Source organism: Intrasporangium sp. Soil_C_50 (assembly GCF_057656595.1).
In genome coordinates this window covers 1,174,015-1,229,660 of the sequence record NZ_JBDGKB010000001.1, presented here as the reverse complement: position 1 = coordinate 1,229,660, position 55,646 = coordinate 1,174,015, and the positions used below count along the sequence as shown (strand labels likewise).

General features: G+C 71.5%; 55 protein-coding genes and 2 pseudogenes (2 of these 57 only partly in view). 43 read left to right on the top strand and 14 right to left on the bottom strand.

Annotated features, from left to right (window positions below):
- Positions 1–980: the 5' portion of a LacI family DNA-binding transcriptional regulator gene (locus AC3A5R_RS05740; RefSeq protein ID WP_487619766.1), read on the bottom strand. Its footprint begins 28 nt before the window's first position; 980 of the gene's 1,008 nt are visible here — the first part of the coding sequence; its start codon is at positions 978–980; its stop codon lies off the left edge, out of view.
- A 172-nt stretch (positions 981–1,152) separates the two neighbouring features.
- Here AC3A5R_RS05740 and AC3A5R_RS05735 point away from each other — a divergent pair, with 172 nt between their 5' ends.
- From AC3A5R_RS05735 to AC3A5R_RS05700, 8 genes are all read left to right on the top strand, one after another.
- Entirely contained in the window at positions 1,153–2,673 is a 1,521-nt protein-coding gene (locus AC3A5R_RS05735) for a sugar ABC transporter ATP-binding protein (RefSeq protein ID WP_487619765.1), read from the top strand.
- Complete coding sequence (locus AC3A5R_RS05730; protein WP_487619764.1) at positions 2,670–3,776, top strand: ABC transporter permease; 1,107 nt, start codon at positions 2,670–2,672, stop codon at positions 3,774–3,776. Before AC3A5R_RS05735 ends, AC3A5R_RS05730 begins: the two co-directional genes overlap by 4 nt.
- Positions 3,773–4,816 carry an ABC transporter permease gene (locus AC3A5R_RS05725; protein WP_487619763.1) on the top strand — a complete coding sequence of 348 codons (1,044 nt, stop codon included), beginning with the start codon at positions 3,773–3,775 and terminating at the stop codon, positions 4,814–4,816. The genes AC3A5R_RS05730 and AC3A5R_RS05725 overlap by 4 nt, the downstream gene beginning before the upstream one ends.
- A gap of 16 nt (positions 4,817–4,832) precedes the next feature.
- Positions 4,833–5,879 carry a rhamnose ABC transporter substrate-binding protein gene (gene rhaS / locus AC3A5R_RS05720; protein ID WP_487619762.1) on the top strand — a complete coding sequence of 349 codons (1,047 nt, stop codon included), beginning with the start codon at positions 4,833–4,835 and terminating at the stop codon, positions 5,877–5,879.
- Between the two features lie 148 nt (positions 5,880–6,027).
- Positions 6,028–6,414, top strand: coding sequence for an L-rhamnose mutarotase (locus AC3A5R_RS05715; RefSeq protein ID WP_487619761.1), 387 nt, complete (start codon positions 6,028–6,030; stop codon positions 6,412–6,414).
- Between the two features lie 4 nt (positions 6,415–6,418).
- Entirely contained in the window at positions 6,419–7,582 is a 1,164-nt protein-coding gene (gene rhaI, locus AC3A5R_RS05710) for an L-rhamnose isomerase (RefSeq protein ID WP_487619760.1), read from the top strand.
- Positions 7,583–7,585: 3 nt separating this feature from the next.
- Positions 7,586–9,646, top strand: a complete 2,061-nt coding sequence (locus AC3A5R_RS05705; protein WP_487619759.1) for a bifunctional aldolase/short-chain dehydrogenase — start codon at positions 7,586–7,588, stop codon at positions 9,644–9,646.
- 4 nt (positions 9,647–9,650) lie between these two features.
- Entirely contained in the window at positions 9,651–11,102 is a 1,452-nt protein-coding gene (locus AC3A5R_RS05700; protein ID WP_487619758.1) for a rhamnulokinase, read from the top strand.
- 80 nt (positions 11,103–11,182) lie between these two features.
- Here the strand turns inward: AC3A5R_RS05700 and AC3A5R_RS05695 are convergent.
- Positions 11,183–11,272 (bottom strand): annotated as a pseudogene (locus AC3A5R_RS05695) (hypothetical protein); the annotation flags it as partial.
- Between the two features lie 95 nt (positions 11,273–11,367).
- On the opposite strand from AC3A5R_RS05695, the gene AC3A5R_RS05690 reads away from it, so the two are divergent.
- From AC3A5R_RS05690 to AC3A5R_RS05665, 6 genes are all read left to right on the top strand, one after another.
- Positions 11,368–12,150: an SGNH hydrolase domain-containing protein gene (locus AC3A5R_RS05690; RefSeq protein WP_487619757.1), complete on the top strand. Its 783-nt coding sequence runs from the start codon at positions 11,368–11,370 to the stop codon at positions 12,148–12,150.
- Positions 12,151–12,364: 214 nt separating this feature from the next.
- The gene (locus tag AC3A5R_RS05685) at positions 12,365–13,228 is read left to right on the top strand and encodes a hypothetical protein (RefSeq protein ID WP_487619756.1); all 864 of its coding nucleotides are present in this window, start codon (positions 12,365–12,367) and stop codon (positions 13,226–13,228) included.
- A 259-nt stretch (positions 13,229–13,487) separates the two neighbouring features.
- Positions 13,488–14,090 carry a DUF1269 domain-containing protein gene (locus tag AC3A5R_RS05680; protein WP_487619755.1) on the top strand — a complete coding sequence of 201 codons (603 nt, stop codon included), beginning with the start codon at positions 13,488–13,490 and terminating at the stop codon, positions 14,088–14,090.
- A 374-nt stretch (positions 14,091–14,464) separates the two neighbouring features.
- A complete protein-coding gene (locus tag AC3A5R_RS05675) occupies positions 14,465–14,977 on the top strand; it encodes a DUF1269 domain-containing protein (protein ID WP_487619754.1) in 513 nt (170 codons plus the stop codon).
- A gap of 31 nt (positions 14,978–15,008) precedes the next feature.
- Positions 15,009–15,497 carry a hypothetical protein gene (locus AC3A5R_RS05670; RefSeq protein WP_487619753.1) on the top strand — a complete coding sequence of 163 codons (489 nt, stop codon included), beginning with the start codon at positions 15,009–15,011 and terminating at the stop codon, positions 15,495–15,497.
- A gap of 89 nt (positions 15,498–15,586) precedes the next feature.
- Entirely contained in the window at positions 15,587–15,973 is a 387-nt protein-coding gene (locus AC3A5R_RS05665; protein ID WP_487619752.1) for a hypothetical protein, read from the top strand.
- A gap of 32 nt (positions 15,974–16,005) precedes the next feature.
- On the opposite strand, the gene AC3A5R_RS05660 is transcribed toward AC3A5R_RS05665, so the two are convergent.
- The gene (locus AC3A5R_RS05660; RefSeq protein ID WP_487620125.1) at positions 16,006–18,963 is read right to left on the bottom strand and encodes a helix-turn-helix transcriptional regulator; all 2,958 of its coding nucleotides are present in this window, start codon (positions 18,961–18,963) and stop codon (positions 16,006–16,008) included.
- Between the two features lie 268 nt (positions 18,964–19,231).
- On the opposite strand from AC3A5R_RS05660, the gene AC3A5R_RS05655 reads away from it, so the two are divergent.
- Both AC3A5R_RS05655 and AC3A5R_RS05650 read left to right on the top strand, forming a co-directional pair.
- Positions 19,232–19,438, top strand: a complete 207-nt coding sequence (locus tag AC3A5R_RS05655) for a hypothetical protein (protein WP_487619751.1) — start codon at positions 19,232–19,234, stop codon at positions 19,436–19,438.
- 715 nt (positions 19,439–20,153) lie between these two features.
- A complete protein-coding gene (locus tag AC3A5R_RS05650; RefSeq protein ID WP_487619750.1) occupies positions 20,154–20,570 on the top strand; it encodes a hypothetical protein in 417 nt (138 codons plus the stop codon).
- A 20-nt stretch (positions 20,571–20,590) separates the two neighbouring features.
- Here the strand turns inward: AC3A5R_RS05650 and AC3A5R_RS05645 are convergent, their stop codons facing one another.
- From AC3A5R_RS05645 to AC3A5R_RS05635, 3 genes are all read right to left on the bottom strand, one after another.
- The gene (locus tag AC3A5R_RS05645; RefSeq protein ID WP_487619749.1) at positions 20,591–20,995 is read right to left on the bottom strand and encodes an SHOCT domain-containing protein; all 405 of its coding nucleotides are present in this window, start codon (positions 20,993–20,995) and stop codon (positions 20,591–20,593) included.
- 1 nt (position 20,996) lies between these two features.
- Entirely contained in the window at positions 20,997–21,494 is a 498-nt protein-coding gene (locus AC3A5R_RS05640) for a DUF6325 family protein (protein ID WP_487619748.1), read from the bottom strand.
- A gap of 125 nt (positions 21,495–21,619) precedes the next feature.
- Positions 21,620–23,425: an SLC13 family permease gene (locus tag AC3A5R_RS05635; protein ID WP_487619747.1), complete on the bottom strand. Its 1,806-nt coding sequence runs from the start codon at positions 23,423–23,425 to the stop codon at positions 21,620–21,622.
- A gap of 256 nt (positions 23,426–23,681) precedes the next feature.
- Here AC3A5R_RS05635 and AC3A5R_RS05630 point away from each other — a divergent pair, with 256 nt between their 5' ends.
- The 3 genes from AC3A5R_RS05630 (at position 23,682) to AC3A5R_RS05620 (ending at position 27,601) form a co-directional block, all read left to right on the top strand.
- Positions 23,682–25,205: a leucyl aminopeptidase family protein gene (locus AC3A5R_RS05630; RefSeq protein ID WP_487619746.1), complete on the top strand. Its 1,524-nt coding sequence runs from the start codon at positions 23,682–23,684 to the stop codon at positions 25,203–25,205.
- Between the two features lie 9 nt (positions 25,206–25,214).
- Positions 25,215–26,423 carry a hypothetical protein gene (locus AC3A5R_RS05625; RefSeq protein WP_487619745.1) on the top strand — a complete coding sequence of 403 codons (1,209 nt, stop codon included), beginning with the start codon at positions 25,215–25,217 and terminating at the stop codon, positions 26,421–26,423.
- 173 nt (positions 26,424–26,596) lie between these two features.
- On the top strand, positions 26,597–27,601 hold the full coding sequence (locus AC3A5R_RS05620) for a S1C family serine protease (RefSeq protein WP_487619744.1): 1,005 nt from the start codon (positions 26,597–26,599) through the stop codon (positions 27,599–27,601).
- A gap of 245 nt (positions 27,602–27,846) precedes the next feature.
- On the opposite strand, the gene AC3A5R_RS05615 is transcribed toward AC3A5R_RS05620, so the two are convergent.
- From AC3A5R_RS05615 to trxA, 3 genes are read right to left on the bottom strand one after another with little or no spacing between them, the layout of a single operon-like run.
- Positions 27,847–28,113 carry a metal-sensitive transcriptional regulator gene (locus AC3A5R_RS05615; protein ID WP_487619743.1) on the bottom strand — a complete coding sequence of 89 codons (267 nt, stop codon included), beginning with the start codon at positions 28,111–28,113 and terminating at the stop codon, positions 27,847–27,849.
- A 44-nt stretch (positions 28,114–28,157) separates the two neighbouring features.
- Positions 28,158–28,589 (bottom strand): DUF302 domain-containing protein, encoded by a 432-nt coding sequence (locus AC3A5R_RS05610; protein ID WP_487619742.1) that lies wholly within the window; start codon positions 28,587–28,589, stop codon positions 28,158–28,160.
- A gap of 8 nt (positions 28,590–28,597) precedes the next feature.
- On the bottom strand, positions 28,598–28,978 hold the full coding sequence (gene trxA / locus AC3A5R_RS05605; RefSeq protein ID WP_487619741.1) for a thioredoxin: 381 nt from the start codon (positions 28,976–28,978) through the stop codon (positions 28,598–28,600).
- Positions 28,979–29,147: 169 nt separating this feature from the next.
- Here trxA and AC3A5R_RS05600 point away from each other — a divergent pair, with 169 nt between their 5' ends.
- Together AC3A5R_RS05600 and AC3A5R_RS05595 are read left to right on the top strand one after the other, a co-directional pair.
- Positions 29,148–29,474, top strand: coding sequence for a rhodanese-like domain-containing protein (locus AC3A5R_RS05600; RefSeq protein ID WP_487619740.1), 327 nt, complete (start codon positions 29,148–29,150; stop codon positions 29,472–29,474).
- Positions 29,475–29,567: 93 nt separating this feature from the next.
- Positions 29,568–29,741 (top strand): hypothetical protein, encoded by a 174-nt coding sequence (locus AC3A5R_RS05595; protein ID WP_487619739.1) that lies wholly within the window; start codon positions 29,568–29,570, stop codon positions 29,739–29,741.
- Positions 29,742–29,843: 102 nt separating this feature from the next.
- On the opposite strand, the gene folE is transcribed toward AC3A5R_RS05595, so the two are convergent.
- Positions 29,844–30,359 (bottom strand): GTP cyclohydrolase I FolE, encoded by a 516-nt coding sequence (gene folE, locus AC3A5R_RS05590; protein ID WP_487619738.1) that lies wholly within the window; start codon positions 30,357–30,359, stop codon positions 29,844–29,846.
- The gene (locus AC3A5R_RS05585; RefSeq protein ID WP_487619737.1) at positions 30,317–31,183 is read right to left on the bottom strand and encodes a patatin-like phospholipase family protein; all 867 of its coding nucleotides are present in this window, start codon (positions 31,181–31,183) and stop codon (positions 30,317–30,319) included. The genes folE and AC3A5R_RS05585 overlap by 43 nt, the downstream gene beginning before the upstream one ends.
- Before the next feature lie 275 nt (positions 31,184–31,458).
- Here AC3A5R_RS05585 and AC3A5R_RS05580 point away from each other — a divergent pair, with 275 nt between their 5' ends.
- Positions 31,459–32,193, top strand: coding sequence for a hypothetical protein (locus AC3A5R_RS05580; RefSeq protein ID WP_487619736.1), 735 nt, complete (start codon positions 31,459–31,461; stop codon positions 32,191–32,193).
- A gap of 61 nt (positions 32,194–32,254) precedes the next feature.
- Here the strand turns inward: AC3A5R_RS05580 and AC3A5R_RS05575 are convergent, their stop codons facing one another.
- On the bottom strand, positions 32,255–33,289 hold the full coding sequence (locus tag AC3A5R_RS05575) for a DMT family transporter (protein ID WP_487619735.1): 1,035 nt from the start codon (positions 33,287–33,289) through the stop codon (positions 32,255–32,257).
- Positions 33,290–33,413: 124 nt separating this feature from the next.
- Between AC3A5R_RS05575 and AC3A5R_RS05570 the strand changes: the two genes are divergently transcribed.
- The gene (locus AC3A5R_RS05570; protein ID WP_487619734.1) at positions 33,414–33,911 is read left to right on the top strand and encodes a gluconokinase; all 498 of its coding nucleotides are present in this window, start codon (positions 33,414–33,416) and stop codon (positions 33,909–33,911) included.
- Positions 33,908–35,515 (top strand): GntP family permease, encoded by a 1,608-nt coding sequence (locus tag AC3A5R_RS05565; protein WP_487619733.1) that lies wholly within the window; start codon positions 33,908–33,910, stop codon positions 35,513–35,515. The genes AC3A5R_RS05570 and AC3A5R_RS05565 overlap by 4 nt, the downstream gene beginning before the upstream one ends.
- Positions 35,516–35,566: 51 nt before the next feature.
- On the opposite strand, the gene AC3A5R_RS05560 is transcribed toward AC3A5R_RS05565, so the two are convergent.
- Positions 35,567–35,758, bottom strand: a complete 192-nt coding sequence (locus AC3A5R_RS05560) for a hypothetical protein (protein WP_487619732.1) — start codon at positions 35,756–35,758, stop codon at positions 35,567–35,569.
- Positions 35,759–35,985: 227 nt separating this feature from the next.
- Here AC3A5R_RS05560 and AC3A5R_RS05555 point away from each other — a divergent pair, with 227 nt between their 5' ends.
- The 4 genes from AC3A5R_RS05555 (at position 35,986) to dmpG (ending at position 39,810) form a co-directional block, all read left to right on the top strand.
- Positions 35,986–36,783, top strand: coding sequence for an IclR family transcriptional regulator (locus AC3A5R_RS05555; protein WP_487619731.1), 798 nt, complete (start codon positions 35,986–35,988; stop codon positions 36,781–36,783).
- 104 nt (positions 36,784–36,887) lie between these two features.
- Positions 36,888–37,736 (top strand): 2-keto-4-pentenoate hydratase, encoded by an 849-nt coding sequence (locus AC3A5R_RS05550; protein WP_487619730.1) that lies wholly within the window; start codon positions 36,888–36,890, stop codon positions 37,734–37,736.
- A complete protein-coding gene (locus AC3A5R_RS05545; RefSeq protein WP_487619729.1) occupies positions 37,733–38,725 on the top strand; it encodes an acetaldehyde dehydrogenase (acetylating) in 993 nt (330 codons plus the stop codon). Before AC3A5R_RS05550 ends, AC3A5R_RS05545 begins: the two co-directional genes overlap by 4 nt.
- 56 nt (positions 38,726–38,781) lie before the next feature.
- The gene (dmpG, locus tag AC3A5R_RS05540) at positions 38,782–39,810 is read left to right on the top strand and encodes a 4-hydroxy-2-oxovalerate aldolase (RefSeq protein ID WP_487619728.1); all 1,029 of its coding nucleotides are present in this window, start codon (positions 38,782–38,784) and stop codon (positions 39,808–39,810) included.
- 194 nt (positions 39,811–40,004) lie between these two features.
- Here dmpG and AC3A5R_RS05535 read toward each other — a convergent pair whose 3' ends face one another.
- On the bottom strand, positions 40,005–40,850 hold the full coding sequence (locus AC3A5R_RS05535) for an alpha/beta fold hydrolase (protein ID WP_487619727.1): 846 nt from the start codon (positions 40,848–40,850) through the stop codon (positions 40,005–40,007).
- Positions 40,851–41,062: 212 nt separating this feature from the next.
- On the opposite strand from AC3A5R_RS05535, the gene AC3A5R_RS05530 reads away from it, so the two are divergent.
- From AC3A5R_RS05530 to AC3A5R_RS05460, 15 genes and pseudogenes are all read left to right on the top strand, one after another.
- A complete protein-coding gene (locus tag AC3A5R_RS05530; protein WP_487619726.1) occupies positions 41,063–41,767 on the top strand; it encodes a VOC family protein in 705 nt (234 codons plus the stop codon).
- A pseudogene (locus AC3A5R_RS05525) lies at positions 41,658–42,181 on the top strand (fumarylacetoacetate hydrolase family protein). Before AC3A5R_RS05530 ends, AC3A5R_RS05525 begins: the two are co-directional and overlap by 110 nt.
- 168 nt (positions 42,182–42,349) lie before the next feature.
- The gene (locus AC3A5R_RS05520; protein ID WP_487619725.1) at positions 42,350–43,522 is read left to right on the top strand and encodes a sugar ABC transporter substrate-binding protein; all 1,173 of its coding nucleotides are present in this window, start codon (positions 42,350–42,352) and stop codon (positions 43,520–43,522) included.
- Between the two features lie 2 nt (positions 43,523–43,524).
- Entirely contained in the window at positions 43,525–45,105 is a 1,581-nt protein-coding gene (locus AC3A5R_RS05515) for a sugar ABC transporter ATP-binding protein (RefSeq protein WP_487619724.1), read from the top strand.
- The gene (locus AC3A5R_RS05510; RefSeq protein WP_487619723.1) at positions 45,098–46,189 is read left to right on the top strand and encodes an ABC transporter permease; all 1,092 of its coding nucleotides are present in this window, start codon (positions 45,098–45,100) and stop codon (positions 46,187–46,189) included. The genes AC3A5R_RS05515 and AC3A5R_RS05510 overlap by 8 nt, the downstream gene beginning before the upstream one ends.
- A 62-nt stretch (positions 46,190–46,251) precedes the next feature.
- A complete protein-coding gene (locus tag AC3A5R_RS05505; protein WP_487619722.1) occupies positions 46,252–47,424 on the top strand; it encodes an acyl-CoA dehydrogenase family protein in 1,173 nt (390 codons plus the stop codon).
- On the top strand, positions 47,343–48,536 hold the full coding sequence (locus AC3A5R_RS05500; RefSeq protein WP_487619721.1) for an MFS transporter: 1,194 nt from the start codon (positions 47,343–47,345) through the stop codon (positions 48,534–48,536). The genes AC3A5R_RS05505 and AC3A5R_RS05500 overlap by 82 nt, the downstream gene beginning before the upstream one ends.
- Positions 48,537–48,676: 140 nt before the next feature.
- On the top strand, positions 48,677–49,528 hold the full coding sequence (locus tag AC3A5R_RS05495; protein ID WP_487619720.1) for an alpha/beta fold hydrolase: 852 nt from the start codon (positions 48,677–48,679) through the stop codon (positions 49,526–49,528).
- Between the two features lie 53 nt (positions 49,529–49,581).
- A complete protein-coding gene (locus AC3A5R_RS05490; protein WP_487619719.1) occupies positions 49,582–50,754 on the top strand; it encodes an acyl-CoA dehydrogenase family protein in 1,173 nt (390 codons plus the stop codon).
- A 42-nt stretch (positions 50,755–50,796) separates the two neighbouring features.
- Positions 50,797–51,729, top strand: a complete 933-nt coding sequence (locus AC3A5R_RS05485) for a VOC family protein (protein WP_487619718.1) — start codon at positions 50,797–50,799, stop codon at positions 51,727–51,729.
- 6 nt (positions 51,730–51,735) lie between these two features.
- The gene (locus AC3A5R_RS05480) at positions 51,736–52,707 is read left to right on the top strand and encodes an isocitrate lyase/PEP mutase family protein (protein WP_487619717.1); all 972 of its coding nucleotides are present in this window, start codon (positions 51,736–51,738) and stop codon (positions 52,705–52,707) included.
- Positions 52,704–54,134, top strand: coding sequence for an FAD-dependent oxidoreductase (locus AC3A5R_RS05475; RefSeq protein ID WP_487619716.1), 1,431 nt, complete (start codon positions 52,704–52,706; stop codon positions 54,132–54,134). Before AC3A5R_RS05480 ends, AC3A5R_RS05475 begins: the two co-directional genes overlap by 4 nt.
- On the top strand, positions 54,131–54,901 hold the full coding sequence (locus AC3A5R_RS05470) for an SDR family NAD(P)-dependent oxidoreductase (RefSeq protein WP_487619715.1): 771 nt from the start codon (positions 54,131–54,133) through the stop codon (positions 54,899–54,901). Before AC3A5R_RS05475 ends, AC3A5R_RS05470 begins: the two co-directional genes overlap by 4 nt.
- 37 nt (positions 54,902–54,938) lie before the next feature.
- Complete coding sequence (locus tag AC3A5R_RS05465; protein ID WP_487619714.1) at positions 54,939–55,532, top strand: cysteine hydrolase family protein; 594 nt, start codon at positions 54,939–54,941, stop codon at positions 55,530–55,532.
- Positions 55,529–55,646: the 5' portion of an FAD-dependent oxidoreductase gene (locus AC3A5R_RS05460; protein WP_487619713.1), read on the top strand. 1,385 nt of this gene lie beyond the right edge of the window; only the first 118 of its 1,503 coding nucleotides appear in the window; its start codon is at positions 55,529–55,531; its stop codon lies beyond the right edge, outside the window. Before AC3A5R_RS05465 ends, AC3A5R_RS05460 begins: the two co-directional genes overlap by 4 nt.

Below are 55,646 nucleotides of genomic sequence, written 5' to 3'. Positions count from 1 at the left end.
ATCTCCGGGGTGAACTCGACGTGCCGGTGACGGTGTCCCGGGTCGGTCGTCTCCTCCAGCAGGAGCTCAGCCGCTCGTTGGCCGAGCAGATGGCGCGGCTGGCGCACCGAGGTGAGCGGCACGGCTGCGGCACCGGCGAACTCGATGTCGTCGTAACCGACGATGGCGAGCTCACCGGGCACCCGGACGCCGAGCGCGACGCACTGCTGGAGCAGCCCCAGCGCGACCAGGTCGTTGGCGCAGAAGGCGGCGGACGGGCGTCGCGATCGGGGGAGACCGGCGATCCGCGCGCCCGCGAGTCGTCCAGCGGCGACCGTGAGGGCATCGGTGCCAACTGGCACGAGTCGGTCGGCCGGGAGCCCCGCCTCGCGGATGGCAGCAGTCGCCCCGGCGCGACGGTCGCGGACCTGACCGATGGAGTCGGGGCCGCCGACGAATGCGATGCGCTCATGGCCGCGGTCGATGAGGTGCTCGACGGCGAGGCGGCCGCCGTACACGTCGTCGACCGCCACGCTGCAGAGCAGCTGGTCCTCCCGTCGGCGGTCCACGATGACCACGGGAGTGCCACGTTCGGAGACCTGGACCAGGGTCGGGTCGTCGGGCTGCACCGGCGTGACCAGCACCCCGGCGACGCGCTGCTCTTCCAGCCGGCTCAGGTACACGCGCTCCCGCTCGAGGCTGTTGTCGCTGTTGCACGTGTAGAGCACGAGGTCCGCGCCGGACGCGGCGTCCTCGATGCCCCGCGCGACGTCGGTGAAGAACGGGTTGGCCACGTCGAGGACCACGTAGGCGAGCGTGCTGCTGCGTCCGGCCCGGAGCAGGCGGGCGCTCTCGTTGCGGACGAAGTTGAGCTCGGCCATGGCGCGCTCGACGCGTTGGCGCGTCTTGGCGCTGACGCGCTCCGGACGGTTGAGCACGTTGGAGACGGTCCCGAGCGACACGCCTGCAGCGAGGGCGACGTCCTTGACGCTGACCGACATGGCGCTTCCTAAAACTATTCAACGGGCTCGGGTGGCCTCACCTTATCCCCGGCATCGGACGAACGTGTAGTTGGCGCAACGGTTTCTGTGGATCGCGGCGAATCCCTTGACGCTCCTGACGGGCGCGGGTACCTTCGCCGTATTGAAACCTTTCAATGAGGCAAGGTGCACTATGAACGAACCGCGGCCACCCGCGATTCTGGAACTGCGCGAGGTGTCGAAGTCCTTCGGCCCCGTCGTCGCACTGAGGTCAGGGAGCCTCCTGGCCCGCGCCGGCTCGATCCACGCGCTCGTCGGCGAGAACGGCGCCGGCAAGTCGACGCTGGTGAAGATGGTGGCCGGTGTCCACCGCCGCGACAGCGGGGAGTTCCTCCTCGACGGCCAACCGGTCGACTTCGGCTCCACCGCCGAGTCCAAGGCCGCGGGCGTCGCCGTCATCTACCAGGAGCCGACGCTGTTCCCGGACCTGTCGGTCACCGAGAACATCTTCATGGGCCGGCAGATGCTCGGTCGAGGGCGTCGTATCGACAAGCCGGCGATGTACGCCGAGGCTGCGCGGCTCTTCGCGGGGCTGGGCGTGCACATCGACCCGCGCCGTCCGGCCCTCGGCCTGTCGATCGCCGACCAGCAGATCATCGAGATCGCCAAGGCCATCTCCCTCGACGCCAAGGTCCTCATCATGGACGAGCCGACCGCGGCGCTGTCCGGCGTCGAGGTCGAGCGCCTCTTCACCGTCGCCCGCCAGCTGCGCGACGAGGGCCGCGCCATCGTCTTCATCTCCCACCGCTTCGACGAGGTCTTCTCCCTCTGCGACACCGTCACCGTCATGCGCGACGGCGCCTACATCGACACCCGCTCCATCGCCGAGACCTCCGTCGGCGAGATCGTCAACCTCATGGTCGGCCGGGAGGTCGAGGACCTCTTCCCCAAGGTGGCCGCCGAGGTCGGCGAGGTCGTCCTCGAGGTCGAAGCCCTCAGCTCCACCGGCACGTTCCACGACGTGTCGTTCTCGGTCCGACGCGGTGAGATCGTCGGGCTCGCCGGGCTCGTCGGCGCCGGGCGCAGCGAGATCGCCCGCGCCGTCTTCGGCGTCGACCGCTACGACTCGGGCACCGTCACGATGAAGGGTGCCGCGGTGCCGGCCGCGAACCCGACGGCCGCGATCCGGTCCGGCATGGCGTTCATCCCCGAGGACCGCCGCAAGCAGGGCCTCGTCACCGACGCCTCGGTCGCTGACAACATCGCCTCGGTCATCCGGCACAAGCTGACGACGGCCGGCCTCATCACCCGCTCCCGGGAGAACCGGGCGAGCGGCCCCTGGGCGGCGCGGCTCGAGGTCAAGACGAACGCCCTGGACATGGCGGCCAACACGATGAGTGGCGGCAACCAGCAGAAGGTCGTCATCGCCAAGTGGCTCGCCTCCGAGCCCGACCTGCTCATCATCGACGAGCCCACCCGCGGCATCGACGTCGGCACCAAGGCCGAGGTCCACCGCCTGCTGTCGGAGCTCGCCGGCCAGGGCATGGCGATCCTCATGATCTCCTCCGAGCTGCCCGAGGTCCTGGGCATGGCCGACCGCGTCCTCGTCGTCTGCGAAGGCCGGCTCACCGCCGAGCTCTCGCGCGAGGACGCGACGCCCGAGCGGGTCATGCGCGCCGCCACCGCCACGTCGAGCCAGGAGGCCGCCTCATGACGCCCCAGACCCAGACCGCCTCGGCCCCCGACGCCCCCGACGCCGCAAGCCAGGCCGAGCACTCCAGCGAGGAGGTCGCCCTCCTCGTCGAGCCCAGTGCGCTGTCCGACCGCGAGCGGATCCTCAAGACGCTGCTGCGCTCGCGCGAGCTGTCGATCTTCATCGTCCTCGTGCTCGTCATCGCCGCTGCCACGATCAAGAGCCCGACGTTCCTGTTCAGCCCCAGCGGCTGGCGCGACCTGCTGCTGACACCGGCGATGCTCGTCGTGCTGGCCGTCGGGCAGACCGTCGTCATCATCACCCGCAACGTCGACCTGTCGGTCGGCAGCGTGCTCGGCCTCACGGCGTACATGACCGGCCGGCTGTTCATCGACCACCCGGACCTGCCGGTCGTCGCCGTCTTCGTCGCAGCCGTCGTGGCCGGGGGAGTGCTCGGCCTGGTCAACGGTGTGCTCGTCGGCTACGGACGCGTGCCCGCCCTCGTCATCACGCTCGGAACGCTCTACATCTTCCGCGGCGTCCTGCTGACGTGGGCCGGCTCGAGCCTGGTCTCCGCCTCCGAGATGCCCCCCGGCTTCCTCGATCTCGGCACGGCGCAGATCCTCACGATCCCGGTGCTCTTCGCGCTCGCGGTCGTCATCACCGTCGCCGTCGGCTACTACCTGCAGACCGCCCGGTCCGGGCGCGAGCTGTACGCGGTCGGCTCCGACCCCGACGCAGCGGTGCTCTACGGGCTGCCGGTCCGCGGACGCGTCATCGGCGCGTTCGTCCTCAGCGGCGCCCTCGCCGGCCTCGCCGGCGTCATCTACGCCGCCCGGTACGGGACGGTCTCCTCCGACGCCGGCACCGGCATCGAGCTGCAGGCCGTGGCCGCGGCGGTCATCGGCGGCGTCGCGATCTTCGGTGGCTCCGGCACCGTCTGGGGCGCGGCCATCGGCGCGGTCCTGCTCGTGACGATCAACCGAGCCCTGCCGATGGTCGGCATCTCCGACTTCTGGCAGCAGGCCCTCGTCGGCGCGCTCATCATCGCGGCGATCATCCTCGACCGGGTCCTGTCCGCCCGCCAGGCCCGCAAACTCATCGAAGCAAGGGACGAGTCATGAGCACCAAGACGTACGCGGCCTACGCCCGTCCGCTGTGGCGGCGGCTCCTGCTCAGCCGTGAGGCCGCGATGATCGGTCTGGTCGTCGTCGTCTACCTGTGGGGCTACAGCAACATCCCCTACTTCGGTGACACGCTCACCCTGACCTACCTCCTCCTCGACGTCACGACGATCCTGCTCATCGCCCTGCCGATGACCCTCATCATCATCACCGGCGAGATCGACCTGTCGGTCGCCAGCGTCGTCGGCCTGTCGAGCGCCACCCTGGGGCTGCTGCACGAGCACGGCGTCGGCATCGTGCCCTCCTTCGTCCTCGCCCTGCTCGTCGGGCTGGTCTGCGGGGCCTTCAACGGCTTCCTCGTCGCCTACGTCGGGCTGCCGTCGCTGGCGGTCACCATCGGCACCCTGGCCCTCTACCGCGGCGTCGCCGTGGGCCTGCTCGGCACCACCGCCGTCACCGGCTTCGCGAACGACTGGACCAAGCGCGCGTCGCAGGTCCTCGGCGGCAGCGGCGTCCCGAGCGTCATGCTCGTCTTCCTCGTGCTGCTCATCGTCTTCTCCCTGGTGCTGCACTTCGCGCCCTTCGGCCGTGGCATCTACGACATCGGGCTGAGCAGCGAGGCCGCGGTGTACGCCGGCGTCAAGGTCAAGCGCACCAAGTTCATCCTGTTCTGCCTCACCGGAGTCGTGTCGGCGCTCGCCGGCGTCTACTTCACGCTCCGGTTCGGCAGCGCCCGTGGCGACAACGCCACCGGCCTGGAGCTGCAGGTGATCGCGGCGGTCCTGCTCGGCGGCGTCTCGATCTTCGGCGGCCGGGGCAAGCTGCCCGGCGTCGTCGCCGGCGTGCTGCTCATCGGCGTCATCTCCAGCGCCCTGCGCCTGCAGGGCGTCACGGTCAACGTCATCAACATCATCATCGGACTGCTGCTCGTGCTGTCCGTGATCTCCACAACCGTCCTGGCGTGGGTCTCCGACGTCGCAGCCAGGCGTACCCGGGCCAGAGGCCCTCGACAGACGCCACTCAGCGTCGGAACCAAGTGAAAGGACATCAACGAAGATGCACACCATGACGCGACGCAGCGCGGTCCTCGGCGCTGCAGCCCTGTCCATGGCCCTGGCCCTCACGGCCTGCGGCAAGGCCGAGACGCCCACCGCGGCCGCCGGCACGGCCGGTGGCACGAGCGGCGGCAAGGCCCTCAACGTCGTCTTCATCCCGAAGAACCTCGGCAACCCGTACTTCGACGCCAGCGACGCCGGTGGCAAGGAGGCCGTCGAGTCCCTCGGCGGCACCTACTCCCAGGTGGGCCCGCAGACCGCGAGCCCCGACGCTCAGGTGCAGTACATCAACACGGCTGCGCAGCAGCACGTCAGCGCCATCGTCATCTCGGCCAACGACCCCAAGGCCATCGGTGACGCCCTGACCCAGGCCAAGCAGGCCGGCACCAAGGTCGTCACCTTCGACTCCGACACCGACCCGCAGTACCGCGACCTCTTCGTCAACCAGGCCTCGCCCGAGGGCATCGCCAAGGCGCAGGTCGACGGCATCGCCAAGCAGATCGGCGACTCCGGCGAGATCGCGATCCTGTCGGCGGCCGCCAACGCGACCAACCAGAACACCTGGATCGACCTGATGAAGAAGGACCTGGCCTCCAGCCACCCGAACATCAAGCTCGTCGACACCGTGTACGGCAACGACGACGACCAGACCTCCTTCGACAAGACCGCCGCGCTCCTGCAGACCCACCCGAACCTCAAGGGCATCATCAGCCCGACCACGGTCGGCATCGCCGCCGCGGCCCGGTACCTGTCCACCTCGGACAAGAAGGGCAAGGTGGCCCTGACCGGTCTCGGCACGCCGAACCAGATGCGCGAGTACGTCAAGAACGGGACCGTCAAGGAGTTCTACCTCTGGAACCCGACCGACCTCGGCTACCTCGCCGGACAGGCGGCGGCGGCCCTCGTCAACGGCACCATCACCGGCAAGGAGGGCGACTCCTTCAAGGCCGGTCGGCTCGGCGAGTTCAAGGTCGGCGCCAACGGTGAGGTCCTCCTCGGGGACCCGACCGGCTTCAACGCCGGCAACATCGACCAGTTCAAGTTCTGACCGGTCGCCACCGGTCCGACCGACCGTAGACCAGCACTGACCGGGCCGCCACACGCCGGCGGCCCCGGCCAGGGCCCCCACGGCCTCGAACCCACAGGACCCCGATCCCGCGGCTACGACCCCACCGTGCCACCCGAAGGAGGGCGTGATGCCTCGCGTCTGCTTCCAGCTCCAGGTGCGCCCCGAGCGCCTCGAGGACTACAAGGCCCGACACCGCGCGGTCTGGCCCGACATGCTCGCGGCCCTGCACCGGACCGGCTGGAACAACTACTCCCTCTTCCTGCGCGGTGACGGCCTGCTCATCGGCTACGTCGAGACACCCTTTCTCGAGGCGGCGCAGGCCGGCATGGCGCAGACCGAGGTCAACGCCCGGTGGCAGGCCGAGATGGCCGAGTACTTCGTGGACCTCGACGACACCACCCCCGACCAGGGCTTCCTCCAGCTCGAGGAGATCTTCCACCTCGAGGACCAACTCGACGCATTCGACCAGCGCGACCCGCTCCAGCAGCCGCCCCACGACCCAGATGTGAAGTGACGACATGACAACGTTCGAATCGATCTCCGACCGGCTCGGAGAGCTCGCCATCGAGGTGCCCTCCTGGGCCTACGGCAACTCCGGCACGCGGTTCAAGGTCTTCGGCTCCGCGGGCACGCCCAGAAGCGTCGAGGAGAAGATCGCCGACGCCGCCGCCGTGCACCGTTTCACCGGGCTGGCACCCTCCGTCGCCATCCACATCCCGTGGGACACCGTCGAGGACTACGCCGCCCTCGGGCGTTTCGCCCAGGACCACGGCGTGCGGCTCGGCACCGTCAACAGCAACACCTTCCAGGACGACGAGTACAAGCTCGGCAGCCTGACCAACGCCGACCCCGGGGTGCGGCGGCGCGCCGTGGAGCACAACCTCGAGTGCCTCAAGATCATGAACGAGACCGGCTCGCGAGACCTCAAGATCTGGCTCGCCGACGGCACGAACTACCCGGGCCAGGGCGACATGCGCCAGCGGCAGGACTGGCTCGCCGAGGGGCTCGCGGAGATCTACGCGCACGTGGGGGAGGAGCAGCGGCTCGTCCTCGAGTACAAGTTCTTCGAGCCGGCGTTCTACCACACGGACGTCCCGGACTGGGGCACGTCCTACGCCCACGTCGTCGCCCTGGGCGAGCGGGCCATGGTGTGCCTGGACACCGGTCACCACGCACCCGGCACGAACATCGAGTTCATCGTCGCCCAGCTGCTCCGCCTGGGCCGGCTCGGCTCGTTCGACTTCAACAGCCGGTTCTACGCCGACGACGACCTCATGGTCGGGGCGGCCGACCCGTTCCAGCTGTTCCGGATCATCGTCGAGGTCATCCGCGGCGGCGGCTACGGGGCCGGCTCGGACGTCGCGCTCATGCTCGACCAGTGCCACAACATCGAGAAGAAGGTGCCGGGCCAGATCCGCTCGGTGCTCAACGTCCAGGAGATGGTCGCCCGTGCGCTCCTGCTCGACACGGCGGCGCTCGAGGCGGCACGGCAGACCGGCGACGTCCTCCTCGCGAACGAGATCTTCATGGACGCCTTCTACACCGACGTCCGCCAGCCCCTCGCGCAGTGGCGCGAGAGCCGCGGCCTCCCGGCCGACCCCATGCGCGCCTACCTGGCGAGCGGATACCAAGAGCAGATCGAGCGCGACCGCGTCGGCGGTGCGCAGGCAGGATGGAACTGAAGCATGTCCCCGAACACCAGCAGCACCGCTCCGAGCAGCGCAGTCGCAGAGCTCATCTCGCGCTCCAACCGGCTGGGCAGCGACCCGAAGAACACGAACTACGCCGGCGGCAACACCTCCGCCAAGGGCGTCGAGACCGACCCGGTGACCGGCCAGGACGTCGAGCTGGTCTGGGTCAAGGGATCCGGCGGTGACCTCGGCACGCTCAAGCCCGAGGGGCTGGCCGTCCTGCGCCTGGACCGGATGCGCGCCCTCGTCGACGTGTACCCCGGCCTCGAGCGTGAGGACGAGATGGTCGCGGCGTTCGACTACTGCCTGCACGGCAAGGGCGGCGCCGCTCCCTCCATCGACACCGCCATGCACGGCCTCGTCGACGCCGCGCACGTCGACCACCTGCACCCCGACTCGGGCATCGCGATCGCGACCTCCGCCGACGGCGAGGAGCTGGCCGCCAAGATCTTCGGCGACAAGGTCGTCTGGGTCCCGTGGCGTCGACCGGGCTTCCAGCTCGGCCTCGACATCGCCGCCATCAAGGAGGCCAACCCGCAGGCCATCGGCTGCATCCTCGGCGGCCACGGGGTGACCGCGTGGGGCGCGAGCAGCGAGGAGTGCGAGCAGAACTCGCTCTGGATCATCCAGACGGCCGCCGCGTACATCGAGCAGAACAGCAAGCCTGAGCCGTTCGGGGCCGAGCTGGCCGGGTACGGCGCCCTGCCCGAGACCGAGCGCCACGCGCGGGCGGCCGCCATCGCCGCGACGATCCGCGGGATCGCCAGCACGGACCGACCCATGGTCGGCCACTACACCGACTCGGACGTCGTCCTCGATTTCCTCGCCCGCGCCGAGCACCCGCGCCTGGCCGACCTCGGCACCAGCTGCCCGGACCACTTCCTGCGCACCAAGGTCAAGCCGCTGGTTCTCGACCTGCCGGCCACCGCCACGGCCGAGGAGATGACGGCCCGGCTCAAGGAGCTGCACGAGCCCTACCGCGAGGACTACCGCGGCTACTACGAGCGCAACGCCACGCCCGACAGCCCGGCGATCCGCGGCGCCGACCCGCTCATCGTCCTCGTGCCCGGTGTCGGCATGTTCTCCTACGGCAAGGACAAGCAGACCGCCCGCGTCGCCGGCGAGTTCTACGTCAACGCCATCAACGTGATGCGCGGAGCCGAGGGCCTGTCGAGCTACGCCCCGATCGACGAGGCGGAGAAGTTCCGCATCGAGTACTGGGCGCTCGAGGAGGCCAAGCTGCAGCGGATGCCGAAGCCGAAGCCGCTCGCCACCCGCATCGCCCTCGTGACCGGCGCCGCGTCCGGCATCGGCAAGGCCATTGCGAACCGCCTTGCGGCAGAAGGTGCCTGCGTCGTCGTCGCCGACCTTGACCTCGACAAGGCCCGCAACGCAGCCGCCGAGATCGGCACCACCGACGTCGCGATCGGCGTCCAGGCAGACGTCTCGGACGAGGCCGCCGTGCAGGCCGCCGTCGACGCGGCTGTCCTCGCCTTCGGAGGGCTCGACCTCGTCGTCAACAACGCCGGCCTCTCGCTGTCGCGGTCGTTGCTCGAGACCTCGGTCGCCGACTGGGACCTGCAGCACGACGTCATGGCCAAGGGATCGTTCCTCGTCTCCCGGGCCGCGGCCAGAGTCCTCATCGACCAGGGGCTCGGCGGCGACATCGTCTACATCTCGAGCAAGAACTCGATCTTCGCCGGTCCCAACAACATCGCCTACAGCGCGGTCAAGGCCGACCAGGCCCACCAGGTTCGGCTGCTCGCGGCCGAGCTCGGCCAGTACGGCGTCAAGGTCAACGGCGTCAACCCCGACGGCGTCGTGCAGGGCTCGGGCATCTTCTCCAGCGGCTGGGGCGCCAACCGCGCGGCCGTGTACGGGGTCGACGAGAAGGACCTCGGCGCCTACTACGCCCAGCGCACCCTGCTGAAGAAGGAGGTCCTGCCGGAGCACTGTGCGGCAGCGGTCTTCGCGCTCGTCGGCCCGGACATGTCCCAGACCACCGGCCTGCACGTGCCCGTCGACTCCGGCGTGGCCGCAGCGTTCCTGCGGTGACGGCATGAGCTCGAACCCCTCAGGGACGGCACTCGTCGCCGCGGTCGACCTCGGCGCCACGAGCGGTCGGGTCGTCCTGGCCGAGGTCGGACCGGACCGGCTCGAGCTGCGCGAGACGGCACGGTTCGCCAACGGTCCGCTGCGCCTGCCGTCGGGGCTGCACTGGAACCTGCCCTCGCTGTATGCCGGAGCGCTCGGCGGCCTGCGGGCCGCCGGGCGTGAGGCCGCCCGGGCCGGCGGCCTGGCCAGCGTGGGCATCGACGCGTGGGCGGTGGACTACGGGCTGGTGCGCGGCGACCGGTTGCTCGGGCTCCCGTTCCACTACCGCGACGAGCACCGTTGCGCCGTCGGGCCGGCCAACGCGCACGCCCTCGTCGGCCAGGACGAGCTGTACGCCCGCAACGGGTTGCAGTTCCTGCCGTTCAACACCGTCTACCAGCTGGCGGCCGACCCGTGGACCGAGCTGGCCGACCGCATGCTGCTGGTGCCGGACGTCGTCGCCTGGTGGCTCACCGGGCGGATGGTCGCCGAGCGCACCAACGCCTCCACCACGGGGCTGCTCGACCCACGCACGGGGGTTTGGGACGGCGAGCTGCTCGACCGTCTCGGGGTGCCGTCGCACCTGCTGGCCGACCTCGTCGACCCGGGGACGACGATCGGCGCGATGACCGACCAGGTGGCCGGCGACACCGGCCTGCCAGGCGTGCCCGTGGTCGCCGTCGGGTCGCACGACACGGCCTCCGCCGTCGTCGGCGCCCCGCTGCAGGGCGACGACGCGGCGTACCTGTCGCTCGGCACGTGGGGGCTGGTCGGCGTCGAGCTGGCCCACCCCGTCGTGACGGACGCCGCGCGAGTCGCGAACTTCACCAACGAGGGCGGCGTCGACGGCCGCACCCGGTTCCTCACCAACGTCATGGGCACCTGGATCCTCAGCGAGGCGCTGCGCGCCTGGGACCGCGAGGACCGCCTGCCTGCCGGAGGCAACGACCTCACCGGGCTGCTCTCTGCCGCAGCGGAGGTCGACCCGGCGTCCGTGCCGGTCATCGACGTGCAGGACCCGCGCTTCCAGCCCCCGGGGGACATGGGCGAGCGCATCGCGAAATGGTGCGTCGACCACGACCTTCCGGCACCGGCGACGCGCCCGGCGATCGTGCGAACCATCGTCGAGAGCCTGGCCGACGCGTACGCGGCGGCCGTCGACACCGCAGCCCGACTGACCGGCAGGCGTGTCGAGACCATCCACGTCGTCGGTGGTGGCTCCCGGAACCGGCTGCTGTGCCAGGCGATCGCCGACCGGTCGGGCCGACACGTCGTGGCCGGACCGGTCGAGGCCACGGCTCTCGGGAACGTCCTGGTCCAGGCACGGGCGGCGGGGGTCGTGGGCCCCGACCTGGCCGAGCTGCGGGCGCTCGTGGCTCGAACGCACGACCTTCCGCGCTACGAGCCCCGCTCGTGACGCCGGCGATCTGACGGACGCGACGGAGACGGGTCGGGTGGGGCGCTCCACCCGACCCGTCTCCGGGCTCGGTGTCGCGGTCAGGCGACGGTCAGGACGACGCGCGCGTAGCGGGTCAGCGGGAAGGTGCCGTCGTCGGTGGCCTGGAAGATGAACGACTGTGTCTGCCCGGCCGTGCGTCCGCCGGGATGGTGACGGTCGTCGTCGACGCGCTCGCGTCCGCGACGGAGACCGCGCGCACCCCTCCTCGCGGTACTGCCACCGCGTGGTGCTCAGGGCGATCCTGGTCGGTGTCGACGGCGAGCCCACGCAGCGTGACGGCCTCACCGGGGGAGGTGCACAGGACCCTTTGGCCACCGTCGCGCTCGATCGTCCTGATCGGCGACTCCCACTCGCAGCACTGGATGCCAGCGCTCGAGAGGCTCTCCCGCGAGCGGAACTGGACCATCTACACCTTCGCAAGGCCGCCTGCACCGTCGTCGACGCCCGGGTCTGGCTGACCGCCGAGAAGCACGAGTACACCTCGTGCGCCACGTGGCGAAAGGCCATGGTGGAGCAGGTGAGCTCGATGAAGGGCCTGGACGCGGTACTGATCGGCCGGTGGATGGACTACCAGGACCTCGTCATCAACCCGGACGGCAGCCACACGACCGCCGAGACGGTGGTGGGCCCGTGGCAGGCGGCCGCCGAGCGAAGCTTCTCGCGCTTCACCAAGGCGGCACCGCGGATCCTGGTGATCCGTGACGTTCCGCGGCCGAAGGGCAACGTGCCGACCTGTCTGTCACGCCATGAGGGTGAGCCGGACGCCTGCGCCTTCCCGAAGCAGGGGCACACCCACCTGGACGAGCCACTCGTGAGGGCCGAGCTGGCGGCGGCCCCCAAGGCCGTCCGCACCATTGACCTCACCGACCGCCTGTGCCCCACGAGCACCTGCCCTGTCGTCGAGGACGGCGTGGTGATCTACCGAGACAACCACCACCTCACCGTGCGGTACGCAGCGGGGCTGGCCGACCCCCTCGGTGACGCGATCGAAGCCGCTCTCCGGTAAGCGGTAGGACAGCCGCCGCGAGGAGCGGCACCGGGCGAAGGAGCGGCCCGCCTCGTCCGCCTCGTCCGCCCGGGGTGCCAGCAGGGGTGCGACCCCGGTCGTGCTGCGAGAGAAGAGTTCTCGCCCCACGGGTGGATGTGGGGAAGGAGCGGTGCCTCGTAACGTCCGTGGCGGGCCAGAGCCGCGCCCGTCCCGAGCTGTCCGAGGAGCCCCGATGCCAGCCGCCCGACGCCGCCCACCCTCACCGGCGGGCGTGCGCGCCCTGGTCCGCCCGGCCGCAGGCGTCGCCCTTGCCCTGCTCGCCGTCGCCATCCTGCCGTTCCCGGCTGCCTCGCTGTGGCCCCGCGGCGGGTATCCGGACGTCGCCGCGCTCGGCGCTGCCCTCGCCCGCGGCCTCGAGCACTGGTGGCGGTCCGGTGCGGTCGACGCCGGCCCCGACCTCGAGCGCGCCGTGGCCTTCTGGGCACGGTTCCACGTGGTCAAGGCCGTCCTCGGTGGGGTCCTGCTCGTGCTCGTCCTGCATCTCGCCCGACGGACCTGGCACGAGTACGTGCGCTCGCCGGCCCACGGGCGTCGGGTCCGGCTGGCGGTGGCCGGGGTCCTCGAGGCGCCGGTGCTCCTGCTCGCGGTCCTGCTCGTCGCCGCGAACGTGCAGGGTGCCCTTGCGCCGATGTCCTCCGCCATCGGCCTGCTACCGGTCGGCCGCGTCGACACCGGGTCGAGCGGCGCGGCCGGCGGGCTGGCGAGCACGGTGCGCGAGATCCGGCAGGCGCTGCAGTCTCCGGACGCGTCCGTGCCGCCCGCGCTGACACGCCTGGTCGGCGACTTCGCGGCCTACCACGCGGTCATGGTGGGTGTCGGCGCCGTCGTGACGCTGGCCCTCGCCGGCCTGGCCGTCCGGGTGGGGCGACGCCGCGGGGTCGACGCCGAGCCGTGGCACCTGCGGGGGCCCCGCGCGGTCGCCGCAACCTCGTTCCTCGGCCTCGCCGCTGCGTTCGCCGTCGTCAGCGCGGCCAACCTCAGCACGTTCCTGCACCCGGCGCCCGCGCTCCTCGGCTTCTTCGACGGCGGCGCCTGACGCGCCGCGTCCGGTGGCCCGCCGGATCACGATGACCTCGTGTGGCGGCCGGCGGGCGGGCCGGCTCAGCCACGTGGTGGGTGCAGGCGGGAGTGGGTCCCAGAGGGCAAGGTCCTCTCAGCGGCTCAGCCGCCGGACGGGTCGAACGGGTGATTCCCAAGACGACGCCCGGTGCCGGAGGCGGGGAGTAGCGTGCGAACTGCCGGGCAGCACGAGTTCGGCTGCCGCCGCTGAACCCTTCTCTGGACGAGGAGATGCCATGTCAGAAGATGCAAGCAAGGCCGCCGAGCCCCCGGTCACCGTCGTCGGTGCCGTGTCCGACGGCGCCTACACGCTGCTGATCGCGGACTTCGCGGACACGACGAGCGCGCAGGAGGCCTACGCCGCCCTCAAGGAGGTGGAGGACGGCCGGCACGTCGAGATCGAGGGCGTCATCGTGGTGAAGCGCGAGACCGACGGAACGCTCGAGGTCCAGCGGGCCACCGACCACACCACTCGTCGCGGCCTCACCTGGGGGATCGTCGGCGGGGCTGCCCTGGGCCTCATCTTCCCCCCGTCGATCCTCGGGAGCGCAGCGCTGTTGGGCGCGGCCGGGGCGGCGGCCGGCAAGGTGGGGCAGCTGCACCACCGGCGTGAGCTGGCCGACGAGCTGGAGTCCGCGATCGAGCCGGGACACTCCGGCATCGTCGCCCTCGTCTCCGACCCTGCGGCTGTCGAGCTCCAGCGAGCCCTGCAGATGGCCAACGCGATCGTCGTGACCGCCATCGACGACGTCGTCGCGAAGGACGTCGAAGCCGCGGCCAAGGAGGCTGAGGAGGCCGAGGAGAAGGCCGCCGAACCCGCGGACACCAAGGAGTCCTAGGCAGGGCGACTCCCGGGGGCCTGGTTCTCCGCGCCGCGACGGACGGGCGGACCCAGCACCCCGCTCTAGCCGGCGCTGACGTCCTTGGGGTCGACCATGCCCCGCCGCGAACGTCCGCCACCCTGCGCCGATGGGTCCCGCCCGTAGGGTCCTCGCTGCACGAAAGGCATCCCTTGACGTCGACCGCGCACCTCGACGCCTCCGCCTGCGGCACCTCGACCCTCGGTGACCGCACGGCCGAGAGGGTGGCGGCGCTTGGGCGGGGCACAACTCACCCTGACCGGGTGAGGAGGCCGGCGCCCCCTGCCGATGAGGGTGGGAGTCGTGCCGTCGGGACCGCCGGCACGCCGACCCAGGGACGTGGAGGAGAGCTCATGAGCACGTTGACGGTGTGGAAGTTCGGAACGAGCGAGGGGGCCGGGCAGGCCGAGCGCACCCTGGGGGACCTGCAGAAGCAGCAGCTCATCACGGTCATCGACGCCGCCGTCGTCTCCTGGCCCGAAGACAAGAAGAAGCCGAAGACCCGCCAGCTGCACAACCTCGTGGGTTCCGGTGCGCTGGGCGGCAGCTTCTGGGGATTCCTCTTCGGCCTCATCTTCCTCGTGCCTCTGCTCGGCATGGTCGTCGGCGCGGCGATGGGGGCCCTTGCCGGCTCGCTCGGCGACGTCGGCATCAGCGACGAGTTCATCAAGGACGTGCGCGCCAAGGTCACCCCCGGGACGTCGGCCCTCTTCGTCCTGACGACGAACGCGGTGCAGGACCGGGTGGCCGAGGCGTTCTCCGGCATGAGCGCCGAGCTGCTCGCCACCAACCTCAGCGCCGAGCAGGAGAAGGCCATCCGCGAGGCGTTCGCCGACTCCGACTCCGACGCCGACTCCGAGGGCTGACCCGCGACCCAGGGAGGTTGTGATGCAACAGGTGACCATTCCTTCGTTCATGACGGCGCGGCAGGCGGACCTGCTGCGCGAGACGACGCCGGAGCAGATCGAGGGGCTCGACGAGGACGCCCTGCTCGAGCTGCACCTTCGCGTGCGCCGCGCCCGTGACAAGTACGTCAAGCTCTACCGACGCCGGGGCGCCGCGCTCGTCGACGCCAAGGGTGGCCGCGGGGCAGCGCGTCCGGCGAGCCGCACGGCGGCCGGCAAGGCGGAGGTCTTCGAGCTGGCGCTGGCCCGCGTCAGCGCCCGCGTCGACGTGGTGGCCCGGGCGGCCGCCGAGGAGCTGCGTGAGGCGCGCGTCGCCGCAGCCCGACCGGCCGCCTACCCGGCGCTCGACCCGGCCCCCGGGGGCGGGCCCGGCGACTCCGGCCGGGTGGCGCGCGCCCGCAAGACGACCGGAGGGCTCAAGCGGGACGCGTCGTCACGATCCGCCGGTGCCCGTCGGCAGGCGCGCCGCGACTCGCGTTGACGGCTGCGGTGACGGCCCGGGACGCAGTGGCAGCCGGCGGACGCGCTCGGCTGTCACGACTCCGACCCCGCGCGACGGACCTTGTCGACGTGCTCGCCTACCTCGTGGTGCTCAACCTCGCGATCCAGCTCTTCCCGGCGGTCATCAGCGAGTCGTTCTCCCTCTCGCTGCTGACGGCCGTGCTGCTCAAGCTCGTCCTCGAGGTCGTCGTCGTCGCCAAGCGTCGCGCGCGGGCCGCCTTCGGCAGGGCCGAGAGCGTCCCGGGCAGGGTGGGCGCCGGCCTGCTGCTCTGGCTCGTGCTGGTGGGCAGCAAGTTCGTCGTCCTCGAGCTCGTCGACCTGCTGTTCGGTGACCGGGTGAGCCTCGGGGGCTTCCTCAGCGTCACCGGCCTCATCATCGTGCTGCTCCTGGCCCGGGCCGCGACGCGCAGGATGCTGCGGCCCGCCACCGACGAGGACACGGTGGCCGAGCCCTGAGCGGCACCGGCCGGCTCACCGGAGCGTCGGGCCTACAGCAGACCCAGGCGTCTGGCCGCGCTGACGGCGTCCCGACGCGAGGACACCCCGAGCTTCTCGAAGATCGAGCGCAGCTGCGTCTTGACGGTGTTCGGGCTCACCGACCTCAGCGCCGCGATCTCCTTGACCGTCAGCAGGGACGGCAGGTCGCGCAGCAACGTCTCCTCCCGAGCCGTGAGCGGAGGGTGCGCGCGGGGTGGCACGCCGGTCACGGCCGGGGCCTTCTCGAGCGCCGAGGCCACGAACGGCTCGTGGACGCCGAAGCGTCCCGCGTTCTCCAGCAGCAGCTCCGGCACGCCCGGCACCTCCACGACCGTCCTGACCGAGCCCGCTGGGGCGGCCACGGCCAGGGCCAGCGACAGCTCCTCGTGTGCCACCTCCGGCTGGCGGTTCTCGTGGGCCAGCACCGCCAGCACCAGATGCGCCACGACGAACGCACGCGGCGACGACGACAGGGCCGGCGTCCGCGCCGCCGCACCCGCATCGGCTCTCGCGGCCTCGGAGTCGCCGGTGTGGAGCGCCCGCTGGGCGCTCATGACCAGGTGGCGCTCCGGTGGCAGCAGTCCGGCGGCCAGCTCCTCGATCTCCTCCGCGGCATGGGGGAGGCCGGCGCGCAGCTGCAGCTGGTGGGCGGTGACGAGCTCCCCCGCCGCCAGGGACCCGCTGAGCGACTGCCCGACGCCGGCCCGGGCCTCCTCGAGGACTCGGCGCGACGCCGCCTGCCTGGCACCGGGCTTCGGGTCGGCGACCGACACGTCGAGGTAGGCCTCGAGCAGACGAGGCAGGCGGCCGAGCTGGTCGAGGCTCCGCCGCAGCGCCGAGTCGGGGTCGGGCCCCGACGCGTCGGGCAGGGCCTTCATGGCAGTGCGGTGGACGCCGCGCGCCACCGCGTTGCGGGCCCGGGCCTCGTGGTCGTCGAGCCGTTGGAAGGAGGCCCAGGCGGACAGGACGAACGCGGGTAGGAGCCGTGGCGACTCGTGCCACGCCGAGCCGGCCGACCGCCGCAGCACCCTCTCGGACCACGTCCGCATCCCGGCCACGTCCTCGGTTCCGCTGCAGGCCGCGGCCAGGCCGCTCATCGCCTGCAGCGCCATCAGCTCGTGGCTCGTCCTCTCGGCCGCCTGCAGCACGGTCTCGTAGAGGGCGCTCGCGTCGGAGAAACGCCCCTCGGACAGGTACTGCCCGCCGCGTGCCAGGCCGTCCAGCATCGCGAGATCGGTGCCCTCGTGGTCCAGGTCGGTCGGGATCGTCAGGGCCGGCTCCCGCGATCTGGGCGCCGACGCGCCGGCGCCGGCGCCGTCGAGGGCCGGAGGGGCCTGCGGTGAGGTGGACGGACCGCCGTGACGTCCCGACATCAGGTCGAGGATGCGGAGGCCGAGGCGGGTGAGGTCCTCGAGCCGGCGGTCCGCGTCCACGGCATCCGGCCCCATGGCGTCCGGTGACGACGGCGTCCGGACGCCCGCCGGCGTCGTCCGCGAGACCACGCCCGAGTCCCGGGTCACCGTGCTGCCGAGGGCCCGTCGGGTGCGTTCCAGGTCGGCGAGGTCACCGAAGGCGACGGCGCCGACCCGCGCGGCGAAGTCGTCGTCGACTCCGAGCTCGTCGAGGGCGCGCCGCAGGCTGCGGGCCTGGCCCTCGGCCAGCAGGTGCAGCGACCCGTCGCGGATGACGGTGCGGGCCAAGGGCAGGTCTCCGGCCTGCCGCGCGTGGTCCAGGGCCTTGAGCGGAACGCCGACGTCGAGGTACCAGCGGGCGGCCCTGCGGTGTGCCTCCTGCACCCGCCTGGGTCCTCGCGACGCGAGCAGCAGCAGGAGGTGGCTCCTGAGCAGTGCGTGGTAGTGGAACACCTCGACCCCGTCGGCGCCTCTCGGCGTGCGCGTGACCATCGCGTTGTCGAGGGACAGCGAGCGCAGCAGGCTTGCCGCGTCCGGACGCCGTGCGACGGCCGCGGCGACGTCGGGGCGCACCTCGTCGAGGACCGCGGTCACCTCCAGGAACGCGCGGGTCGCCACCGGCATCGTCGCGAGCACCTCCTCGACGAGGTAGCTGGAGATGGCGCGGTCGTTCTGGGCGAGGTCACGCAGGAAGTCGGCGGGCGCCCGCCCGTTGGCCATCGAGGCTGCCGCCAGGGCCACCCCGGCGGGCCAGCCCTCTGCGAGCTCGTGGAGCCGGTCGATCTCGTCGTCGTCCAGCGCGAGTCCGTGCAGCCGGACCAGCTCGGTGGTCTCCCGGCGGTTGAACCGCAGCTGGCGCTCGCGCACCTCGACGAGGCGCTCGTCGAGTCGCAGCTTGGCCAGGTGCACGTTGGGCTCGGTCCGCGAGGCCATGACGACGTTGAGGGTGGCGGGTGCCCACCGCAGCAGGCGTTCGAGCAGCCCGACGCTCTCGCGGTCGTGCAGCACGTGCACGTCGTCGAGCAGGAGCCACACCGGGCGGGGGTCCGCGCCGGCGCGCGTGACGATCCGCAGCAGCAGGGCGCGAGGCGTCTCCCCTGTCGGGTCGCCTTCGCCGGCGCCCGCCCCGACGCCTTCGCCGGCACCCTCGAGGCTGTCCTCGGCGTCGGTGACGCCTGCTGCGGCCGAGGGGTCGGCCTCACCTCCGCCTGCCGACACCACCGCGTCGAGGAGGGTGTGTGCAAAGGACGCGGGGTCGTTGTCGTCGGCGTCCAACGACGCCCACCCGACGCGGTTCCCCTCGCCGACAAGGGCCTCCGCCCAGGTCGCGAGCAGGGTTGTCTTGCCCGTACCGGCCGAGCCGGCGACGAAAGCCACGGTGCCGCAATCCCGTTCGAGGGCAGTGGCCAGCGGCGACGGTGGCTGCACGTCGGAGCGGTGAACCGTACGGGTCGTCACCGCGGGCCGGCGCAGCTTCGGCGCCAGCCCCGACGCGTGTGGCCGCGCCGCCCTGGCGTCGGACGTAGCCGTCCGGGCCCGGTGCGCCACGGCGGGCATCCGCTCGTGACCGCTGCTCGCTGGAGTCGGGGGCTCGGTGAGGGGTCCAAGCTCCGCCATTGACGCACCTCCGTCTTGCGTGCGGAAGTGGGGCTCGCAGGCGCCGGCGTGCGCCCGACGGGTCCAACGTACCTGCACGATCCGCCGGGCGCCACGAGGCGTCGAAGGACGCCGGTCGGCCTCACTCACCCCCCGCGGGTGAACCGCGGCCCGCGGGCCACCCACCACAATGAGGTCGAGGGAGGGCGGTTCGCGGAGGAGGCCCACCGTGCGGTACGAGTTCATCCTCGCCGAGCGTCTGACCGACGTCGCGCGGGAGGCCTTCCCGGACCTGGACGAGTCGACCGTCGCCGTGGGGGCGCGCGGGAGCGTCCTGTTCGGGGAGATCGTGGACTCCGCGCACCTGCACGGAATCATCGACCGCATCCAGGACCTGGGCTACACCGTCCTGGAGATGCGCTGCCTGCCGGACTGACCGACCGACGGGGTGGGCGGTGACGTGTCGAGCGCGGAGGAGCCGCAGCCTGCGGGGCCGACCATCGGTGGTGCCCCGCCCGCGGAACCTCGGCCCACGGAACCTCGGCCCACGGAGCACCGAGCGTCGGCGTCGTCGGAGCCCGCAGGTCGACGGTGGTGGATGGTGCTGGCGCGGTGGTCGGTCGTGCTGCTCGCCGCCTGGTGGTTCGCGCGCACCGCGCGCCGGGTGGACTGGGGCGGCGTGTGGGGCGCCCTGGGCACGCTCGACGCCGCAGAGGCCGCGGTCCTGCTGCTCGTCGTCGCCCTCCGGGCCGGGCTGAACGCCGGGCCGCTCGCCATCCTCGTGCCCGGGCTGGGACTGCGCCACGCGGTCGCCAACGACCTGTCGGCCAACCTCGTCGCCACGGTCGCACCACCGCCGTCGGACGTCGTGCTGCGCCTGTCGATGCTCCGAGCGCGGGGCGTGGACGCGGCTACGGCCGTCCCGGGCATCGCGCTCAACACCGTCACGTACTACGTGGCCCGGTTCGGGGCCCGGTCCTGGGAGCCGTCGTCGCCGTGCTCATCGGGTCCTACCAGCCGGCCTACACCGTGCCGGTGGTGGTCGGTGCCGTGGTGGCCGCGGCGGTCCTGGCCGGACGCTGCTCGCCCGTCGCGGGGGGACCCAGGCGGCCGGCGTCGCCCGGTGGCTGGGGACCAGGCTGCGCCGGTTCGTGCGCTCCATCGACCCGGAGGCCTGGGCGCGGTGGGCGAAAAAGGCCGTGGCGCAGGCCGACCGCGCCCTGGCGCGCGGCCTGCCGGCCGTGCTCGCCTGCCAGCTGGCTCTCGTGCTGACGGAGCCGTTGCTCCTGCTGCTGGCGCTGCGCTTCGTGGGCGTCCCGGCCTCGTCGGCGCCTGCGGCGCAGGTGTTCGTCGCGCTCCTCAGCTCCTACCCGCTGACCGCCCTGCCGTTCGCCGGACTCGGCGTCCTCGACGCGGCGGTCCTGTCCGTGCTTGCGCTGGAAGGGGATCCGGTCGCCGTGGCCGGCTTCGTCGTGTTCCGCGTCAGTTGGATCCTCGTGCCCCTGGGTGCCGGGGTCGTGACGACGGTGGTGTGGCGCCGGCGCCGTCTCGGCTCTGGAGCCGACTGACCCGATGACTCGGACGCCGGTCACATGCCGAGCAGCGTCGCCTTCGCCTGAGTGAACTCCGCCTCCGAGAGCAGCCCTTGGCGGCGCAGCTCGGCCAGCGCCAGCAGACGCTCGATGCCGTCGGGTCCCGTCGGTGCCGCCGCGGGCGACGCGTCGGGGGTGGTCGCCGCCATGCGAGCGGGAGCCGCCGGCGGCCGTGCCCCGGGAGCGGATGCCGCTCGAGAGGGGGCCGCCATGGCGGCGGCGCGCTCGGCCGCCTCCTGCACGATCTGCTCGTGCTGGGCCGCAGCAGCGGCCCGCGTGTGCGCCTCCCGCTCGGCGGCGCTGCGCTGCATGCTGCCGGTCACCGCGTTGGCCGTGCCGGCGATGACCGCCGTGCGGGCCATGGTGCCGAGGAGGCCGGGCCGGCCGGATCGTCGTCGCACGTCAGGACCCTTCCCGCGCAGCGGCGACCGCACGCGCGATGTCGTCGTGGGGGATGCGGACGAAGGAGGCCAGGCGTCCGGAGGACCGCCGCACCGCGGCGCCGAGCCGGGCCGCCCAGAGGTTCTCCCACACGACGACGAGCGCACCGGCCCCAGGCTCGAGGGCGGAGGCGATCTCGTCGAGGTCGCCGTCGCTGAGGAGGTCCAGCTCGCCGGCGGGGTCGATGCCCGCGAAGGCGGCCGCCGCCGGGCTCTCGTCCACCTCGAGCACCCGTGCGCGGCCGTCGGGGTCGGCGACGACGAACGTCAGGTCGACGACGCGGACGACCCCGCTGCGGTGCAGGTCGACGATCGCCGGGGCGACGTCGGGATCGGGCTCGCCGGAGCCCATGACGATGACCGCGACGTCGACGGGGCCGATGTCGTCCCAGGCCGAATCGGCGCCTTCCGCGTCAGCCGCGCTTGTCGGCGGGTCGGCGGCCGGCATGGTGTCCGTCATGGTGACACTCGCTTCCGGGAGAGCGAAGGGGAACCCCGCCAGTCTCACGGAGGCCGCCACGCGCGGCCTTCACCCCGGCAGGGTGAAGGGCACCCGCGGGCCGAGGCACCGGGCGACCCTGTTCCTCAGAACGACCAGACGAGCGGGATCACGACGAGGCACACGACGAGCCACGCGACGAGGACGGTCAGGCCAAGGCGCCAGTAGTCCCCGAACCGGTAGCCGGCCGGACCCATGATCATCATGTTCGCCGGCGTGGCGATCGGCGTCAGCAGCGCTGCGGCGCCGGCGACGGCGATGAGCATGAGCACCGGCTCCACCGAGACCCGTGCCTCCGTGGCGGCCGCCACGGCGATGGGGACGACGATGAGGACCGTGGCCGTGTTGCTGATGACCTGCCCGATGACCGCCGTGAGGGCGAAGAGGGCGACGAGGAGCAGGTACGGCCGCCCCTGCCCCACGACGTCGATGAGCCCGCCGGCGATGAGGTCGGCGGCGCCGCTCGTGCGGATGGCGGTCGAGAGCGGGATGAGGCCGGCGATGAGCACGACCGTCTCCCACGACACGGCGCGGTAGGCCTGCGGCGCGGTGATGACCCGCAGCAGCACCATGAGGGTGGCAGCGGTGAGGCCGACGACGGCCGGGGTGGTCCACCCACTGGCGAGGACGACCACCATGCCGAGGAGCACCGCGACGGCGAGGCCCGAGCGTCGGCCGAGCGGGACGGCCTGGCGGCGCACGACATCGGGCGCGTCGACGAGGAGCACGTCGCGGTCGTCGGCGAGGTGGTCGATGGCCGTCCACGAACCGTGCAGGAGCAGGGTGTCGCCGGCGACGAGCTCGACCTGCTGGGCCCCGAGGTCGCGTCCGACCCGGCGGATCGCCAGCACGACGAGGTCGGGGCCACGCAGCTGCCCCGGGAAGGTGACCTCGCCGACGAGGGGGGAGCGGGGCGGCACGACGACCTCGCTGACGCCCATCTCACGCGTCATGAGGTCGCCGGACGCGGTGGTCAGGGGCCGCATGACGACGGCGAGGTCCTGCTCGACGACGAGGGCGCTCACCTCCTCCGAGTCGCCCGTCACGACGAGGATGTCGTCCGCCTGCAGGACGTGGTCGGCCGGCAGCACCTCACCGCCGGAGCCCTGCGTGCCCACGAGTGCGACCCGGCCGTGACCGGGGACGGCACCCGTCGGGGTGGCGCGCCCCACGTACGGCGACGCGGCCCCGACGCGGAGACGGTAGAACCCGGCGTCCAGCTCGTAGTAGTGGGCCAGCCGGCTGGCGTGGCGGCTGAGGTCGGGCGAGGGGGAGGCCTGCGTCCGGTCGGGCACGAGACGCGGCCCGAGCAGGATGCCGATGAGCGCGGTCACGGCGACGAGCGGCACTCCGACCAGGGCGAACTCGAAGAACCCGAACGGCCGGCCGTCGGCACCGGCCGCCGCCTCTGAGACGATGACGTTGATCGGGCTGCCGGTGAGGGTGAGCAGGGACCCCGCGCTGCCGGCGAAGACCATCGGCATCAGCATCCGCGAGGACGGGCGGCGGATCCGTGAGGCCAGGACGACGACCATGGGCAGGAGTGCCGCGACCGAGCCGTTGAGCGTGATGAGGGCCGTCAGCGCGGCGCAGAGCAGCATGACGGCGGCGAGCAGACGCGTCTGTCCCTGGCCGACGAGCCGGATGAGCCGGTCACCGGCCCACGCGGTCACGCCGGTGGCGTCGATGGCCTCGCTCACGATGAACAGCGAGGCGATGAAGACGACGACCGGGTCACCGAAGCCCGACAGCGCGGTCTCGGCGTCGACCACCCCGGTCGTGAGCAGCGCCAGCGAGGTGAGCGCCGCGACGACCCCGACCGGCAGCCGGTTCCACACGAACAAGGCGATGACCGCGCCGAGGATGACCAGGCTCGTGCCGGACGCGCTCACCGGTGGACCTCGGCCCGCGGCGCGCAGCTCGTGCCGCAGCCCGCGAGGCCGGGCCCCGCGGCGAGGGCGAGGACGAGGGCGGCGGCCGGTCGGCGCATGCGCGATTGTCGTCCCGCCCGGTACCCCGCCGGCTTCACCTGCCGGGGGTGAAAACGGTGCCGCACCGCCCGGGAGCACGACGGGGTCACCCCGTCGGGGTGAGGCGGCTGCGCCCGCCGACGGCCATGCTCGAGCGTGTCCGGACCTAGGAGACGCGATGAGCAGACCCGCCATGTTCGCCTTCGACCCGATCCCGTCCTTCCGGCGCGGGGTCAGGGTCTCCGTGGAGACCGAGCTGCCGCCGCCCGAGGACGCCGACGCCGTCGCGGTCCCCGTCGTGCCCGGCCAGGCGCCGCCCGAGACCGTCGGCCACGACGCCGCATCCCTCGCGCTCGCCGGGTTCACCGCCGAACGAGGGCAGACGCTCGTCCTACCGGCGCAGGAGGGACGCGTGCCCGTCCTGGTCGCCGTCGGTGAGGGAGAGACCGTCGACGCCGCACGCGTGCGCGAGCTGGCGGCCGGCTTCGCGGCCGCGGTGCCACAGCGCAAGCGGCTCGCGGTGAGGATGCCCGAGCGCGAGCTGTCCGTGACTCCAGCGCAGTTCGCCGAGGCGGTTGTCGAGGGTGTGCTGCTGCAGCGGTGGCGGTTCTTCCTCGGCAAGGGGCACGACGAGCCACTGCTCGAGTCGCTGACGGTCATCGCTCCCGACGCCGTGCGGCAGGAGGTCGAGGAGGGGGTCCGGCTCGGCACGGCCCTCGCGCGGGCGGCCGCCCTGGGCCGTGACCTCGCGAACTGCCCCGCGACGACGCTGAGCGCGACGCGCATGGCGGACGTCGCCCGCGAGGTCGGCGCGCAGACCGGTCTCACGGTCGAGGTCTTCGACAAGGACGCGCTCGTCGAGATGGGCTGCGGCGGGATGCTCGGGGTCAACCTCGGCAGCGTCGAGCCGCCGGCTCTGGTGCGCCTGCACTACCGGCCCGGGCAGCCCACCGGTCGGCTCGCGCTCGTCGGCAAGGGCATCATGTACGACTCCGGCGGCATCAGCCTCAAACCGAGCGACGAGTCGCACGCGCAGATGAAGAACGACATGACCGGCGCCGCCACGGTGCTCGCCGCGATGCAGGCCCTGCAGTCACTGGACTGCCGCACCGAGGTCATCGGCTACCTGTGCTGCACCGACAACATGCCGTCAGGCTCGGCGATGAAGCTCGGCGACGTCCTCGTCACGCGCAACGGCACCACGGTCGAGGTGAAGAACACCGATGCGGAGGGCCGCCTCGTCATGGCCGACGCCCTCGCGCTCTCGGTGGAGGACGGCGTCGACGCGATCGTCGACATCGCCACCCTGACCGGGGCGTGCCTGCGGACCTTCGGCGTCGACATCGCCGGGCTCATGGGCAATGACCGCGACCTGGTGGCGCAGGTCCGCGAGGCCGGCGCGTTCGTCGACGAGCCGGTCTGGGAGCTGCCGCTGCACCAGCCCTACCGACGCCAGCTCGACTCCGCCGTGGCCGACCTGACCAACCTCGGCGGCCCGAATGCGGGCACCATCACCGCCGGGCTCTTCCTCCAGGAGTTCGTGGACGGGGTCCCATGGGCCCACATCGACATCGCCGGAACCGCCCAGCTTCCCGCCCCGGACGCCTGGCGCAACAAGGGCGCCAGTGGTTTCGGGACACGACTGCTGACCCAGCTGGCCCTGACCTTCCGGCCGCCGCGGCCCGCCGGCGCGGAGCGGTAGGGCGGCGCCGTGAACCCGGTCCTCGCGTTCGTCGTGGTCATGGCGGTCTGGACCGTCAGCGAATTCGTGGCGAAGAAGACGAAGTCGCTGCTGTCCAGCCTCTTCGTCGCCTCGATCATCTTCCTGGTCGGGTTCCTGACCGACGTGTTCCCGGAGGACCTGCTCGCCAGCTCGTCGCTGCTGGCGCTCGCCGGGGTCGTCGTCGGCTTCATCATCGTGCACCTCGGCACGATGATCAGCCTCGACGACTTCAAGAAGCAGTGGAAGACGTTCCTGATCGGCGCCTCGACGGTGCTCGGCATCGGGCTCGCTCTCTGGCTGGCCAGCCTGGTCTTCGGGCACCGGATCAGCGGCAGCGCGGCCGACGGCTACGCGCAGGCGCTCGACTTCGTGGTGGCCGGAACGGGAGCGCTGAGCGGCGGCACCATCTCGGTGATCATCGTCCAGGAGGCTGCGCTTGGCGTCGGACTCACCGCCATCGCGGTCTTCCCGGTGCTCATCGCCGCCCTGCAAGGCCTGATCGGCTTCCCGTTGACGTCGATCATCCTGCGCAGGGAGGCCGCGAGGCTCAAGGGCGAGTACCGCGCTGGAGCCCTGGCCGTGGCCCATGAGGCCGAGCAGGGCGCGGCGTCGGAAGGAAGGCTGCCAGCGGTGTTCCGCAACACCCCGGGGACCCTGTTCGTGGTGGGCGTCGTGGTGCTGGTCTCACTCGGGCTGAACGACTTCACCGACGGCATCCTCAACACCTTCGTCGTGGCGCTGATCTTCGGCATCCTGCTTCGCACGTTCAGGGTCTTCAAACCCTCGGTGCTCGCCGGGATCGACTCGCTGGGACTGATGATGCTCGCGATCATGATCCTGGTCTTCGGGCCGCTGGCCACCGTGCAGGTGGCTGACCTCAAGGCCCTGGCCTTCCCGCTCGTGCTGGTCTTCGTCTTCGGCGTCGCCGGCATCGCCGGCACCTCCGCCCTCGTCGGCAAGCTGCTCGGCTACAGCATCTCGATGTCGGTCGCGATCGGGCTCACTGCGCTCTACGGCTTCCCGGGCACGATGATCCTGTCGCAGGAGGCCGCCAAGGGTGCAGGGGAGAGCCCCGAAGAGGTTGCCGCCATCGAGCACGAGATCCTGCCGAAGATGATCATCGCCGGGTTCTCGACAGTGACCATCACCTCCGTCGTCGTCACCAGCATCATCGCGGGCCGGATCGGGTCTGGATGACCTCTGCCTCGCCGCAGGACCCGAGCGGCCTCCCGGACGCGTCCGGCGACGGAGGTCAGGGCTCCCCGGCGCCGGGTGCTTCCGCGTCGGGACGGCGACTGCACGACTGGGGCAGGCGAGCGGGCGCCCGTCTCCGGGAGGCCCGGCCGTCCCGGTCCGCCGGTCTCTCGGCCGTGCGGCTCATCGCAGCGGGAGTCGTGGGCGGCGTCGTCGGTGCGCTGGCAGCCGCCGTGTGGTGGCCTGCGAACGAGCGCGTGTGCTCCGGCGTCGAGGTGACGCGGCGTGCGCTGCCGTCGGTGGTGACGGTGCTGGCCTCGGCCGGACAGGCGGCCGGCAACGGGACCGGGCAGCTGTTGCGGCCGGACGGCTACGTCCTGACGAACTACCACGTCATATCGCGCGCGGCAGCCGGCGGCACCGTGAGCATCCAGTACGCCGACGGCGCCACGACGCCGGCGACCATCGTCGGCACCGACCCGCTCACCGACCTCGCGGTGCTCAAGGCGCAGGACGGCGCCGTGGACCGTCCCCTCATCGGCCTCGGCCGGTCGGAGTCTCTCGAGGTGGGGCAGCCGGTGGTCGCCCTGGGCGCGCCCTTGGGTCTGGAGAGCACGGTGACGGCCGGCATCGTCAGCGCCCTCGGACGCCAGATCACCGTCCCGACCGGTTCGGGCAACGCCCAGATCGTCGATGCCATCCAGACCGACGCGGCCATCAACCCCGGCAACAGCGGCGGACCTCTCGTCGACTGCTCCGGAGCCCTCGTCGGCGTCAACACCGCCATCTCGACCGTGCCGAACGAGCAGGGGGTCGGTGGAGGAGGCAGCGTGGGCGTCGGCTTCGCCATCCCCGTCGACGTCGCCCTGCCCGTCGCGGACCAGCTCGTCGCCACCGGGAAGGCCTCGCACCCGCAGCTGGGCCTGACGGCCCAGCCGGTGCGGTCCGAGAACGGGCAGACCCCCGACGGCCTGTTCGTCACGAGCGTGGAGTCCGGTGGGCCGGCTGACAAGGCAGGCGTCCGGCTCGGTGACGTCATCGTCGAGATCGACGGCGAGCCGGCCCGCTCGTACGACCAGCTCGTCGTCGCCTCGCTGACGCGGCAGGTCGGGGACGCCGTGGAGCTGTCGGTGTGGCGTCAGGGCAACGAGGTCAAGCTCACCGTGACGCTCGGCCCCTGACGCGCGGCGGCCGCGGAGGCGGCTGCCCCGGGCCAGGCCGACGCAGCTGCCGGGGCAGGTGGAGCAGAACCTGCGCGAGCTCGGCCGCGACCACCTCGACGTCGTTGACTACCGGCACGACGGGCCCGGCAGGCCCGTCGAGGAGCACGTCGGGGCGCTGTGTGACCCGGGCGCGCACGTGCTGGCCGTCCCCGGGCCTGCGGCCGAACCGGTCCGACCACGTGCCGGGCCGGTGCGTCCGCCGGTCAGGCGAGGCTGAGGAAGAGCTTCTCCATGAGGGCCCGGTCCTCGGGGGTGCCGCCGTCGGGGCCGGTCAGGCACTCGCGCAGGCCCGAGGAGACGATGGCGAAGCCGGCCCTGTCGAGGGCGCGGTTCACGGCGGCGAGCTGTTGGACGATGTCCTGGCAGTCCCGGCCCTCCTCGATGAGGCGGATGACGCCGCCCAGCTGGCCCTGGGCGCGCTTGAGGCGGTTGACGACAGGCGTGAGGTCGTCGGTGTTGAGCGTGACCATGTTGGTTCCTTCAAGAGCACCGTTGCGGTGCAAGGGTCTTCGAGTCAGGGGTGGGTTTGCGCCGGGTCGACGGCACCGATCGCGTCGAGAGTGCGGCGGAGGCGCTCGCCGGCCTCGGTGGCGACCGGTGTGAGAGCGGCGTTGCCGGTGAGCCCGACCATGACGCCGGGGTTCATGGCTTCGACGCGGGTGTGCTCCTCGTCGAGGGCTCGGACGACGACGTTGCACGGCAGGAGCAGCCCGATGGAGGGCTCGGCCTGGAGCGCGGCGTGGGCCAGCGGGGGCCGGCACGCACCGAGGATGACCTGCGGGGCGACGTCGACGCCGACCTTGGCCCGGAGCGTGGCGGCCAGGTCGATCTCCGTGAGGATGCCGAAGCCTTCCGCGGCCAGCAGCTCCCGGGCGGCGGTCAGGGTGACCTCGAAGGGGAGGGCGACGGTGGTGGCGAGGGCGTAGGTGTCGGTCTGCTCGCTCATCGGGCGCCTCACGCGGACGTGGTGCTCGAGGGCTGCTGCGCGGCGACCTGGCGGCGCACGTCGTCCATGTCGAGCTCGCGGACGGCGGTGATGACCTGCTCGAGGGCGGCCGCCGGCAGGGCGCCGGGCTGGCTGAAGACGAGGATGCCGTCACGGAAGGCCATGAGCGTGGGGATCGAGGTGATCCGCGCGGCGGAGGCCAGGGCCTGCTCGGCCTCGGTGTCCACCTTGCCGAAGACGATGTCGGGGTGCTGATCGGAGGCAGCCTCGTACACGGGCGCGAACATCCGGCACGGGCCGCACCAGGAGGCCCAGAAGTCGACGAGGACGATGCCGGCGTCGGTGACGGTCGACTCGAAGTCCGACTCGGTGAGGTGGCGGGTGGTCATGGTGTGCTCCTTCAGGCGAGGTCTGGGCTATACCCACTGGGGTATGTAACGACGTTCTTCGCGGGTTCATTCCGGGTCGCGGGCCGTTTGGCGCGGCGGCCCTTCCGGGGTTATGGTCAGAGCGATCTTATACCCCATGGGGTATCGATTCAGAGCTGAAGGAGTGCCCATGACCGTCACCGTCACCATCGAGGAGCTGGCGGCGGCCCGCGCCGACGGCGCGCCCGTCGTCGACGTACGCGAGCCCGCCGAGTACGTCGGTGGCCACGTTCCCGGCGCGCGCCTCGTGCCGATGGGCCAGCTGGCCGCCCGCGTCGGAGAGCTCGACGCCTCGCGTCCGGTGTACGTCATCTGCGCCAGTGGCAACCGCAGCCGCGCCATGGCCGATCTGCTCGTCCACCTCGGCTACGACGCCCGATCCGTCGACGGCGGCACCTCTGGATGGCAGGCGTCCGGGCGCCCGCTCGTGGCGGGTGCCCGCGCCGATGCCGCCTGACGCGTCCCCCGCGTCCTGATCCGTTCGACCCTCCCGCGCGACCCCGCGCACCCGTCCCGGCGCCACCGCCGGCATCACCGAAGGAGAACCACCATGTGCCGTCCCGCCACCTGCCGGACCTGCGGCAAGACGACCTGGGCCGGCTGCGGCCAGCACGTCGACCAGGTCATGCGCAACGTCCCGGCCGCCCAGCGCTGCGCCGGGCACCAGAAGGACCCGTCCGCCCCCGGTGGCGGCCTGCTGTCGCGGTTGTTCAACCGCGGCTGACCGCCGGTCGACGCGCCCCCTCCCGACGCGCGTCCCGGCGACCGAAGCTCTGCCGGCCGCGCGGCCCCCTGCGCGCGGTCGGCAGTGGCGTCCGTGGGGACCTCATCCCAAGGATCGGGTCAGCGCGAGGAACTCCGAGCGGGAGCGCGAGTCCTCGCGCAGGACGCCGAGCAGGCTCGAGGTGATGGTGGTCGTGCCTGCGGCCTCGACCCCTCGGAGGGTCATGCACAGGTGCTCGGCCTCGATGACGACTCCGACGCCGACGGGGGAGAGCTGGGCGCTCAGCCAGTTGGCGACCTGGGTGGTCAGGCGCTCCTGGACCTGCGGGCGGCGCGCGAAGTGCTCGAGCGCCCGGGCCAGCTTGGACAGGCCCAGGATGCGGTCGCCGGGGAGGTAGCCGATGTGGGCCACTCCCACGAACGGCAGCATGTGGTGCTCGCAGAGCGAGCGCAGCGGGATGCTCCGCGCGACGATGAGCTCGTCGTAGCCGCCGTCGTTGGGGAAGGTCGTCAGCTGGAAGGGACGCGGGCTCGTCAGCTCGGCGAGTGCGGCGGCCATCCGTTCCGGGGTGCGGCTCAGCGACGCGTCGCTGAGGTCGATGCCCAGTGCCTGCAACATCGTGCGGGCTCCGGAGGCTGCCTGCTCGAGGTCGGGCACGGTGACCGCGCCCGTTCCTGTCCACGGACGACGTCGAGCCGGTCCCAGGTCCTCCTGGCTCTGTGGGTGGGTTGCGTGCACCGGACGGTTCCTTCCTCGTGGCGGGACTGGTGGACGGGGTCAGAAATCGGTGACCGGTCGCCGGTCATGGGTGTGCAGGGCGAGGACACCCGGATCGCCGGGGGGCTGCCGGCGCAGGGGTAGCCGCCGGGAAGCAGGTACAGGTCGGTGACGTCGTGAGCAGCCGTGCGGGTGAGCACGTCCAGCTCACCGATCGCGCCGTCCACGAACGTCGTGCCCTGCAGGTGGACCGGGGGCAGGACGCCCGGGACGGCAGCGCTCGCGCGAACGGCGTCGGCCGAGGGTCCCTGGTACAGAAGGCTGCCGATGCCGGTGACGAGGTCGGTCACGGTCGCGGCCACGGGGATGCGGGCCTCTTCGAGGGTGCCGTAGCCGAGGTGGCGATGGAGCAGCTGCGCGAGCCCGTCGCCGGAGAACATCGATGGCTGGCTGCCCCGGGCCGCATCCCACCAGCGGTGCGGCTCGAGCCGGAAGACGTCGCGACGGTGCAGGTCCTGCCAGAGGCGGGCCAGTGAGCTCACGCGTGCTCCGAGCGAAGACGTGTCCGCGCTCGCCGCGCCGGCGACATACGCGGCGTTGACGGCTCCCACGGACGTGCCCACGAGCAGGTCCGGACGGATCCCGCTCTCGTGCAGGGCTGCCAGCATGCCGACCTGGACGGCCCCCAGGCTTCCGCCGCCGGTCAGCACGAACGCCGTGGCCACGACGCATTCCTCCCGGGGTGGCTGTCGATGGTGGACATGGATGCTCCAGTGGTCGACGGGGGCGTCGCGGCTTCGGCGAGACGCCGACGGTGTGAGGAGGTTGACGACGTGTTGGTGGCATCGGCCGCGGGGAGTCTTACCGGCCTGCCGGTGCGGTAAGAGCCAGGTGCCGCAGCGACACCAACAGCACGACTGCCGTCCCCGTCGCCGAGTACTCGCCTCCCGCGGCGGCGACCCTCTCGTCAGCAACCACAGCAGCATCGGGAAGGATTGCCATGAGCCCGGAACGCGCCCCGTCCCCGTCCCCTCGGGCCGCCGAGCAGGCCGCCGTCAGATGGCCCGCCCTGGTGCTCCCCGTGGTCGCACTGGCTCTGGTCGGCGTCCTTCTCCTGTGGGCCTTTCCGCGAAGCAGCGCGGACGCCGCTCAGCCCGTCACGCTCAGCCACACGCACGAGGTGGTGCCACGGACCGCGAGGCAGCAGGCGTTCCACGACCAGATGCGCAAGCTCTGGGAGGACCACGTGACCTGGACGAGGCTCGCGATCGTGACGTTCGCCGACGGCTCCGCCGGGTTCCCGGCCACCGCCGGCCGGCTGCTGCAGAACCAGTCCGACATCGGGGCCGCCATCGCACCCTTCTACGGCGACGCGGCCGGTGGACGGCTGACCGCGCTGCTGCACGACCACATCACGATCGCTGTCGAGATCCTCGAGGCGGCGAAGGCCGGTGACACGACCGCCTTCACCAGCGCCAAGACGCGCTGGTACGCGAACGCGAACGACATTGCCGACTTCCTCGCCGCGGCGAACCCTCGGTTCTGGCCTGATGCCGTCCTGCGGGACGACATGCGGGTGCACCTCGACCAGACCCTGGCCGAGGCGTCCCACGAGCTCGCAGGCAGCTACGCGAGCAGCGTCGCCGACTACGAGGCCGTCCACGCGCACATCCTCCGGATGGCGGACATGCTGAGCGGCGGCATCATCGGCGCCTTCCCGAGCGCCTTCCGCTGACGTGCCACGACGCGTCGCCGACCCGGGTCGACGGCAACGGGCGTCGCGCCTCGCACTCCGCTCAGCCGGGTGTGGTGCTGCGGCGTCGGTCGGGGCGGGCGATGACCGCCGCGGCCGACAGGATCACGACTGCACCGACCAGCTGCCAGACGCCGAGCCGCTCTCCCAGCAGCAGGTAGCCGAGACCCACCGAGACGACCGGGATCAGGTAGGTGACGAGCGAGCCGACGTGCTGGCCGACTGCGCGCACCACGTCGAACTGCAGCAGGTAGGCCAGGCCCGTGCCGAGGATCCCGAGCGCGAGGAGGGCCAGCACCGGCTGAGCCCAGCCGCCGGTCGCCTCCGGCGTCGGCGACCACGGCGCTGTGACCGTCTCCCGATGCAGCATCCACCAGACGGACAGCACGATGACCATCTGCCCCGAGGCGACGAGCAGCAGCGCCGCAGGCAGCTGCAGGCCGCCCAGGTCTCCCTTGGACAGGTACTTGCGCACCCACGTCCAACCGACGCCGTAGCTGATGCCGGCGACGAGCGTGAACCCGAAACCCAGCAGGTCCGGGCGGCCCGCCGACTGCCACGGCTGGGCGATGACGAGCACGCCCGCGAACCCGGCGACGACGGCGGCGACCTTGCGGCCCGGCAGTCTCTCGGCAGGAAGCATCGCCGCCGTGGCGACGACCGTGGCGAGCGGCGTCGTGGCGTTGCCGATGCCCGCGAGTGCCGAGGCGACCCGTTCCTCGCCCAGGGGGAACAGGACGAAGGGCAGGCACGCCAGAAAGAACCCGACGACGACCAGGTGGAGCCACACCTCGCGCGAGCGAGGCAGCCGCCCACCGAGCAGGTGCAGCAGCAGGGTCACGGTGACGGCGCCGAGGAGGACCCGGGCCGTCGCGATCTGTGGGGGAGCGAACCAGCGGAGGCCGACCTTCATGAGCAGGAAGCTCGATCCCCAGATCAGGGCCAGCGCTGCGAACTTCGCCTGCCACGGGACGAGGCGCCGGGCGGCCGGGCCCGGCGAGACCCCTGCTGCGACGGCGCCGTCGACCGACGTGGCGACGGCGCTCCCGAGCGGCCCTGGCGTCGTGCTCTCAGACACCCGCACACCGTAGCCCGCCCGGCCTCTGGACCACTCCGGGGGCGCAACCAGGGCTAGGTTCGAGAGCATGGGCGTCGAAGGGGCACCGGATCGGCCGGCAACAGGACCGGACATCGTCATCGTCATGGGAGTGTCCGGCAGCGGGAAGACGACCCTCGCCAAGGGCATCTCCACGGTCATGCGCTGGGAGTTCGCCGAGGGCGACGCCTTCCACTCCGAGGCCAACGTCGAGAAGATGCGCAGCGGGCAGGCGCTCACCGACGACGACCGCTGGCCGTGGCTCGAGGCGATCGGCAGCTGGATCAGCGCCAAGGAGGCCGCGGGCGAGTCCGCCGTCGTGACGTGCTCGGCGCTGCGTCGCGCCTACCGCGACGTCCTGCGCCGTGACCGCCCCCACGTGCGCTTCCTCCACGTCACGGCTCCCGCCGAGCTCATCCGTGACCGCATGGAGCACCGACCCGGGCACTACATGCCCGCGTCCCTGCTCCCGAGCCAGATCGCCACCCTCGAACCGTTGGACGACGACGAACCGGGTATCTCGGTGACGAACGAGGGCACCGCAGCCCAGGTTCTCGATCGCGCCCTCACCGCGCTCGGTCTGCGAAAGGACAACCAGGCATGATCCTGCACCCCGCCGCCGCACTCCTCGACCTTCCGTTCGCCTTGCCCGCAGACCCGCCGAAGGTGCCCTACGCCGGCGACGGTCAGCTCGTCGCCGCCTGCATCCTCGGCATCCTCGCCGTCGTCCTGCTCATCACCATCGGCAAGGTGCACCCGTTCCTGTCGCTCATGCTCGGCTCGGCGGTCCTCGGCGCCGTGGCGACCATGCCGCCGGGCGACGTCGTCTCGAGCTTCCTCGCCGGGTTCGGCAGCACGGCCGGAGCGGTCGGCGTCCTCATCGCGCTCGGCGCGATGATCGGCAAGCTGCTCGAGGACTCGGGCGGGGCGAACCGCATCGTGTCGACGATCGTCGGCCGCGTCGGGCCGGGACGGCTGCCATGGGCCATGGCGCTGATCGCGGCGATCCTCGGCCTACCCCTCTTCTTCGAGGTCGGCGTCGTGCTCCTCGTGCCGGTCATCATCCTCGTGGCCCGGCGAACCGGACTGTCCCTCATGAAGATCGGGATCCCCGCCCTGGCCGGACTCTCGGTCCTGCACGGCCTCGTGCCACCCCACCCGGGCCCGCTGACCGCCATCGGGCTGCTCAACGCAGACCTCGGTCGCACCCTGCTGTACGGCGTCATCATCGCGATCCCGACCGTCATCGTCGCCGGCCCGGTGCTCGCGCGCTACGTGGACCGGTGGGTTCCCAAGTTCGTCGACGCCGACTCCCGGTTCCTGGAACCGGTGGGCGCCGGCGTGGGTGCCGGACGCGTCGGCGGTGCGGGCAGCCCCGACACCACCGACCCCGCGTCGGACCCTCGCGGCGGCGGTAGGTCGAACGCGAGGCTCGCGCGCAACGCACCCGGCAACGAGGAAGCGGCCCGAGGCCGCGGGGCGACGGGGTCGGCCGCGACCTACGACGACCTCGAGGCGCCGCTCGCCCCCGGGCGCCGACGTGTCTCCTTCGCCGCCGCGATCATCGGCATCACGCTGCCGGTGGCGCTCATGCTCATCGACGCCATCGTCAAGCTGCTCGTCACGGACAAGAAGAACGGCGCCCGCACCGTCATCGACTTCTTCGGCACCCCGACGGTTGCCCTGCTCATCGCCGTCCTGTTCTGCTACGTCGTGCTCGGCCTCGGCTCCGGCATGGACAAGACCGAGGTCAGCGCCTCGGTGGGCGCGGCCCTGCCGCCCATCGCGGGCATCATCCTCATCGTCGCCGCCGGGGGCGGCTTCAAGCAGACGCTCATCGACGCGGGTGTCGGCAACGTCATCAAGGACTGGGCCACCGGCGTCAACATCTCGGTGCTGGTGCTCGGGTGGCTGGTGGCCGTGCTCATCCGGCTCGGCACGGGTTCGGCCACGGTGGCGACGATCACCGCGGCGGGCATCGTCGGGCCCCTCGCCGCCACGCTGTCGACGAGCCACCTGGCGCTGCTCGTCCTCGCGATCGGCTGCGGCTCGCTCTTCTTCAGCCACGTCAACGACGCCGGCTTCTGGCTCGTCAAGGAGTACTTCGGCCTCACCGTCGGGGAGACCATCAAGTCCTGGTCGGTGATGGAGACCGTCATCTCCGTGTTCGGCTTCGCGCTCGTCATGGTGCTGAGCCTCGTCGTCTAGTCCGATCAGCAACCAGGGCCGACCGTGTGCCCCGGTGCCAGGTGCACCCGGCTAGGGCATGTGGATGAGCAGCATCGTGCAGGAGAAGCACAGGGGCGGTGTGCCGTCGTGAGGGCAGCTGACGTCCTGGCTCCTGCTGCGCCGGCGCCACGCATCAGAGACACGCCGGATGTGGCGGCGGATCCCCTTCGCAGTGGGCACCGGACCTGTCGGGACGTGGGCCTCGCCGGACTCGATGCTCATGCGGCTCTCCTGCGGGTCTGCGCGCCACTGCGCGGCTCGCGTGGACGGGAGGCAGCGCCCTCGAACGTGCGGCGTGCGCCTCTGGCTTGATCGCTACGGAAAGGTCCCGGCATGAGCACGCGCTTCCGGAACGATGGTGTTAGATCACTGTAGTGATCGCTACACTCTAGAAATGATGAGGTTCGCTGGCAAGGGTGCGTCCGCTCCGGCGCGGCAGGAGTAGCGCCGTGCAGGAGGCTGTGACGCCGACGCCGACGCCGACGCCGGGAGCCGAGACCGACACGGTCCTCGGCAAGGTCGTCGCCGTGCTCTTCGCCTTCACCGCCAACGACCAACAGCTGTCCCTGGCCGAGATCGGCCGCCGGACGGGACTCGCCAAAGCCACGGTGCACCGCGTCGTCAACGACCTGGTCCAGGCGCGGATGCTCGAGCGCACGACGAACGGGTACCGCCTGGGTGGTCGGGTCTTCGAGCTCGGCATGCGGGCGTCGGTGGAGCGCCGGCTCCTGGAGGTGGCCACGCCCTTCATGGAGGAGCTGCGCGAGCGCACCAGGGAGACCGTGCACCTGGGCCTGCTCGAGGGGCGAGAGGTCGTCTACGTGGCCAAGATCGGGGGCCACGGACAGGCGCCGTCACCCTCCCGCCTCGGCGGACGAATGCCCCTGCACTGCACGGCGATCGGCAAGGCTCTCCTGGCGCACTCGCCGCCGCAGCTGCTCAGGGACGTGGTCGCCGGCGGCCTCGAGCGCAGGACGCCGCGCACCATGGTGGCTCCCGGTCACCTCAAGCGTCAGCTGGACCGGGTGGTCGAGTCGGGCGTCGCCTACGAGTACGAGGAGTCGGCGGTCGGGATCGTCTGCCTGGCCGCGCCGGTGCTCGACGCCGAGGGCCGCCCGGTCGCGGCGATCAGCGTCACCGGTCGGGTGGGCCGCTTCGAGCCCGAGCGGCACGCCGGGGCCGTCCGGGCGGCCGCCGACGGCGTCGCCGCCATCCTGGCGCGTCGAGCCTCCCTGGGCCACGGCTGAGCGTCGGTGTGCCCGTCACAGAAGGGTTCCACTCAGCGGAACGGAGTGGTGGCGCCTGGCCGGCGCGAGCCCGCACGCTTCAACCGATCGACCAGGAGGTCCACATGACAGTCTCGTCCGAACCCACGGCCGCCCTCGCCGCGCAGACCGCGATCGAGCGCGCGGTCGAGCGTCTGGAGCGCGCGGCGCACAGCGGCAACCCGTGTCCACCCGTCCGCGACCTCATCGGGGTGAGCGACCTCGAGAGTGCCTATGCCGTGCAGCGCGGCCTCGCGGAGCGGCGCGCTGCCGCGGGCCACCGCATCGTCGGCCGCAAGATCGGCCTGACCTCGCCGGCGGTGCAGCGCCAGCTCGGCGTCGACCGGCCCGACTTCGGCGTCCTCTTCGACGACATGGACGTGTCGGCCCTGCCCGAGGTCCCGGTGTCCGACCTGCTCCAGCCGCGGGTCGAGGCCGAGGTCGCGTTCGTGCTCGGCGCCGACCTGGACGGGCCCGAGCTCGACGTCGAGACCGTGCGCGGCGCGGTCGACCACGCGGTGGCGGCTCTCGAGATCGTCGACAGCCGGGTGGCGGGTTGGGACATCGCCATCACCGACACGATCGCCGACAACGGGTCGAGCGCCCTGTTCGTGCTGGGACCTGACCGACTGACGCTCGAGCAGATCGAGCCCGTCTCGGTCACCATGCAGATGTACGCCGACGGTGCCCTGGTCTCCGAGGGCAACGGAGCCGCATGCCTCGGTGACCCGCTCAACGCGTTGCTCTGGCTCGCCCGCACGGCCCACGAGCTCGGTGACCCCCTGAGGGCGGGGCAGGTCGTGCTGTCCGGGGCGCTGGGCCCCATGCACCCGGTGACGCCGGGCTCGACGGTCCGTGCCGACATCACCGGCCTCGGCTCCGTGACCGTCTCCTTCGCCCCCGCGGCGACCCCTGCCGACAAGGACCTCTCATGACGAAGACGAAGGTGGCCATCATCGGCCCCGGCAACATCGGGACCGACCTGATGTTCAAGGTGATGCGGCTGTCGACCACCCTCGAGGTGGGCGCGATGGTCGGCATCGACCCGGCCTCCGACGGGTTGCGCCGCGCGGCGTCCCTCGGAGTCCCGACGACGCACGACGGCGTCGAGGGGCTCATAGCGCTCGACGGCTTCGAGGACATCGACATCGTCTTCGACGCGACGTCGGCGAAGGCCCACGTGGCCAACGCCGCCAAGCTGGCGCCGTACGGCAAGAAGCTCGTCGACCTGACACCCGCGGCGATCGGCCCGTACGTCGTGCCGCCGGTCAACCTCGACCGCTACCTCGAGGTCGACGGCCCCGGGGTCGAGAACGTCAACATGGTCACGTGTGGCGGCCAGGCCACCATCCCGATCGTCGCGGCCATCTCGAGGGTGACGACGGTGCCGTACGCGGAGATCGTCGCCTCCATCGCGTCGAAGTCGGCGGGCCCGGGCACGCGCGCCAACATCGACGAGTTCACCGAGACCACGACCGCTGGCATCGAGAAGGTCGGGGGAGCCTTGCGCGGCAAGGCGATCATCATCCTCAACCCCGCCGAGCCGCCGCTCATCATGCGCGACACGGTGTTCGCCCTCATCGGCGCCGCCGACGAGCAGACGCACGAGGCGATCCGCACCTCCATCGACGAGATGGTCGCGAAGGTGCAGGGGTACGTGCCCGGCTATCGGCTCAAGCAGCAGGTGCAGTTCACGCCGATCGCCCCGGACGAGCCCGTGCACACCTTGCTCCCCAAGGGCGCGCCCGCCGTGACGACCAAGGTCAGCGTGTTCCTCGAGGTCGAGGGCATGGCGATGTACCTGCCCGCGTACGCCGGGAACCTCGACATCATGACGTCCGCCGCCATGCGCGTGGGCGAGAGCATCGCCGCGCGGATCGGCGACCCCAGCCGCACGGGCGCCGACGCGGGAGTGACCGCATGAGCAGCACGACGAACACCACCACCGGCACGCGCGCCGCCAGCCCAGGAGACCCTTCCGTGAGCGAGACCCCGCTGCTCTACATCCAGGACGTCACGCTGCGCGACGGCATGCACGCCGTCCGCCACCGGATCAGCCCCACCGACGTGGGGCGGATCGTCGCCGCCCTCGACGCGGCGGGCGTGGACGCCATCGAGGTGGCCCACGGCGACGGGCTCGCGGGTGGCAGCCTCAACTACGGTCCCGGCTCGCACAGCGACTGGGCCTGGATCGAGGCCGCGGCCGCGAACATCACGCAGGCGACCCTGACGACACTGCTGCTGCCGGGCATCGGCACCATCACCGAGCTCGAGGACGCCTACTCCCTGGGCGTGCGCTCGGTCCGCGTCGCGACGCACTGCACCGAGGCGGACGTCTCCGCGCAGCACATCAGCAAGGCCCGCGAGCTCGGCATGGACGTCTCCGGCTTCCTCATGATGAGCCACATGAGCAGCGCCCCCGAGCTCGCCGCCCAGGCCCGGCTCATGGAGTCCTACGGGGCGAACTGCGTGTACGTCACCGACTCCGGTGGCCGCCTGACGATGGACGGCGTGCGGGAGCGGGTGCGCGCCTACCGCGACGTGCTCGACGCGGACACCCAGATCGGCATCCACGCCCACCAGAACCTCTCGCTCGCGGTCGCCAACTCGGTCGTCGCGGTCGAGGAGGGGGTCGTGCGCGTCGACGCGTCGCTCGCCGGACACGGGGCCGGCGCGGGCAACTGCCCCATCGAGCCGTTCGTCGCGGTAGCCGACCTCAACGGGTGGAAGCACCGCAGCGATCTCTTCGCCCTGCAGGACGCCGCCGACGACCTCGTGCGGCCGCTGCAGGACCGCCCGGTCCAGGTCGACCGCGAGACCCTGACTCTCGGCTACGCCGGGGTCTACTCGAGCTTCCTGCGACACGCTGAGACAGCGTCGCAGCGCTACGGCATCGACGTGCGCTCGATCCTGCTCGAGGTCGGCCGTCGCAAGCTCGTCGGCGGCCAGGAGGACATGATCGTCGACATCGCGCTCGACCTCGTGGGCGCTCCGGGGCACGCCGGCTGACCGGTCCGCAGGACGGCTGAGGGCCGGCGTTCGCGATCCGCGAACGCCGGTCCTTTCGGCGCTCAGTTGCGTTCACCGCCAACCGATCCCGCGCGTCGACTGCCCGCCTCCGAACGTCACGGGCGCGCAACGGATGCCGCCGGGTCACGTCAGGTGCCCCGGCGGCATCCGTGGTCGTCGTCGGTCGCCGCTGGTCAGAACGTGCCGGCGATGAGGCTCTCGAGCAGGAAGACGAACGTGTCGTGGGCCTCGATCTGGGTCCAGTGCCCGCTCTTGGGGATGACGTGGAGCGTCGCGTTGGGCATGGTCTTCGCGAGGTAGGTGCTCGACTCCACCGGCACGATGATGTCGTCGCGGCCGTGCACGCAGAGCGTCCTGTGCGGGAGCGACGTCAGCTCCTCGTCGGTGAAGGCGGGCGGTCCAGCCTTGGGGTCGAACATCGCCGCGTGCGAGCGCTTGACGTCGGCTCGTCCGATGTAGGGCATCCGCTCCTCGACGACGCGGTCGACCACTCCGGCCAGGGTGTCCATGTCGTAGACGAACGACTCGAGCAGGTCACGCAGCGAGTCGGGGGTCGGGTTCGCGTAGAAGGTGCGCAGGTGCTGCAGGCCGGGCGTGATCGGCAGGTCCGGTGCGCCTCCGGAGCCCATGAGCAGCATCGTCTCGACGCGCTCCGGCTGCGCCAGGGCCATCCGGATGGAGATCATCCCGCCCATCGAGTTGCCGATGAGGTGCACCTGGTCGACGCCCAGCTTGTCGAGCAGCTGCCACAGCGTCTCGGCCTGGAGCAGGTTGAAGGCCTTCATGCCCGACGGGGGGTTCTCGGGGTGCTCGGAGTCGCCGAAACCGATCATGTCGGGGGCGAGGCAGTAGTACCGCTCGCCGAGCTGCTCGATGACGGCCTTCCAGTTGGAGGTGCCCGTGGCACCCGGCCCGGACCCGTGCAGGAAGAGCAGCGCCGTGGGGCTCGACTCACCGGTCGAGTGGACGCGGTAGGTGACGTCGCTGAGCGTGACGTCGGTGCTGTTGACGGTGGCCATGGGAGGTCGCCTTTCGGATTGATTCAACTCTGAAGCAACCACTACACGGTAGGGCGCCCCTGTTGGCATCGCAAGCATCCAGCGGATCGTATTGCTAGGCAGAACCTCACCGGACGCGGCTCTTGTCGTTAGCGACCAGCATGCAACATGATCTGGTACAACCGCTACAGAGAAGCAACAGTCTGCGGGCAACTGACGCGAAGGGATCAACGATGATCAGGGAACTCGCCTACATCGGCATCGCCTCTCCCCGGCACGAGGAGTGGCTCGAGTACGGAACCCGTGTGCTGGGGTGCGGGTTGGGCTCGCGTGGTGAGAACGGGGCGGTGCGACTGCGCGTCGACGACGCCGTCCACCGCATCACGATCGAGCCGGGCGACCGCGACCGTCTCCTCTACACGGGGTGGGCCTTTGCCAACGAGGTCGAGCTGCACGCGTACCTCGACCGGCTGCGGCTAGGTGGCCTCGAGCCGACGCCGGGCACGGCGGAGGAGTGCCGCGACCGCGGCGTCGCCGAGCTTGCCTGGGTGACCGACCCGTGGGGCTCGAGGCACGAGTTCGTCGCGGCCCAGCGCCGCCGGCCGGGGACGTTCTGGCCTGGCCGCCCGATGTCGGGTTTCGTCGCCGACGACTTCGGGCTCGGCCACGTCGTCCTCGTCGTGTTGGACCTCGCGGAGGCGGACGCGTTCTACGGTGACCTCCTCGGCTTCGCCCTGTCCGACAGGGTCGACGAGGAGCACATGGCGCGAGACCGGGTTCGAAGCGCCCACCGAGTTGCCGCCCGTCTTCGCGAAGTTCCCCTCGTCGGTGACCGGCGCCCACGGCGTCGTCCGCCTTCCCGAGGGCGGCACCGTCGACTGGGAGGTCGAGGTGGTGGCCGTCGTGGGCCAGGAGATGCACGACGTCGACGAGGCTGACGTCTTCGGTCATCTGGCCGGCCTCACCATCGGCCAGGACCTCTCCGAACGCACGCGCCAGTTCTCGGGTCCCGCACCGCAGTTCGGGCTCGCGAAGTCCCATCCGGGCTTCAGCCCCATCGGGCCCTGGGTCGTGTCGATGGATGAGTTCGACGACCCGGACGACTTGCGCCTCGGTTGCAGCATCGACGGCGAGACCGTCCAGTCGGGCACGACGGCGACCTCATCTTCTCGATCTCGCGGTCGCTCTCGGAGCTGTCGCGCGTCCTCGTCCTGCGGCCCGGTGACCTGGTGTTCACCGGAACTCCCGACGGCGTGGGCATGGGTCTGAACCCACCCCGTTACCTCCGTTCGGGCGAGGTGCTCGAGACGTGGGTCGACGGGATCGGGCGCATGGCCCACAGGATGCACTGAAGGCGTAGCGCCCGCTACACAAGAACTTCCGCTGAATCCCTTGCAGAGAGACCCGGTCTCTGCTTCTCTGTAGCAAGCACTACATGAGTGAGTCGATGTAGGTGAAGCGAGGCCCGTAGCGGGCCGGCCGCCTGCACCGCCGGACACAGCACGGCAAAGGAGCCGCACATGTCTCGTCCCCTCTTCCGTTCCCGCCCCGCACAGGCACTTGCGGCGATCGCCCTGACGGCGTCGCTGCTCGGCGCCTGTGGTGCCGGCGAGAAGGTCGCACCGGTCAGCGCCGAGGCGACCTCCGCCGGTGCCGCCGGCGTCCAGCAGGCCAAGGAGTCCCTGGCCGGGTGGGCCAAGGCGCCCGAGTGGCCGACGGTGACGCCCATCGCCAAGCCGGTCGACCTCGCGGGCAAGACGTTCACCTTCGTCGCCCTCGGTGACCAGATCCCCGTCATCCACGCCGTCGGCGTCGGCGTCACCGAGGCCCTGAGCGCGGCCGGCGCGAGCGTCAAGATCTGCGACGGCAAGTTCAACCCGACCGCTGTCGCCGACTGCCTCAAGGCCGCCGGTGACGAGAAGGTCGACGGCGTCATCAGCGCCTTCGTCGACTACCAGATGGCGGCCCCGGCGTTCGACGCCCTCGCGGCCAAGGGCGTCAAGGTCATCGTCGGTGGGGTCGCCCCGTCCGGCGGGCGCGCGGCGGATGCCAACCTCGCCTTCTACGACAACACCCCGCGCGTCTTCGCCCTCCACGAGGCGATGTCGGAGGCCGCGATCGCCGACGGTGGCACGTCGACCAACGTCCTCTGGGTCAGGCTGATGGACTCCACGACCACGACCGGCGCCAGCGCCCAGGGCATCGCCAAGTTCAAGGCGCTCTGCCCGAGCTGTGGCATCGCCGAGACCGAGTTCACGACGGCCAACGTCGACAAGCTGGCCACGTCGGTCAGCGCCGCCCTCGTCTCCAACCCCGACACGAACGCGGTCATCGTCCCCGTGGACAGCTTCGTCCCGCCGGTGCTCCAGGGAATCCTCAGCGCCAAGTTCGCCGGCAAGGTCAAGGTGTTCTCGTCGAGCTCCGACCTCGCCGGGCTGCAGCGCGTCAAGGACGGGCAGCAGGCGGCCGACCTCGGCACCCCCGTCCTCTTCGAGGGCTGGAAGTTCGCCAACGCGATGGTGCAGCTGCTCGCCGGCCAGCAGGTCGAGAAGGGGACCGACTTCGTCACGCGTGCCTTCACCAAGGACAACGTCGGCGGACTCACGCTCGACGCCAAGACCTACCTGACCGACGACTGGTTCGGCGGGGGCGCCTACAAGCAGACCTTCCTCGCCGCCTGGGGAGCCAAGTAACCATGCCCGCCACGATGAGGCTGGAGGCCCGGGGCGTCTCGAAGACGTTCGGATCGACAGTCGTGCTCCGAGACGTCGACCTCGACGTCGCTCCGGGCGAGATCCACGCCCTCATCGGCCAGAACGGGTCGGGCAAGTCGACGCTCGTGAAGATCCTCACGGGCTACCACGCGCCCGATGCCGGAGCCACGCTCTCGGTGGACGGGCAGGCCCTTGACCTGCCCGTCCGCTGGAGCACGGCGTCGGCCGCCGGTGTCTCGGTCGTGCACCAGGACCTCGGGCTGCTCGACCACCTCACGGTGTCGGAGAACATCGGGGTCGGCGGCTTCGTGCGGCACCGGCTGTCGCGGAAGATCGACTGGCGCGCGCAGCACGCCATCGCCAGGCGGGTGCTGGACCGGCTCGACGTGCCCATCGACCCCGGCGCTCCGGTCGCCCCGCTCACCGCGATGCGCCGAGCGGAGGTGGCCATCGCGCGTGCCCTGCGCGACCAGCGCCCCGGTGAGGGACTGGTCGTCCTCGACGAGGCCACCCGGTCGCTGCCCCGCGAGGAGCTGGCGCGGTTCCACGCGCTGCTGCGCAAGGTGGTCGCGGACGGCACTGCTGTCCTCATGGTCAGCCACAACCTGTCGGAGGTGCTCCGGCTCGCCGACCGTGTCACGGTGCTGCGAGACGGCGCCGTCGCCGCGGCCGGCATCCCCACCGCTGGGCTGTCGGAGCACGACCTGGCCCGGCACATGCTCGGCAAGACCGTCGAGGCGGTCGGCCGGACGCGTGAGCCGCTCGCCGAACCGGCCGGACTCGCTGCCTCCGTCGAAGGCCTGAGCAGCGGCGGAGTCGACGACCTCTCGTTCACGGTCGGCCGAGGGGAGATCGTCGGCCTCACCGGCCTGCCGGGGTCGGGCTTCGAAGCCGTCGCGCACCTCGTCACCGGCGGTCGCCGGGCGCGGGCCGGTCGCCTGACGACGCAGGCCGGCAGCGTCGACCTCACCCGTGCTGACGTCGCGACGTGCCTGGCCCTCGGAGCGGCGCTCGTTCCGGAGAAGCGCATCCTCGAGGGGCTCGCCGTCGAGCTCAGCATCCGCGACAACATCGCCGTCCCGAGCCTGCGTCGCCGCGGCCGGCCGTGGCACGTCGGCCGTCGCTGGCAGGACCACGAGGCCCGCTCGTCGATCGCCCGCCTCGGCATCCGGACCCGCTCGCCCCACGCCCTGGTCAAGGAGCTGTCGGGCGGCAACCAGCAGAAGGTCCTCTTCGCCAAGTGGCTCTCCGTCACGCCCGGCCTGCTCGTCCTGCACGAGCCGACCCAGGCGGTGGACGTCGGGGCGCGCGTCGACATCCTGCGCTCCGTGGTCGAGACCGCAGCCCGCGGCGTCGGGGTGCTCCTCGTCAGCATCGAGCCGTCCGACCTCGCCGAGGTCTGCGACCGCATCCTCGTCCACGGCCCCGGTGGCCTGCGCGAGATCCGAACCCAGGATCCCGACGCGGTCCTGCAGGCCATCTACTCGGAGAGCTCCCAGGACCCCGAGAACCCCGAACACCACGCGCCCGCGCTCGCCGCAGGAGGACCGACCCATGACTGACAGCACCACCCGCAGCGCGGCCGAGCGGCTGAGCGAGCAGACCGGACTGACCGAGCGCATCCTCACCGACAGCGGCCGTCCTGAGCAGCCGGCCGAACCGCCCCGCCGCGTCACGCTGCGCAGCAGGTTCGAGCCGTCGTGGCTGCACACGATCACGAGCAAGTACGCGCTCGTGCTCGTCTGGGGGGCGATGGCGCTCGTCTACTACATCCTCATGCCGACCCGGTTCGGCTCGTGGGGCGCCTTCTCGTCGATCTTCGGCAGCCAGCAGGTGCTCGTGTTCCTTGCCATGTCGGCGATGATCACCCTCGTCGTGGGCGAGTTCGACCTGTCGATCGCCTCGGTCATGGGCATCGCCGCCACTCTCGTCCCGGTGCTCTCCGGCGTCCACGGTTGGAACGTCTGGCTCGCCTGCCTCGTCGCGATCGGCGTGTGCCTGCTCGCCGGAGCAGTCAACGCGTTCTTCGTCGTCGTGATGGACGTCTCGAGCTTCGTCGTCACCCTCGGCACCGGCACGCTGCTCATCGGCCTCGCACAGGTCGTCTCGGGATCCAACATCGTGTCGGTCAACAGCCCCGAGCTGAGCAACCTCGCGACGTACGAGGTGCTCGGGATGCCGATCTCCTTCTACTACGGCATCCTGCTCGCGGTCGGCATCGCGTACCTGCTCGGCTGGACTCCCTTGGGCCGCAGCATGATCTTCGTCGGTGCCAACCCCGAGGTCGCCCGCCTGGCCGGCATCCGGGTCCCGCGGATCCGCGCCGGCGCCTACCTCGCCGGCTCGCTGCTGGCCGGCCTCGCCGGCGTCATCATGGTCGCGACGGTCGGCGGCTTCGACTCCTCGACGTCGGCGACCTACCTGCTGCCGGCCCTGGCCGCCGTGTTCCTCGGCACCGCCGTCGTGCAGCCCGGCATGTTCAACCCCATCGGGACGATCATCGCCATCTACTTCCTGACGACCGGCATCTTCGGGCTGCAGCTGCTCGGCTTCTCCGGCTGGATCCAGAACGTCTTCTACGGCGCCGGCCTCGTCGTCGCCGTGACGCTGGCCAAGGTCGTGCGGGACCGCTCCCGCACCGACTGACGACACCGTCTGACCACCAGCGCCCGTCGGCGCACCACCACCTTGAGAGGGGCGAACTCGCCATGCACGAGGCCACCCGATACGTCCTCGACCACGCCGAGGAGCTGCGTGCCGAGTCCGGCCCGAGCGACGAGCTCGGCAGGATCACCGACCGCACCGTCGAGATCCTGCGCGCCTCGGGCGGCATGAAGCTGTTGCAGGCCAAGGACTGCGGCGGTCTGCAGGGACACCCCAACGACTTCATGGACTGGGTCATGGCCATCGGGATGAACCACCCGTCGGCCGGCTGGGTCGCCGGGGTGGTGGGGATCCACCCGTGGGAGATCGCGATCGCCGACCCCCGGCTCCAGCAGGAGGTCTACGGCGAGGATCCCGACACGTGGGTGGCCTCGCCGTATGCCCCCTTCGGGCGCGCCAGCCGCGTCGAGGGCGGCTACCTCTTCAGCGGGCAGTGGCCGTTCTCGACGGGAACCGACCACGCGCAGTGGGTCATCCTCGGCGGCATGGTGGCCGACGCGTCCGGCAAGCCGCTCTCGCCGACCGACCTGCGGCACTTCGTCCTCCCGCGCTCCGACTACGAGATCGTCGAGGACAGCTGGAACGTCATGGGGCTCACCGGTACCGGGTCCAAGGACGTGCGGATGCGCGATGTCTTCGTGCCCGAGCACCGGGTTCTCGACGGGGTGCTCGTGCGCGACAACACCTACAGCGACCGCTGGCGTGCCGGTGAGGCGCTCTATGCGATGCGCTTCGGCGTCATGTTCCCCTTCGCCATCTCCGCCGGCACCTTCGGCATCGCACGGGGCGCGCTCCGGGCGGCCCACGGCCACATCGCCGCTCGGGTGTCGTCGCAGGGAAGTGCCTCGCGGACCGACCCGTTCGTCCTCGCGGCGCTCGCCCGCGCGGAGTCCGACGTCGAGGCCGGCATCAGCCACGTGCAGTCGATGATCACGCGCTTCTACGACGCCGTCGCCGACGGCGGCGACATCACGGTGAAGCAGCGGCTCCGGTTCCGGGTCGACCAGGTGCGGGCGACCGACCGGGCGATCTCCGCGGTGCACGAGCTCTACCGGCTGCTGGGCTCCAGCGCCATCCAGAAGGGGTCGCCGCTGGAGCCCTTCTGGCGTGACCTGCAGGTGGCCGCCACCCACGTGTGCAACGCCAAGGAGCCCTGTTACCTGGCGTGGGGCCTCGACGCGTTCGGCGGAGAGATCCCGGCGTCCGCCCAGTACTGAGCCGGGCGCCGGACGTGTCGGCCCGTGACGCGCGAGCGGCGCTCGCGGCCGCCATCGTCACGGTCAGTCATCCACCGGAGAGGCGCCGGTCCGCGATGGGGGTCTATCTCGCGGGCTTCGCCATCGCCCAGGTGTCCGGCCCGCTCGTCGGAGGCTTCGTCACGAGCCTGCTCGGCTGGCGGTGGCTCTTCGTCGTCGGCGTGCTCATCGCCGTGGGTGACCTGGTGGTCGGTTGGCGGCCGTTGTCCCGGGTGCCGACCCGGCCGTTCACCGGCGCCCGGCTCGACCTGCCGGGCAACGCGCTCATCCTCGTCGTGACGACGTTGCTGCTCATCGCCCTCGCAGGCGTGCAGCAGGTCGGGTGGGCGAGTGCGAGGACCGTGCTCCTGCTGGCCGGCGTCGTCGTGGCGCTACCGGTCTTCGTGGCGGTCGAGCGACGGGCCCGGTGGCCGGCCGTGGCGGTCGAGCTGCTCGTCGACCGGCAGTTCTTCCTCGCCAACCTCGCGGGCTTCTGCCTGTGCGTCGGTCGGGTGGTCCCCGCCGTGCTCTTCAGCCTGTGGTTCCAAGGCGTCCACGGCGAGGACCCCCGCACGGCCGCCCTGCAGATCACCCCGCTCGCCGCCGCGGTCACGGTCGGCACGGTGGCGGTCGGAAAACTCGGCCGCAGAGGCGACGACGTCGTGATCTCGCGGGTCACGGCCGGCGTGGCCCTGTGCGGGGCAGCGCTCCTCGCCCTGACGATGTATACCGGCGCGGAGCCGCCGGCCATCATGGCCGGTCTCGTCGTGCTGGGCCTCGGCTGCGGCGCGTTCCAGACGGTCAACGGCGCGATGATCGTCGCGATGGGCGGCCTGTCGCGGGCCGGCACGCTCAACGGCATCCGGGCCACCGCGCAGCAGTCCGCCGTCTCAGTGGGTACCGCCCTGCTGCTCTCCCTGGGTGCGGGTGGTCTCACCCCCGACGCGTCCGCGGCCTACTTCGCGGGTCGGACGGAGCGTCTGGGGCCGACGGCGCTCGGGGTCCTGCTCGAGGGCCATCGCGCTGCCGTGCTCGTGCTCCTCGGCCTGACGGCCACCGGGCTGCTCGGCGTGCTCGGCCTGCGTCGCCGATGACCCTCCATGGAATGCCAACCACAGTTTCTGAGACGAACCCCTTGTGGGACGAGGGGCATGCCCGTACATTCGCTGTAGCGATTACTACAGACACGGGTCGATGAAACTCAATCGGCCGGCGTCGCGCGAGAGAGGCAGCAATGGTGCTGACATCCGAGCAGACGAGCCGCACGGTCGACACGGCCTCCGGCACGATCCACTTCAACGAGGCCGGTGACCCGGAGTCCCCGGCGGTCGTGCTCCTGCACGGCTCGGGCCCGGGGGCCACGGGGTGGAGCAACTTCAAGACCAACATCGAGGTGCTGGCCGAGCACTTCCACGTCATCGCGCCCGACATGCCCGGTTGGGGCCGGTCGCAGGCCGTCACGCGTGAGGAGTCCGACCACGCCCGCGCCGCCGTCGACCTGCTCGACGCACTCGGCATCGCGAGGGCTGCCTTCATCGGCAACTCGATGGGCGGCATCACCACCCTCCGGCTCGCGACCGAGTACCCGGAGCGCGTCACCCACGTCATCACCATGGGCCCCGGCTCGGGCCCCCAGCCGAAGATCGTCTCACCCGGTGGCGGCCTGTCCGAAGGCATGCGCACGCTCGTCGCGGCCTACCGCGACCCGTCCGTCGAGTCGATGACGCGCCTCACCGAGGTGATGACCTACGACAGCGCACGCTTCGCCACCCCGGAGCTGGCGGCCGAGCGTGCGGAGAACGCCAACGCCCACCCGGAGCACCTCGCGAACTACCTCGACGGCTTCGCCAAGGGCGGTCCGATCGCCAAGTGGTTCCGCCTCGAGGACCTGCCGAAGGTCGACATCCCGGCCCTGCTCATCCACGGCCGCGACGACCGCGTCGTCCACTTCGAGAACACCCTGCTGCTCCTCGCGCACCTGCCGAACTCCCGCGCCGTCCTGCTCAACCGCTGCGGCCACTGGGCCCAGGTCGAGCACGCCGACGAGTTCAACCGCCTCGTCATCGACTTCGTGAGCGCCAACTAGCCCGCGACCCGCACAGCCGGCGCCTTCGCGACGCCGCCGGAAAGGAACGACCCATGACCGACGTGCTCGGCAACATCAAGGAGAACGCCTCCCTCCTCAAGGACGAGGCCAAGCCCAGCGACGACCTCGGCCGGCTCACCGACCGCACCGCGAGCGTGCTGCGCGAGAGCGGTGTCATCCGCCTCTACCAGCCCAGGGAGTGGGGCGGTTTCGAGGCGCACCCGGTCGAGTTCATGGAGGCGGCCATGGCCGTGGGCGCGGCCTCCCCGTCCGCGGGCTGGGTCACCGGCGTCGTCGGCGTGCACCCCTGGGAGATCGCGATGTTCGACGCGCGCCTCCAGGAGGAGATCTGGGGCGAGGACCCCGACACGTGGACCGCGTCGCCCTACGCGCCGTTCGGCCGGGCCAAGAAGGTCGACGGCGGGTTCCTCTTCACCGGAAGGTGGCCCTACTCGACGGGCACCGACCACTCCGAGTGGGTCATTCTCGGGGGGCTCGTCGTCGGCGACGACGGCGAGCCGACAATGCCGCCCGACATGCGCCACTTCGTCATCCCGCGCAAGGACTACGAGATCGTCGAGGACAGCTGGAACGTCCTGGGCCTCAAGGGAACCGGCTCCAAGGACGTGCGGATGACCGACGTCTTCATCCCCGACTACCGCGTCGTCGAGGCCCCTCTCATGCTCAACGGCGCGTACGAGGACCGGCAGCCCGGCAAGTCCCTCTACCGCCTGAAGTTCCCCGTCGTCTTCTCCGCGGCCATCAACTCGGGCACGCTCGGCATCGTCCAGGGTGCCCTCGACGTCTACCGCTCCTACATGGAGCAGCGCGTCTCCGCCGACGGCCGCGTGGCCCGGCGCGACCCCATCCAGCTCAACGTCTACGGCGAGGCTGCCGCCGACGTCGCTGCGTCGCGGACCGTGCTGCTCAACGACATGAAGGAGCTCTTCGACCACGTCGACAAGGGCGGCGAGGTCTCGTGGAGCCAGCGCCTCACGGTGCGCCGCAACGGCGTTCGCGCGGTGCGTCGAGCCGTCGACGCGGTCGACCGGCTCTACAAGCTGAGCGGCGCCCAGAGCATCCACGAACGCCTGCCCAACGAGCGCTACTGGCGCGACATGCAGGCCGGCCTCAGCCACATCTGCAACGTCTCCGAGGCCATCACCGTCGAGTGGGCCACCGACGACCTCGGCGGCGAGGCCTCGGTGCCGCCCGTCTTCGCCTGAACCGTCCGAACCGACCACCCCCACCTGACGAGGAGATCGACGATGATCACGTCACTTGCCTACCTGGGCATCAACTCACCCAAGAAGGACGAGTGGCCCGAGATGGCCACCCGATTCTGGGGCGCGATGGTGACCGACCCCGGCCCCGACGGGGCCGTGCGCCTGAAGTTCGACGACGCCGAGTGGCGTCTGCAGATCCACCCCGGAGACCACGACGAGACGGCCTACATCGGTTGGGGCGTCGACTACGAGGAGGACATCGACCGCGTCGAGAAGGCCCTCGCCGACCTCGGCGTCTCGAGCGAGCGCGGAGACGAGGCCTTGGCCCAGGCCCGCGCCGTCAACCGGATCCTCGTCTTCACCGACCCGTGGGGCTTCCGCCACGAGGTGACGTGGGGCCAGAGCCACGTGCGCGCCTCGTTCCGCCCGGGCCGCGCGATCACCGGCTTCGTCACCGGCGCGCAGGGCCTCGGCCACGTGCTGCTGCTCATGCCCGACATCGAGGCCGGCCACGAGTTCTTCACCAAGCTCGGCTTCCGCCTGTCCGACAAGATCATCGTTCCCGGCCGGCTCAACGCGCGCTTCTACCACTGCAACGCGCGGCACCACACGCTGGCGCTCGGACAGTGCCCGCCCGGCGTCGCCGGCCTCAACCACCTGATGATCCAGGTGGGCTCGATCGACGACGTCGGCACCGGGTACGAGATCGCCCAGGAGATCGGCGTGCCGATCACCCTGACGATCGGGCGCCACTCGAACGACCAGCAGTTCAGCTTCTACCACTCGACGCCGAGCTCGTTCCACGTCGAGTACGGCTACGGCGGCCTCGAGGTCGACGAGGAGACGTGGATCCCCAAGGTCTACGACCGGACGGCCGTGTGGGGCCACGAGCAGCACCCGGACGGCAAGGGCCGCCCGCCCGGCATCATGCACCCGCTCGCCGACCCGTCGCTGCCGGCGGCGCAGGAGGCCTGAGTCGTCGTGTCCGCAGTCCCGGCCCCGTTCGAGGCGGCCGCGACGCTGGTGGGGGTCGGCCCTGCGCCGACCCCCACCGCACGTCGCGAACGTCTCCGTGCCCTCCTCGCCCTCCGCGCCGAGGGCTCCACCGACGACGGCACCCTCGTGCTGCCCGGTGCGACCGACGCGCTCGGTGTCCGCCTCATCGAGGAGGCCGGCTTCGAGGCCGCGTATGCCACCGGGGCCGGCCTCGCCAACGCCCAGTACGGGGTGCCCGACATCGGGCTCGTGTCGCTCGGCGAGGTGGTCGAGCACGTCGAGCGCCTGGCGTCTGCGACGCACCTGCCGCTCGTCGTCGACGCCGACACCGGGTTCGGTCAGCCGGTCATGGCCATGCGAGCCGCCCGGCGGCTCGAGCGTGCGGGTGCTGCGGCGCTGCAGCTCGAGGACCAGGACATGCCGAAGCGGTGTGGCCACTTCGACCACCACGCCCTCATCCCCGCCGAACACATGCAGGCCAAGCTCGTCGCGGTACGCCAGGCGCTCGAGGACCCGGCCACGGTCCTCATCGCCCGCACCGACGCCCGCAGCGTGCACGACATCGACGAGGCGATCCGGCGCGGCCACGCCTACGTCGAGGCGGGCGCCGACGTCATCTTCGTCGAGGCGCCGCGCACGGTCGAGGAGCTGGAGCGGGTCGGGCGCGAGCTCGCCGGCGTACCCCTCGTGGTGAACGTCGTCGAGGGCGGCAAGACCCCGCAGCTGACCCTCGCGGAGTACCGCGACCTGGGGTTCGACATCGTGCTCTTCGCGAACTTCCTCATGCGAGCGGCCATCCGCGCCGGGTCCGAGGCCCTGGCCCACCTGCGCGCGACCGGCGAGACCGCCTCGTACGCCGGCCGGATCGCCACCTGGCAGGAGCGCCAGTCGCTCTTCCACCTCCCCGAGTTCTCCTCAGCCGAGGCCCATTTCGATGCGCCAGCGGGTGCGCGATGAGGGAGGAGCCGGGAGTCCCGGCCACCGGCCTGCCCGTCGACGCCGAGGTGCCCGACCGGGTCGGAGTGCTCGTGCTCGGGGGAGGTCTCGCGGGCGCCGCCGCCCTGCTCGCCGCCGCCGAGGCCGGGCAGTACGCCGTCCTGCTCGAGAAGACGGACGCCTTCGGTGGGTCGACGGTGCGCTCGGCGGGGCTGTCGGCCTTCGTCGGCACGGATGAGCAGCAGGAGCAGGGCATCCCGGACTCCGTCGAGCTGTTCCGCAAGGACCTGCTCGAGACGGGCGGTCACGTCAACGACGAGGCGCTCGTCGACCTCTACTGCGAGCGACAGCTCGACACCTACCGCTGGCTCAAGGCACACGGTGTGCGTTACGGCCACATCCACGCCGCGTCGGGGCAGTCCGCTCCGCGCTCGCACCCGACCGACACGACGGCGATGCTCCGGTCGCTCTTCACGGCCGCCGGACGCCTCGGGGCGCGCCTCGCCCTCGGCGCTGACGTGCGACGGATCCTGCACGACGGCACCCGCGTGACCGGCGTACGCGTGATGCACCGCGGTGAGGAGCGGGAGGTCCTCGCCGACGCCGTCGTCCTTGCCACCGGTGGCTTCTCGCGGGACCGCGAGATGCTCCAGCGCTTCGCACCGCAGATGGCGCAGGCACTGCTGGCCGGGGGAGAGGGCAACCGGGGCGACGGGCTGCGGATGGCGATGGCGCTCGGCGCCGGCCTGCGCGACCTGCCCTACGTCAAGGGCACCTACGGGATCTTCCACGAGCCGCACCACGGCGAGGACGGCACCGGCATCCTCGCGGTCTACAAGGGGGCGGTTGCCGTCAACCGGAGCGGACGCCGCTTCGTCGACGAGTCGATCCCCTACAAGGCCCTCGGCGACGCGAGCCTGGCCCAGCCGACCGCCCGCACCTGGCAGGTGTTCGACGCCAAGGTCATGGCGCAGTCCAACGACGAGGTGCCGATCTACGACTTCGCCGGTCGGGAGCGCGCCGGCATGCTGCAGACGGCCGACACGCTGGCCGGGCTCGCCGAGCTGCTGGGCACGGAGCCCGGCGTGCTCGAGGCCGAGATCGTCGACTACAACGAGCGCATCGCCGCGGGTCGACCCGACCCATTCGGACGCGTCCACGTCGTCGGCGGTGTCGGTGAGCGGCAGCCCATCGACACGCCGCCGTTCTACGCGCAGCTGTCCGGCACGGTCGTGCTCGCGACGTACTGCGGCGTCACCGTCGACACGTCGATGCGCGTGCTCGACGTGTTCGGTGAGCCCATCGAACGGCTCTACGCCGCAGGTGAGCTCGTCGGCGGGTTCCACGGCGCGGGCTACATGACCGGCACGTCGATCGGGAAGTCGGCCGTCTTCGGCCGTATCGCCGGTGACGTTGCCGCACGTGAGGAGAGTGAGCTCCAGTGGTGACCGACCTGTTCGACCTCACCGGCAGGGTGGCCGTCGTCATCGGCGCGGCCGCGGGCGGGCTGGGGGAGCGCATGGCGCGCGCCCTCGCCGACCACGGCGCCACGGTGGCCGTGGCCGACCTCGAGGGTCGGGCCGACACGCTCGCCGAGACGCGTGCGCTGTGCGGCGGCACCGTCACGGCGCACGCCGTCGACGTGACGAGCGAGGACTCCGTGCGTGCCCTCGCGGACGAGGTGGTCGCGGCGCACGGGCGGGTCGACGTCGTCGTCAACGCGGCCGGGGTCATGCTCCGTCGTGAGGTCGCAGAGACGTCGCTCGAGGACTTCGAGCGCATCATGCGCGTCAACGTGTCCGGCTGCTGGCTCGTGGGCCGCGAGTTCGGCCCACGCCTCGCGGCCGCGGGTTGGGGCCGCATCGTCAACGTCACGACGGTCTACGCCGAGCGCGTCGGCCCGGTGCCCGAGAGCGCCTACTACGCCTCCAAGGCGGCCGTCGTGAACGTGACTCGCTCCCTGGCGAGCGAGCTCGGGCACTCCGGCGTCACCGTCAACGCCATGGCACCGGCCGTGTTCTACCCGACCGCGATGACCGCGCCGCTGGGCGACGACCCCGAGCGCCTCGAGTGGTTCGCGCAGCGCACCATGCTCGGCCGTCTCGGCGACCCCGCCACGGACCTCGCCGGCCCCCTCGTCCTGCTCGCGTCACCCGGCTCGGCGTACATGACCGGCCAGGTCGTCTACGTCGACGGCGGCTGGTCCGCGTGGTGACTCCCGAAACCCACTGTCTTCCAAGGAGAAGCGCCTGATGTCCCCGAAGTCTGCCCTGTTGATGCTCGACTACCAGGTCGCACTGGCCCAGGAGGGTGAGCTGTGCCTCGCCCCGCCGCTCGCCGCCCAGGTGCGTGACCGTGCCGTGCTCTCGACGGCCGCGCAGGTGCTGCAGGCCGCGCGCAGCGCCGGGGTGCCGGTGTTCCACGTCCGGCTCGCCTTCGACCCGACGTACCGGCTGCGCACCAACCGGCTCCCGCGCTTCGACGGGTACCCCACGAACAACAAGATGCTCGCGGGGTCCGCCGAGGCGCAGTTCGTCCCCGAGCTCGCGCCCGTCGACGGCGAACCGGTCGTCGACAAGGGCTGCGTCAACGCCTTCATCGGCACCCCGCTGCGCGAGGTGCTGGCCGCGGAGGGTGTCGACCATGTCGTGCTGGGTGGCATCGCCACCCACCTCGTCGTCGAGTCCACGGCTCGGCACGCGTCCGACTCCGGCCTGCAGGTCAGCGTGGTCGAGGACATGTGCGCCGCCCCCGACCCCGCCCTGCACGAGTTCGCCGTCACCCGCACCCTGCCGCTCTTCGGTGACGTCCGAACTGCCGCCGACGTCATCGGGAGCTGGTCATGAGCACGACGACGCGCGAGTCCGCAAGCAGCGCAGAGGCGCCCACGGCCACCGACTACGACGTGGTCGTCGTCGGCGGCGGCATCGCCGGGCTCTCCGCAGCGCTGTCCGCCGCCG

Coding starts and splice junctions, on each gene's coding strand:
- AC3A5R_RS05735 (WP_487619765.1), top strand. CDS start 1,153: ATGAACGAACCGCGGCCACCCGCGATTCTGGAACTGCGCGAGGTGTCG.
- AC3A5R_RS05730 (WP_487619764.1), top strand. CDS start 2,670: ATGACGCCCCAGACCCAGACCGCCTCGGCCCCCGACGCCCCCGACGCC.
- AC3A5R_RS05725 (WP_487619763.1), top strand. CDS start 3,773: ATGAGCACCAAGACGTACGCGGCCTACGCCCGTCCGCTGTGGCGGCGG.
- rhaS (WP_487619762.1), top strand. CDS start 4,833: ATGCACACCATGACGCGACGCAGCGCGGTCCTCGGCGCTGCAGCCCTG.
- AC3A5R_RS05715 (WP_487619761.1), top strand. CDS start 6,028: ATGCCTCGCGTCTGCTTCCAGCTCCAGGTGCGCCCCGAGCGCCTCGAG.
- rhaI (WP_487619760.1), top strand. CDS start 6,419: ATGACAACGTTCGAATCGATCTCCGACCGGCTCGGAGAGCTCGCCATC.
- AC3A5R_RS05705 (WP_487619759.1), top strand. CDS start 7,586: ATGTCCCCGAACACCAGCAGCACCGCTCCGAGCAGCGCAGTCGCAGAG.
- AC3A5R_RS05700 (WP_487619758.1), top strand. CDS start 9,651: ATGAGCTCGAACCCCTCAGGGACGGCACTCGTCGCCGCGGTCGACCTC.
- AC3A5R_RS05685 (WP_487619756.1), top strand. CDS start 12,365: ATGCCAGCCGCCCGACGCCGCCCACCCTCACCGGCGGGCGTGCGCGCC.
- AC3A5R_RS05680 (WP_487619755.1), top strand. CDS start 13,488: ATGTCAGAAGATGCAAGCAAGGCCGCCGAGCCCCCGGTCACCGTCGTC.
- AC3A5R_RS05675 (WP_487619754.1), top strand. CDS start 14,465: ATGAGCACGTTGACGGTGTGGAAGTTCGGAACGAGCGAGGGGGCCGGG.
- AC3A5R_RS05660 (WP_487620125.1), bottom strand. CDS start 18,963: ATGCCCGCCGTGGCGCACCGGGCCCGGACGGCTACGTCCGACGCCAGG.
- AC3A5R_RS05640 (WP_487619748.1), bottom strand. CDS start 21,494: ATGACGGACACCATGCCGGCCGCCGACCCGCCGACAAGCGCGGCTGAC.
- AC3A5R_RS05630 (WP_487619746.1), top strand. CDS start 23,682: ATGAGCAGACCCGCCATGTTCGCCTTCGACCCGATCCCGTCCTTCCGG.
- AC3A5R_RS05615 (WP_487619743.1), bottom strand. CDS start 28,113: ATGGTCACGCTCAACACCGACGACCTCACGCCTGTCGTCAACCGCCTC.
- AC3A5R_RS05610 (WP_487619742.1), bottom strand. CDS start 28,589: ATGAGCGAGCAGACCGACACCTACGCCCTCGCCACCACCGTCGCCCTC.
- trxA (WP_487619741.1), bottom strand. CDS start 28,978: ATGACCACCCGCCACCTCACCGAGTCGGACTTCGAGTCGACCGTCACC.
- AC3A5R_RS05600 (WP_487619740.1), top strand. CDS start 29,148: ATGACCGTCACCGTCACCATCGAGGAGCTGGCGGCGGCCCGCGCCGAC.
- AC3A5R_RS05595 (WP_487619739.1), top strand. CDS start 29,568: ATGTGCCGTCCCGCCACCTGCCGGACCTGCGGCAAGACGACCTGGGCC.
- folE (WP_487619738.1), bottom strand. CDS start 30,359: ATGTTGCAGGCACTGGGCATCGACCTCAGCGACGCGTCGCTGAGCCGC.
- AC3A5R_RS05580 (WP_487619736.1), top strand. CDS start 31,459: ATGAGCCCGGAACGCGCCCCGTCCCCGTCCCCTCGGGCCGCCGAGCAG.
- AC3A5R_RS05570 (WP_487619734.1), top strand. CDS start 33,414: ATGGGAGTGTCCGGCAGCGGGAAGACGACCCTCGCCAAGGGCATCTCC.
- AC3A5R_RS05565 (WP_487619733.1), top strand. CDS start 33,908: ATGATCCTGCACCCCGCCGCCGCACTCCTCGACCTTCCGTTCGCCTTG.
- AC3A5R_RS05560 (WP_487619732.1), bottom strand. CDS start 35,758: ATGAGCATCGAGTCCGGCGAGGCCCACGTCCCGACAGGTCCGGTGCCC.
- AC3A5R_RS05550 (WP_487619730.1), top strand. CDS start 36,888: ATGACAGTCTCGTCCGAACCCACGGCCGCCCTCGCCGCGCAGACCGCG.
- AC3A5R_RS05545 (WP_487619729.1), top strand. CDS start 37,733: ATGACGAAGACGAAGGTGGCCATCATCGGCCCCGGCAACATCGGGACC.
- AC3A5R_RS05535 (WP_487619727.1), bottom strand. CDS start 40,850: ATGGCCACCGTCAACAGCACCGACGTCACGCTCAGCGACGTCACCTAC.
- AC3A5R_RS05530 (WP_487619726.1), top strand. CDS start 41,063: ATGATCAGGGAACTCGCCTACATCGGCATCGCCTCTCCCCGGCACGAG.
- AC3A5R_RS05520 (WP_487619725.1), top strand. CDS start 42,350: ATGTCTCGTCCCCTCTTCCGTTCCCGCCCCGCACAGGCACTTGCGGCG.
- AC3A5R_RS05515 (WP_487619724.1), top strand. CDS start 43,525: ATGCCCGCCACGATGAGGCTGGAGGCCCGGGGCGTCTCGAAGACGTTC.
- AC3A5R_RS05510 (WP_487619723.1), top strand. CDS start 45,098: ATGACTGACAGCACCACCCGCAGCGCGGCCGAGCGGCTGAGCGAGCAG.
- AC3A5R_RS05505 (WP_487619722.1), top strand. CDS start 46,252: ATGCACGAGGCCACCCGATACGTCCTCGACCACGCCGAGGAGCTGCGT.
- AC3A5R_RS05495 (WP_487619720.1), top strand. CDS start 48,677: ATGGTGCTGACATCCGAGCAGACGAGCCGCACGGTCGACACGGCCTCC.
- AC3A5R_RS05490 (WP_487619719.1), top strand. CDS start 49,582: ATGACCGACGTGCTCGGCAACATCAAGGAGAACGCCTCCCTCCTCAAG.
- AC3A5R_RS05485 (WP_487619718.1), top strand. CDS start 50,797: ATGATCACGTCACTTGCCTACCTGGGCATCAACTCACCCAAGAAGGAC.
- AC3A5R_RS05475 (WP_487619716.1), top strand. CDS start 52,704: ATGAGGGAGGAGCCGGGAGTCCCGGCCACCGGCCTGCCCGTCGACGCC.
- AC3A5R_RS05465 (WP_487619714.1), top strand. CDS start 54,939: ATGTCCCCGAAGTCTGCCCTGTTGATGCTCGACTACCAGGTCGCACTG.